At 41.4% G+C, this 57,376-nt stretch carries 61 protein-coding genes (1 of these 61 cut by a window edge); 29 read left to right on the plus strand and 32 right to left on the minus strand.

Annotation, left to right across the window (positions count from 1 at the left end; translation table 11 throughout):
• Positions 1 to 144: 144 nt before the first annotated feature.
• On the minus strand, positions 145 to 834 hold the full coding sequence (locus ABIN91_RS11285; RefSeq protein ID WP_348051206.1) for an ABC transporter ATP-binding protein: 690 nt from the start codon (positions 832 to 834) through the stop codon (positions 145 to 147).
• Between the two features lie 152 nt (positions 835 to 986).
• On the opposite strand from ABIN91_RS11285, the gene ABIN91_RS11290 reads away from it, so the two are divergent.
• From ABIN91_RS11290 to ABIN91_RS11330, 9 genes are all read left to right on the plus strand, one after another.
• On the plus strand, positions 987 to 1,670 hold the full coding sequence (locus tag ABIN91_RS11290) for an arylesterase (RefSeq protein WP_348051207.1): 684 nt from the start codon (positions 987 to 989) through the stop codon (positions 1,668 to 1,670).
• A 16-nt stretch (positions 1,671 to 1,686) separates the two neighbouring features.
• Positions 1,687 to 2,136, plus strand: a complete 450-nt coding sequence (locus ABIN91_RS11295; protein ID WP_348051208.1) for an SRPBCC domain-containing protein — start codon at positions 1,687 to 1,689, stop codon at positions 2,134 to 2,136.
• Between the two features lie 144 nt (positions 2,137 to 2,280).
• The gene (locus ABIN91_RS11300; protein WP_348051209.1) at positions 2,281 to 2,832 is read left to right on the plus strand and encodes a sigma-70 family RNA polymerase sigma factor; all 552 of its coding nucleotides are present in this window, start codon (positions 2,281 to 2,283) and stop codon (positions 2,830 to 2,832) included.
• A gap of 12 nt (positions 2,833 to 2,844) precedes the next feature.
• Positions 2,845 to 3,666: a zf-HC2 domain-containing protein gene (locus ABIN91_RS11305; protein WP_348051210.1), complete on the plus strand. Its 822-nt coding sequence runs from the start codon at positions 2,845 to 2,847 to the stop codon at positions 3,664 to 3,666.
• A 14-nt stretch (positions 3,667 to 3,680) separates the two neighbouring features.
• Positions 3,681 to 4,550, plus strand: a complete 870-nt coding sequence (locus tag ABIN91_RS11310) for a hypothetical protein (RefSeq protein WP_348051211.1) — start codon at positions 3,681 to 3,683, stop codon at positions 4,548 to 4,550.
• A 23-nt stretch (positions 4,551 to 4,573) separates the two neighbouring features.
• Positions 4,574 to 5,398: a DUF4097 family beta strand repeat-containing protein gene (locus ABIN91_RS11315; RefSeq protein ID WP_348051212.1), complete on the plus strand. Its 825-nt coding sequence runs from the start codon at positions 4,574 to 4,576 to the stop codon at positions 5,396 to 5,398.
• Positions 5,399 to 5,507: 109 nt separating this feature from the next.
• Complete coding sequence (locus tag ABIN91_RS11320) at positions 5,508 to 7,952, plus strand: outer membrane beta-barrel protein (protein ID WP_348051213.1); 2,445 nt, start codon at positions 5,508 to 5,510, stop codon at positions 7,950 to 7,952.
• Positions 7,953 to 8,241: 289 nt separating this feature from the next.
• The gene (locus tag ABIN91_RS11325) at positions 8,242 to 8,598 is read left to right on the plus strand and encodes a BlaI/MecI/CopY family transcriptional regulator (RefSeq protein WP_348051214.1); all 357 of its coding nucleotides are present in this window, start codon (positions 8,242 to 8,244) and stop codon (positions 8,596 to 8,598) included.
• Positions 8,599 to 8,604: 6 nt separating this feature from the next.
• On the plus strand, positions 8,605 to 10,542 hold the full coding sequence (locus ABIN91_RS11330; protein ID WP_348051215.1) for an N-acetylmuramoyl-L-alanine amidase: 1,938 nt from the start codon (positions 8,605 to 8,607) through the stop codon (positions 10,540 to 10,542).
• Positions 10,543 to 10,549: 7 nt separating this feature from the next.
• Here the strand turns inward: ABIN91_RS11330 and ABIN91_RS11335 are convergent, their stop codons facing one another.
• Entirely contained in the window at positions 10,550 to 11,197 is a 648-nt protein-coding gene (locus ABIN91_RS11335; protein WP_348051216.1) for an MgtC/SapB family protein, read from the minus strand.
• Positions 11,198 to 11,408: 211 nt separating this feature from the next.
• On the opposite strand from ABIN91_RS11335, the gene ABIN91_RS11340 reads away from it, so the two are divergent.
• Positions 11,409 to 13,460, plus strand: coding sequence for a M13 family metallopeptidase (locus ABIN91_RS11340; RefSeq protein WP_348051217.1), 2,052 nt, complete (start codon positions 11,409 to 11,411; stop codon positions 13,458 to 13,460).
• Positions 13,461 to 13,590: 130 nt separating this feature from the next.
• Here ABIN91_RS11340 and ABIN91_RS11345 read toward each other — a convergent pair whose 3' ends face one another.
• The 4 genes from ABIN91_RS11345 to ABIN91_RS11360 all read right to left on the minus strand — a co-directional run bounded on the left by ABIN91_RS11345 (position 13,591) and on the right by ABIN91_RS11360 (position 18,099).
• Positions 13,591 to 14,274 (minus strand): lipid-binding SYLF domain-containing protein, encoded by a 684-nt coding sequence (locus ABIN91_RS11345; RefSeq protein ID WP_348051218.1) that lies wholly within the window; start codon positions 14,272 to 14,274, stop codon positions 13,591 to 13,593.
• 280 nt (positions 14,275 to 14,554) lie between these two features.
• On the minus strand, positions 14,555 to 14,935 hold the full coding sequence (locus ABIN91_RS11350; protein WP_348051219.1) for an SRPBCC domain-containing protein: 381 nt from the start codon (positions 14,933 to 14,935) through the stop codon (positions 14,555 to 14,557).
• A gap of 47 nt (positions 14,936 to 14,982) precedes the next feature.
• Positions 14,983 to 15,789 carry a DUF4249 family protein gene (locus ABIN91_RS11355; RefSeq protein WP_348051220.1) on the minus strand — a complete coding sequence of 269 codons (807 nt, stop codon included), beginning with the start codon at positions 15,787 to 15,789 and terminating at the stop codon, positions 14,983 to 14,985.
• 3 nt (positions 15,790 to 15,792) lie between these two features.
• Positions 15,793 to 18,099, minus strand: coding sequence for a TonB-dependent receptor (locus ABIN91_RS11360; protein WP_348051221.1), 2,307 nt, complete (start codon positions 18,097 to 18,099; stop codon positions 15,793 to 15,795).
• Between the two features lie 331 nt (positions 18,100 to 18,430).
• Between ABIN91_RS11360 and ABIN91_RS11365 the strand changes: the two genes are divergently transcribed.
• Positions 18,431 to 20,050, plus strand: a complete 1,620-nt coding sequence (locus tag ABIN91_RS11365) for a PAS domain S-box protein (protein WP_348051222.1) — start codon at positions 18,431 to 18,433, stop codon at positions 20,048 to 20,050.
• Positions 20,051 to 20,052: 2 nt separating this feature from the next.
• On the opposite strand, the gene ABIN91_RS11370 is transcribed toward ABIN91_RS11365, so the two are convergent.
• Both ABIN91_RS11370 and ABIN91_RS11375 read right to left on the minus strand, forming a co-directional pair.
• Complete coding sequence (locus ABIN91_RS11370) at positions 20,053 to 20,331, minus strand: SelT/SelW/SelH family protein (protein ID WP_348051223.1); 279 nt, start codon at positions 20,329 to 20,331, stop codon at positions 20,053 to 20,055.
• 11 nt (positions 20,332 to 20,342) lie between these two features.
• Positions 20,343 to 21,557, minus strand: a complete 1,215-nt coding sequence (locus ABIN91_RS11375; protein WP_348051224.1) for an NAD(P)/FAD-dependent oxidoreductase — start codon at positions 21,555 to 21,557, stop codon at positions 20,343 to 20,345.
• Here ABIN91_RS11375 and ABIN91_RS11380 point away from each other — a divergent pair.
• The 3 genes from ABIN91_RS11380 (at position 21,556) to ABIN91_RS11390 (ending at position 22,974) form a co-directional block, all read left to right on the plus strand.
• Complete coding sequence (locus ABIN91_RS11380) at positions 21,556 to 22,191, plus strand: NADH-quinone oxidoreductase subunit A (RefSeq protein WP_348051225.1); 636 nt, start codon at positions 21,556 to 21,558, stop codon at positions 22,189 to 22,191. The genes ABIN91_RS11375 and ABIN91_RS11380 overlap by 2 nt on opposite strands.
• The gene (locus ABIN91_RS11385; RefSeq protein ID WP_348051226.1) at positions 22,184 to 22,672 is read left to right on the plus strand and encodes an NADH-quinone oxidoreductase subunit B family protein; all 489 of its coding nucleotides are present in this window, start codon (positions 22,184 to 22,186) and stop codon (positions 22,670 to 22,672) included. The genes ABIN91_RS11380 and ABIN91_RS11385 overlap by 8 nt, the downstream gene beginning before the upstream one ends.
• 68 nt (positions 22,673 to 22,740) lie before the next feature.
• Positions 22,741 to 22,974, plus strand: coding sequence for a hypothetical protein (locus ABIN91_RS11390; protein WP_348051227.1), 234 nt, complete (start codon positions 22,741 to 22,743; stop codon positions 22,972 to 22,974).
• A gap of 338 nt (positions 22,975 to 23,312) precedes the next feature.
• Here ABIN91_RS11390 and ABIN91_RS11395 read toward each other — a convergent pair whose 3' ends face one another.
• A complete protein-coding gene (locus ABIN91_RS11395) occupies positions 23,313 to 23,891 on the minus strand; it encodes a fasciclin domain-containing protein (protein WP_348051228.1) in 579 nt (192 codons plus the stop codon).
• A 255-nt stretch (positions 23,892 to 24,146) separates the two neighbouring features.
• The gene (locus ABIN91_RS11400) at positions 24,147 to 25,610 is read right to left on the minus strand and encodes an NADP-dependent isocitrate dehydrogenase (protein WP_348051229.1); all 1,464 of its coding nucleotides are present in this window, start codon (positions 25,608 to 25,610) and stop codon (positions 24,147 to 24,149) included.
• A gap of 584 nt (positions 25,611 to 26,194) precedes the next feature.
• On the opposite strand from ABIN91_RS11400, the gene ABIN91_RS11405 reads away from it, so the two are divergent.
• Genes ABIN91_RS11405 through purE form a run of 3 tightly spaced genes read left to right on the plus strand, consistent with a single transcriptional unit; the run spans position 26,195 to position 28,595 of the window.
• Positions 26,195 to 27,334 (plus strand): 5-(carboxyamino)imidazole ribonucleotide synthase, encoded by a 1,140-nt coding sequence (locus ABIN91_RS11405; protein ID WP_348051230.1) that lies wholly within the window; start codon positions 26,195 to 26,197, stop codon positions 27,332 to 27,334.
• A 20-nt stretch (positions 27,335 to 27,354) separates the two neighbouring features.
• Positions 27,355 to 28,086 carry a hypothetical protein gene (locus ABIN91_RS11410; protein ID WP_348051231.1) on the plus strand — a complete coding sequence of 244 codons (732 nt, stop codon included), beginning with the start codon at positions 27,355 to 27,357 and terminating at the stop codon, positions 28,084 to 28,086.
• On the plus strand, positions 28,083 to 28,595 hold the full coding sequence (purE, locus tag ABIN91_RS11415; protein ID WP_348051232.1) for a 5-(carboxyamino)imidazole ribonucleotide mutase: 513 nt from the start codon (positions 28,083 to 28,085) through the stop codon (positions 28,593 to 28,595). Before ABIN91_RS11410 ends, purE begins: the two co-directional genes overlap by 4 nt.
• A gap of 32 nt (positions 28,596 to 28,627) precedes the next feature.
• Here purE and ABIN91_RS11420 read toward each other — a convergent pair whose 3' ends face one another.
• From ABIN91_RS11420 to ABIN91_RS11440, 5 genes are all read right to left on the minus strand, one after another.
• Positions 28,628 to 29,158: a hypothetical protein gene (locus tag ABIN91_RS11420; protein ID WP_348051233.1), complete on the minus strand. Its 531-nt coding sequence runs from the start codon at positions 29,156 to 29,158 to the stop codon at positions 28,628 to 28,630.
• Positions 29,159 to 29,294: 136 nt separating this feature from the next.
• Complete coding sequence (locus tag ABIN91_RS11425) at positions 29,295 to 29,729, minus strand: nuclear transport factor 2 family protein (protein ID WP_348051234.1); 435 nt, start codon at positions 29,727 to 29,729, stop codon at positions 29,295 to 29,297.
• 64 nt (positions 29,730 to 29,793) lie between these two features.
• The gene (locus tag ABIN91_RS11430) at positions 29,794 to 30,354 is read right to left on the minus strand and encodes a hypothetical protein (protein ID WP_348051235.1); all 561 of its coding nucleotides are present in this window, start codon (positions 30,352 to 30,354) and stop codon (positions 29,794 to 29,796) included.
• Between the two features lie 112 nt (positions 30,355 to 30,466).
• On the minus strand, positions 30,467 to 31,225 hold the full coding sequence (locus ABIN91_RS11435; RefSeq protein WP_348051236.1) for a C40 family peptidase: 759 nt from the start codon (positions 31,223 to 31,225) through the stop codon (positions 30,467 to 30,469).
• Between the two features lie 61 nt (positions 31,226 to 31,286).
• Complete coding sequence (locus ABIN91_RS11440; RefSeq protein WP_348051237.1) at positions 31,287 to 31,640, minus strand: 4Fe-4S dicluster domain-containing protein; 354 nt, start codon at positions 31,638 to 31,640, stop codon at positions 31,287 to 31,289.
• Between the two features lie 107 nt (positions 31,641 to 31,747).
• Between ABIN91_RS11440 and ABIN91_RS11445 the strand changes: the two genes are divergently transcribed.
• The 7 genes from ABIN91_RS11445 to ABIN91_RS11475 all read left to right on the plus strand — a co-directional run bounded on the left by ABIN91_RS11445 (position 31,748) and on the right by ABIN91_RS11475 (position 37,661).
• Positions 31,748 to 32,833, plus strand: coding sequence for an acyl-CoA reductase (locus tag ABIN91_RS11445; protein WP_348051238.1), 1,086 nt, complete (start codon positions 31,748 to 31,750; stop codon positions 32,831 to 32,833).
• Between the two features lie 242 nt (positions 32,834 to 33,075).
• Positions 33,076 to 33,279, plus strand: coding sequence for a fructose-6-phosphate aldolase (locus ABIN91_RS11450; RefSeq protein WP_348051239.1), 204 nt, complete (start codon positions 33,076 to 33,078; stop codon positions 33,277 to 33,279).
• Positions 33,280 to 33,282: 3 nt separating this feature from the next.
• Positions 33,283 to 33,966: an ATP-binding cassette domain-containing protein gene (locus ABIN91_RS11455; protein ID WP_348051240.1), complete on the plus strand. Its 684-nt coding sequence runs from the start codon at positions 33,283 to 33,285 to the stop codon at positions 33,964 to 33,966.
• Positions 33,967 to 33,975: 9 nt separating this feature from the next.
• Complete coding sequence (locus tag ABIN91_RS11460) at positions 33,976 to 34,506, plus strand: STM3941 family protein (RefSeq protein WP_348051241.1); 531 nt, start codon at positions 33,976 to 33,978, stop codon at positions 34,504 to 34,506.
• Positions 34,507 to 34,644: 138 nt separating this feature from the next.
• Positions 34,645 to 35,232: a nucleotide exchange factor GrpE gene (locus tag ABIN91_RS11465; RefSeq protein WP_348051242.1), complete on the plus strand. Its 588-nt coding sequence runs from the start codon at positions 34,645 to 34,647 to the stop codon at positions 35,230 to 35,232.
• Between the two features lie 100 nt (positions 35,233 to 35,332).
• The gene (gene dnaJ, locus ABIN91_RS11470) at positions 35,333 to 36,496 is read left to right on the plus strand and encodes a molecular chaperone DnaJ (protein WP_348051243.1); all 1,164 of its coding nucleotides are present in this window, start codon (positions 35,333 to 35,335) and stop codon (positions 36,494 to 36,496) included.
• A 238-nt stretch (positions 36,497 to 36,734) separates the two neighbouring features.
• Positions 36,735 to 37,661 carry an exopolyphosphatase gene (locus ABIN91_RS11475; protein ID WP_348051244.1) on the plus strand — a complete coding sequence of 309 codons (927 nt, stop codon included), beginning with the start codon at positions 36,735 to 36,737 and terminating at the stop codon, positions 37,659 to 37,661.
• A gap of 15 nt (positions 37,662 to 37,676) precedes the next feature.
• Here the strand turns inward: ABIN91_RS11475 and ABIN91_RS11480 are convergent, their stop codons facing one another.
• The 12 genes from ABIN91_RS11480 to ABIN91_RS11535 form a co-directional block, all read right to left on the minus strand.
• Positions 37,677 to 37,928 carry a hypothetical protein gene (locus ABIN91_RS11480; RefSeq protein ID WP_348051245.1) on the minus strand — a complete coding sequence of 84 codons (252 nt, stop codon included), beginning with the start codon at positions 37,926 to 37,928 and terminating at the stop codon, positions 37,677 to 37,679.
• On the minus strand, positions 37,925 to 38,200 hold the full coding sequence (locus ABIN91_RS11485; RefSeq protein ID WP_348051246.1) for a hypothetical protein: 276 nt from the start codon (positions 38,198 to 38,200) through the stop codon (positions 37,925 to 37,927). Before ABIN91_RS11485 ends, ABIN91_RS11480 begins: the two co-directional genes overlap by 4 nt.
• A gap of 5 nt (positions 38,201 to 38,205) precedes the next feature.
• On the minus strand, positions 38,206 to 39,603 hold the full coding sequence (locus ABIN91_RS11490) for a radical SAM protein (protein ID WP_348051247.1): 1,398 nt from the start codon (positions 39,601 to 39,603) through the stop codon (positions 38,206 to 38,208).
• A complete protein-coding gene (locus tag ABIN91_RS11495) occupies positions 39,596 to 40,345 on the minus strand; it encodes a prolipoprotein diacylglyceryl transferase family protein (protein ID WP_348051248.1) in 750 nt (249 codons plus the stop codon). The genes ABIN91_RS11490 and ABIN91_RS11495 overlap by 8 nt, the downstream gene beginning before the upstream one ends.
• Positions 40,346 to 40,407: 62 nt before the next feature.
• Positions 40,408 to 41,076: a carboxypeptidase-like regulatory domain-containing protein gene (locus ABIN91_RS11500; RefSeq protein ID WP_348051249.1), complete on the minus strand. Its 669-nt coding sequence runs from the start codon at positions 41,074 to 41,076 to the stop codon at positions 40,408 to 40,410.
• A gap of 104 nt (positions 41,077 to 41,180) precedes the next feature.
• The gene (locus ABIN91_RS11505) at positions 41,181 to 41,918 is read right to left on the minus strand and encodes a carboxypeptidase-like regulatory domain-containing protein (protein ID WP_348051250.1); all 738 of its coding nucleotides are present in this window, start codon (positions 41,916 to 41,918) and stop codon (positions 41,181 to 41,183) included.
• Positions 41,919 to 41,966: 48 nt separating this feature from the next.
• Positions 41,967 to 42,539 carry a Maf family nucleotide pyrophosphatase gene (locus ABIN91_RS11510; RefSeq protein ID WP_348051251.1) on the minus strand — a complete coding sequence of 191 codons (573 nt, stop codon included), beginning with the start codon at positions 42,537 to 42,539 and terminating at the stop codon, positions 41,967 to 41,969.
• Between the two features lie 89 nt (positions 42,540 to 42,628).
• Positions 42,629 to 43,141, minus strand: coding sequence for an HAD hydrolase family protein (locus tag ABIN91_RS11515; protein ID WP_348051252.1), 513 nt, complete (start codon positions 43,139 to 43,141; stop codon positions 42,629 to 42,631).
• Positions 43,142 to 43,219: 78 nt separating this feature from the next.
• Positions 43,220 to 43,459: a Fe-S cluster assembly protein IscX gene (iscX, locus tag ABIN91_RS11520; protein WP_348051253.1), complete on the minus strand. Its 240-nt coding sequence runs from the start codon at positions 43,457 to 43,459 to the stop codon at positions 43,220 to 43,222.
• Between the two features lie 19 nt (positions 43,460 to 43,478).
• A complete protein-coding gene (locus ABIN91_RS11525) occupies positions 43,479 to 43,811 on the minus strand; it encodes a 2Fe-2S iron-sulfur cluster-binding protein (protein WP_348051254.1) in 333 nt (110 codons plus the stop codon).
• 21 nt (positions 43,812 to 43,832) lie between these two features.
• Positions 43,833 to 44,615, minus strand: coding sequence for a DUF2520 domain-containing protein (locus ABIN91_RS11530; RefSeq protein ID WP_348051255.1), 783 nt, complete (start codon positions 44,613 to 44,615; stop codon positions 43,833 to 43,835).
• Between the two features lie 55 nt (positions 44,616 to 44,670).
• Entirely contained in the window at positions 44,671 to 44,904 is a 234-nt protein-coding gene (locus ABIN91_RS11535) for a hypothetical protein (protein ID WP_348051256.1), read from the minus strand.
• 668 nt (positions 44,905 to 45,572) lie between these two features.
• Here ABIN91_RS11535 and gldN point away from each other — a divergent pair.
• From gldN to ABIN91_RS11555, 4 genes are all read left to right on the plus strand, one after another.
• Positions 45,573 to 47,027 carry a gliding motility protein GldN gene (gene gldN, locus ABIN91_RS11540; RefSeq protein WP_348051257.1) on the plus strand — a complete coding sequence of 485 codons (1,455 nt, stop codon included), beginning with the start codon at positions 45,573 to 45,575 and terminating at the stop codon, positions 47,025 to 47,027.
• 199 nt (positions 47,028 to 47,226) lie between these two features.
• Entirely contained in the window at positions 47,227 to 47,916 is a 690-nt protein-coding gene (locus tag ABIN91_RS11545; RefSeq protein WP_348051258.1) for an alpha/beta hydrolase, read from the plus strand.
• A gap of 39 nt (positions 47,917 to 47,955) precedes the next feature.
• Entirely contained in the window at positions 47,956 to 48,798 is an 843-nt protein-coding gene (locus tag ABIN91_RS11550) for a beta-1,6-N-acetylglucosaminyltransferase (protein ID WP_348051259.1), read from the plus strand.
• Positions 48,799 to 48,941: 143 nt separating this feature from the next.
• Positions 48,942 to 51,515 (plus strand): non-ribosomal peptide synthetase, encoded by a 2,574-nt coding sequence (locus ABIN91_RS11555; RefSeq protein ID WP_348051260.1) that lies wholly within the window; start codon positions 48,942 to 48,944, stop codon positions 51,513 to 51,515.
• 23 nt (positions 51,516 to 51,538) lie between these two features.
• Here ABIN91_RS11555 and ccsA read toward each other — a convergent pair whose 3' ends face one another.
• Together ccsA and ABIN91_RS11565 are read right to left on the minus strand one after the other, a co-directional pair.
• Positions 51,539 to 53,992: a cytochrome c biogenesis protein CcsA gene (ccsA, locus tag ABIN91_RS11560; RefSeq protein ID WP_348051261.1), complete on the minus strand. Its 2,454-nt coding sequence runs from the start codon at positions 53,990 to 53,992 to the stop codon at positions 51,539 to 51,541.
• Between the two features lie 5 nt (positions 53,993 to 53,997).
• On the minus strand, positions 53,998 to 54,408 hold the full coding sequence (locus ABIN91_RS11565) for a cytochrome c maturation protein CcmE (protein ID WP_348051262.1): 411 nt from the start codon (positions 54,406 to 54,408) through the stop codon (positions 53,998 to 54,000).
• Between the two features lie 193 nt (positions 54,409 to 54,601).
• On the opposite strand from ABIN91_RS11565, the gene ABIN91_RS11570 reads away from it, so the two are divergent.
• Complete coding sequence (locus tag ABIN91_RS11570; protein WP_348051263.1) at positions 54,602 to 55,087, plus strand: STM3941 family protein; 486 nt, start codon at positions 54,602 to 54,604, stop codon at positions 55,085 to 55,087.
• Positions 55,088 to 55,106: 19 nt separating this feature from the next.
• Here ABIN91_RS11570 and ABIN91_RS11575 read toward each other — a convergent pair whose 3' ends face one another.
• The 3 genes from ABIN91_RS11575 to ABIN91_RS11585 form a co-directional block, all read right to left on the minus strand.
• Positions 55,107 to 55,493 carry a hypothetical protein gene (locus tag ABIN91_RS11575; protein WP_348051264.1) on the minus strand — a complete coding sequence of 129 codons (387 nt, stop codon included), beginning with the start codon at positions 55,491 to 55,493 and terminating at the stop codon, positions 55,107 to 55,109.
• Between the two features lie 72 nt (positions 55,494 to 55,565).
• Positions 55,566 to 56,147 (minus strand): hypothetical protein, encoded by a 582-nt coding sequence (locus tag ABIN91_RS11580; protein ID WP_348051265.1) that lies wholly within the window; start codon positions 56,145 to 56,147, stop codon positions 55,566 to 55,568.
• 15 nt (positions 56,148 to 56,162) lie between these two features.
• On the minus strand, positions 56,163 to 57,376 hold the 3' portion of the coding sequence (locus ABIN91_RS11585) for a Glu/Leu/Phe/Val dehydrogenase (protein WP_348051266.1). Its footprint extends 220 nt past the window's final position; the window shows 1,214 of its 1,434 coding nt (coding positions 221-1,434); its start codon lies off the right edge, out of view; it ends in the stop codon at positions 56,163 to 56,165.

Genomic DNA, 57,376 nt, shown 5'->3' on the forward strand with positions numbered 1-57,376 from the left:
AGCAAGAGCAGAAGATTTCTCTCTCGTACCCTGCCTGCCGGCAGGCAGGGTACGAGAGAGAAATCTTCTGCTCTTGCTTGGTATAGGCCATGCAGGGGCAGACTTTATATTACGCAAAAAATTTCTCCTGCCGTCGAAATGACATTAATTATTAGTCGTACGCTCATCACTCACCAAATGCCCGCCTTTAATACGGATTATCCGTTGGGTTTTGGATGCCAGTTCCAAATCATGGGTAACCAGAATGAGGGTTGTGCCTGCTTCACGATTGAGGTCGAACAGTAGTTTCACCACTTTTTCACTGGTTTCGGCATCAAGATTTCCGGTAGGCTCATCGGCAAAAAGAATCTTCGGCTGGTTAGAGAATGCCCTTGCCAGTGATACCCTTTGCTGCTCACCACCCGATAATTGCGCAGGGTAATGATGGCCGCGTGATGCAAGCCCTACTTTATCCAACAGATCTAAAGCCCTGGCTTTGATGTTCTTTTCGCCACGCAACTCAAGCGGAACCATTACATTCTCTAAAGCGGTGAGGGTTGGCAATAGCTGGAAGTTTTGGAAGATGAAGCCTACATATTGGTTACGTACCTGCGCGCGCTGGTCTTCTGTTAAGCCATCCAAACCTATGCCGTTTAATTCTACAGCGCCACTGCTGGAGCGGTCAAGCCCGGCGCAAAGGCCAAGCAGGGTTGTTTTACCGCTTCCGGATGGGCCCACTATGGCGGCTGTTGAACCTGCTTCGATATCGAAATTGATATTATGTAATACCGTTAGTGGCTGGCCGCCGCTTTGGTAAGTTTTGCTGAGGTCTTTAATATTCAGAATAGTTTCCACTCAATGTTTTGGAATGTGGGCAGGGTTGTTGTAATTTGCCTTGCCCGGTTAATCAATAATTAAATCGTTCTAAAATAGCTTTATAGCTAAACTTAAATGTCACCGGGATGTTTAAAAAAAATCGGTCCTATTACTCATTAGAAGACAAATACATGCATAAGTTACAATATTTCACCCTCTTTATTATCATCGCGTTAAGCAGCGCCTGCGGCAACTCCAAAACGGCATCAAGCGAAAGCGATACCACAGCCACCAAAACAGTATCAGCGCAAGCCACAAATACCAAAACCATTTTATTTTTTGGGGATAGTTTAACGGCCGGCTATGGATTGGAAGACCCGCAATCAGAAGCCTTCCCGGCATTGGTGCAGGGCAAAATAGATTCGCTCAAACTACCTTACAAGATTGTTAACGGAGGTTTAAGCGGCGAAACATCAGCAGGTGGAAAGGGCCGCATTGATTGGCTGCTGCGCCAAAAAGTTGATATTTTCATTTTAGAGCTTGGCGCGAATGACGGCCTGCGCGGCTTACAAACCGATGAAACCGCTAAAAACCTACAGGCTATAGTTGATAAGGTTAAAACCAAATACCCCAACGCCAAACTAATTTTAACAGGAATGATGGTTCCGCCAAACATGGGTGCCGATTATGCTAATGCTTTCAAAGCGATTTTCCCGGGGATCGCCAAAAAGAATAACATGGTATTTTTACCTTTTCTGCTCACTAATGTTGCTGGTATAAAAGATTTGAACCAGGCTGATGGCATACACCCTACCGCTAAAGGCGCTAAGATTGTTGCGGATAATGTTTGGGGTGTGTTGAAGGGGGAATTGTAGTTAAAGGAGAAAACAAATGCCTGATAAAGAAGCAACATTCAGCCAAATTATTACACAGCGCATCGTTATAAATGCAGCTACTTCAAAAATTTGGGAAGCCCTCACCAACCCCAGAGTAATGAATAAGTGGATGTACGACTCAGAAATTGATATCATCACCGATTGGAAAGTTGGGCATGCAATATCGATAAGCGGGGATTCGTACGAATCTCGTTTTGAAAACAAAGGCATTGTATTGCAATTTGAACCTGAACGATTCCTTCAATATAATCATTTAAGTTCGCTGTCAAATCTTCCCGACAAGGTAGAAAACTATACCGTGATTGGATTTACGTTAACACCAGCACAAAACCAGACGGCTTTAGTGCTCACTCTGAGTAACTTCCCAACAGAAATTATATATAAACACTTTGCCTTTTACTGGGCCGGTACTCTTGGCTTACTTAAAACGCTGTTGGAACAGTGAACTTGTACTTAATGAAATGCTTGTACATTTAATTGAGCGATTCGATATCAAAATCGGATATCCAAAATAAATCTCAAATTTCTTGTAACCATTTTATTTTACCCAAGTTTCCAATACAACTAACGACAAAAACAACAAGGCAAATTGAATACGCTGACTGATAACGCCATTATGCTGAAAGTAAAAACAGGAGACCTGGATAGAATGGGGCTTTTGTTTGAACGGTACAACCGTCAGCTTTACGGCTTTCTGTTTCACATGACTTACAAGCGGGAAGCCGCCGAGGATATGGTGCAAATGGTGTTTTACAAGATGCTGAAGTACAGGCACACGTTTACCGGAGATGGTGAGTTTATACACTGGATGTACTCGATAGCGAGAAATACGATTATTGATGAGGCCAAGAAGAATAAAAAGCATAGTCAGCATGATGTAGTTGACGACCATGCAGACAGGATACCGGGAGGCGTTGATACCGCCGACCAGATTGATAAAAAGGAACAGAAAATAGAATTGCACAGGGCAATGAGCAAATTGAGTGACGACCAGCGGGAGATATTAACGATGAGCCGTTTTCAGGAACTGAAACACCAGGAGATAGCCCAGATCATGAACATTACCGAAGGTGCCGTAAAGGTGAGGGTTCACCGGGCCATGTGCGAGTTGAAGAGCATTTATACAAAAATGATAAGCTAAACAGAAAGAAAGATGAAATGTGAGCAATACAGAGATCTGTTTACAGATTATATAAACAAAGACCTCAGCATCGCCGAAAGGCAAAACATGGAGCAGCATTTGGCAACCTGCCCGGGCTGCGCAGAAGAGCTACAGGCTATGGAATCCATCTGGAATATGATGGGTACGGTGGAAACGCCGGAGCCATCGGCAAATTTGCAGGTGAAATTCCAAGCCATGCTGAACACTTATAAAGAAGAAGTTGCCCAGCAACAACCCAGCGCATGGCAGGGCCTTAAAGATAGCTGGAGCCGTATTTGGCAAATGCAGCCGCAATGGCCAATGGCTTATAACCTGGTGATATTGGTTATTGGTTTCGGCGGCTTTTGGTTGATGAATCAGAAAGGCGGCACAGCCAAACCACAAGACGACCAGTTACAAGCACTTAATAAAGAGGTGCATGAGTTAAAGCAAACCATGATGCTATCGTTATTGGAAAACCCGTCCGCGTCAGAGCGCATCCGGGGTGTGAGTTATACGCCCGAAATTAAACACGCGGATAAGGAAGTGATTGACGCCCTGCTCGCTACTTTAAATAACGACCCTAATGTGAATGTTAGGTTAAGCACGCTGGATGCCCTTACCCGCCTGGCTAATCATGCCGAAGTTAGGCAGGGCTTAATAGCATCTATTGTTCAGCAGGATTCACCACTGATGCAATCGGCCATTGCGGATCTGATGCTGAAGCTACAGGAGAAGAAATCTATCAAACAGTTTAAAGAGTTACTGAAACAAAAGAACCTGGATAACGGGGTTCGTGATAAGATCAGTCAGACCATTAAAACGTTAATTTAAACCCAAACATAATCATGAAAAACGCAAAATTATTAATTCCGCTAATTGCGGGATGCGGGCTGTGCCTTGTTCAATTAACCGCCGCCGCTCAAGATTTTAAAACCCATATCAATAAAGAGTTTACCCTTAAAAAGGCTGCTAACGCTACTGTGGTTGGCATATATAATATATCCGGCTCTGTAAAGGTTGAAGGCTATAATGGCGATAAGGTAATGATAGCCGTTGACCAAACCATTACCGGCAATACCCAGGCAGATATTGAACAAGGTAAAAAAGACTTTAAGCTCAACTTTGATCAAAATGCAGATACCATTATGGCCTACATCTCGGAGCCCTGGAACACCAAACCACACCCACGCGGCTGGCATTATGATAGTGACGAGGTGCATTACCGGGTACAGTTGGATTTTGTGGTAAAGGTACCCAACAATGTTAACCTGAGCGCATCAACGGTAAACAATGGCTTAATTGATATCGACAACGTATTCGGAAAATTGGATGTGCGGAACGTGAACGGCGCTATCGAAATATCAAATGCCAAAGGTGTTACCAATGCCACTACCGTGAACGGGATGGTTAACATTAATTACCTCACCGTTCCGCCGGATGCGTCAACCTACAAAACCATCAATGGTAAAATGACCATTAGCTACCCCGCCAATTTATCGGCAGATATGCAATTTAAAAGTATGAATGGTGCTTTTTATACCGACTTTGAAGAAGTAGCTGCCCTACCGGCAACAATTACCAAGGCTACCGATAAAAGATCTAACGGAACTGTATATAAGCTGAATAAAGATATGCAGGTACGTGTAGGCAAAGGCGGCAAGCTATTTAAATTTGAAACCCTTAACGGGAACATATATATCAAAAAACAATCCTAATTAATTAAATTTACAACAAAATCATGAAAGCGATAAAATTTACAGGCTTGGTATTAGCCGCAGCGCTGTTATCCGTAAAGGTAATGGCACAAACCGAAGAGTTAAAAGTACCCTTGACCGATCCGGGTAAACCCTATAAATTGAGTGTTGGTTTAGTAAGTGGTTCCATCACCATTACCGGGTACAGTGGTAAAGAGATCGTTATAGAAGCATCCGGAGATGCGGGTTCGAGAAGAAAACACGAAGACAGGGACGAAGCACGCCAAGGCGGAATGAAACGCATTAATAGCAATGGCGGTTTAGATATTACCGCTAAAGAGAAAAACAATACCGTTACCATAGGGTCAGATATTCCGATGAGGAACACCAACCTCAATATCAAAATCCCGCAAGGTGTTACCAACCTCAAAATTGAGTGTGTTAACAGTGGCAACATTACGGTAAGCAATGTGAGTGGCGATATAGAAGCTACGAACATCAATGGCAGTGTATTCCTGAATGATGTATCCGGCTCTGTAGTGGCCAGCAGCGTGAATGGCAATGTAAAGGTTAGCTTTAAAAGTATTGACAGTAAAGCGCCAATGGCTTTTTCTACCCTGAATGGCAATGTTGATGTAACCTTCCCGGCTAATTTAAAGGCCAATGTTAAGCTCAAATCAGACAGGGGTGGTATTTATACCGATTTTGAGATCGACGCCGATAAAGACACCAAAGTGAACAAAAGCGCTAAAAATGGCATGTACCGTTTAACTATTGACGAAACCGTAACCGGCAAAATTAATGGCGGCGGCCCCGATGTGATGATGAAAACCATGAATGGCAGCCTGTATTTGCACAAGGCAAAATAACATGAATGCGATATTGGGATGTGTTGATATCCATAATTAACACATCCCATTCACCGAACCGGGCATGATCCACTCGCTCAAATAACCCTACCTCCCAACCTATTTCCCGATGAAAACATTAAGCATGGCTTTATTGACCAGATGGATAACTTTTGCCCATATTTTAGCGCAAGCTCAAACACCAGCCGGCAAAATTAGCGGTGTGATTGTAGGTACCGATCAAAAACCTGTTGACGGTGCAAGCATCACTTTGCTAAACGCCCAGGATTCCACAACAGTAAAAACCTTACTGGGCAATGTAAATGGAACTTTTGCTTTCAACAATTTACCAGGTGGCAACTACCGGTTAAAAGTAACCATGCTGGGCTATCAAAACTATAAAAGCGGATTGATCAGCATCGGAGATAAACCCCTTGTTACTTTACCCGCTATTGTACTCCAACAAACCAGCAAAGCACTTAAAGAGGTAGCCGTAACCGCGCAGAAGGATTTTGTTGAACAAAAGATAGATCGCACCGTAGTTAATGTTAACGCGCTCATATCAAACACCGGGGCAAACGCTTTAGAGGTTTTAGAGAAAACACCGGGAGTATTGGTAGACGAGAATGGCACCATCAGCTTTAAAGGCAAAAGCGGGGTAATGATACTAATTGATGATAAACCCACTTACCTTTCCGGCGATAATTTAGCCAGCTACTTAAAAGCCATGCCCGCATCGTTGCTCGATCAGATAGAATTAATGAGCAACCCGCCCGCCAAATACGAAGCTGCAGGCAACGCGGGTGTGATCAACATCAAAACCAAAAAGTCAAAAACCCAAGGTTTTAATGGCAGCCTGGCCGCCAACATTGGTAAAGCGGCATACTGGCGAACTAATGAAAGCCTCACCTTAAATTACCATGTAGATAAGGTGAACCTATTTGCCAACCTGGGCTATAATCTTTTTAATAACTACCGCCAGTTAGAAGTTACAAGGCAATACTTTAGCCCTGGCGGCGCCTTAACATCAGCTTACAACGAGAGTGCCTTTTTTCATCCCAAAAACTATAACAAAATCGCTAAAATTGGAATGGATTATTACGCATCTCCCCAAACCACAATTGGTTTTGTATTGACGGGGTATCATCTAAAAGGTGCCACACCTAACGCCGTTAGCAGTGTTTTGAAAAGCTCATCAGGTGCTATCGATTCAACCATTCTGGCACAAAACAAAAGCATCAATAATTTAAAGAACGGAGGCCTAAACCTAAACTACAATCACAAGTTTGATAAACCCGGCACTGTACTGAGCTTTAATCTGGATTATTTAAAGTATGATAATGTTGTAGATCAAACCTTTGTAAATAACACCTATTTAGCAAACGGTACCTTAGCAAACCTGCAGATCATTACAGATAACCTGCCCACAAGCATCAACATATACGCCGCAAAAACCGATTACTCGCAAGCGTTGCCAAACAAAGGTAAACTGGAAGCCGGCCTTAAAACCAGTTTTGTAAATACCGATAACGCGGCCAATTACTTTAACGTGGTGAACAACATCAGCACCATAAATTACAATAACACCAACCGCTTTTTATATAACGAGAACATTAACGCCGCGTACCTAAGCTTTAACCAGGAGTACAAACGCTTTAGCATACAAGCCGGTTTACGTTTGGAGAACACCAATATCACAGGTCACCAATTGGGTAATGCACTGCGTGGCGATAGTAGTTTTATACAACATTATACAAATGTGTTCCCTACCGCGTATTTGCTTTATAAATTAGATACAGCGGGTAAACACACGCTCAACCTATCATACGGCAGACGCATTGGCCGCCCCTACTACCAGGATTTGAACCCCTTTATAACCATCATTGATAAGTATAGTCAGTTTGAGGGCAACCCGTTTTTGAGGCCACAGTTCTCATCAAACTACCAACTAACCTACAGTTACCGCAGCATCTGGTCTATAGCGTTGGAGTATAACTACGTAAGCGATTACCAAACAGAATCAGACATACAGCGCGATGGTATATTTATGGCAACCAGTGTTAACCTGGGCCAAAGCGTTTTCTATGGTATTAACAGTAACCTTACATTAACCCCATTTAAATGGTGGAATTTCCATCTGTATTTTCAGCTAAGCACCAACCACGACAAAGGCGATATCTACCAATCTTATCTTAATATAAAGCAAACCAGTTATAACATCAATAACATTAACCAGTTCACCTTTGGCCGCGGATGGAGCGGCGAGCTAACCTACTATTACCTATCGCCAACCCAAAGCGCTCAGTTTACACACATCTCACGCGAGCAGGTAAACGCGGCCATTCAAAAAAAGATCCTCAACAACAAAGCTGCTATAAAACTAAGCGCGAGGGATATTTTCAGGGGCAATTTCTCGGCTGGTGACATTACCAATATTCCCAATACTAAAGCCACCTACTATAACGATTTTGCTAACCGGGTGCTCATATTGGGCTTTTCCTACAGCTTTGGCACATCCTTAAAAAGTGACAAGAAACATGATAGTAATGTAGATGAGCAAGGGCGTGTGAGGTAATATTGCAGATTATAATCCCCCTCGGGGGGGATAAAGTAAGATATTTCCGAACAATATCTGGAAACACATTGCATTGTGCGATAAACGCGTTCCCCTATCTCAAATATACAAAAAAACAAGCCGGTAAACAAATGCAGCATTCATCAAAAATAAATTTAAACTTTTTTTAAAAAATCAAATATCTAATAATCAATAACTTAATCCGATAAAAACAGATACAAACTGCAAAATAAGTTTATTAACTGTAAATACAGTTGTAAAACTGATAAATAAGTTTTATGTTTGTTTTATGGAAGAGTTAACCAAAACCGAAGAACGCATTATGCAGGTACTATGGGACCTGCAATCGGCATTTGTAAAAGATATCATTGATAAGCTGCCCGAACCTAAACCACCCTACAACACCATATCATCAGTAGTGCGCATACTCGAGAAAAAGGGTTACGTAGGTTACAAAGCCTATGGTAAAACTTACGAGTATTTCCCCCTTATCACCAAGCCAGCTTATCGTAAGCACTCATTCGGAAAACTGTTTACCGAGTATTTTGATGGCTCGGCAGAAAGCCTCCTCTCCTTTATGGTCAAAGAAGAAACTCTGAGTCAGGACGATATCAACAATATTAAAAATCTCATCAATAAACAATAAGCACCTATGGAATTATTCATCTACCTGTTGAAAGTAACCGGCTGCACAGCGGCTTTTTACCTGGTGTATTACACCCTCTTCCGCAAGCTTACCTTTTTTAGTTTAAACAGGTGGTATTTGCTGGCCTCTTTGCTCGTCAGCATGCTTATCCCATTGCTGCATATCAGCGTGCAAACCACCATCCCCACCCCCGATGTTAAACCAGTAATAATTAATACGGCTACCAAAACCATCGAATTCGTTGCCGATCCGGTTATACTCCAACAACCCCTTGTTCAACATATCAATTGGGAATCTATCGCGGTTTATGCTTATTGGATTATTGCTGCATTGTTATTAATCAAACTTACCATAACCCTTGGCGGGATAATTTACAAAGGCATTAAACATGGTAAACGCCAAAACGGCTACCGTTTGGTAAATGGTATCCCAGCCAATAACTCCTCGTTTTTTAATTACATCTTTTTAAATGATAATCACCTGGATATTATAGAGCAGGAACAAGTAATTACGCACGAATTAGTACACGCCAAACTCATGCACTCGGCCGATAACCTGTTTACCGAAGTTTTAAAAGCATTGTTATGGTTTAACCCTTTTGTGTACCTGTATTCTAAAGCTCTTCACCAGGCTCACGAGTTTGAAGTAGATAGCCATCTGGCTGATCGGTATAATTCAAAAAACTACGCCAGTTTACTGCTCAAGCTATCCATGCCGGCAAACGTAGGCATCAGCAACCAGTTTAGTGCTTATGGCTTGAAGAGCCGTGTACAAATGCTTTTCAAATCAAAATCGGCAACAGCAAAAAAACTAGGCTATTTATTAATGCTGCCCATAATAGCGTCATTGGTTTATTTTTTAGCTGTAGATAAGGTATACGCTTACAGCGAAGATACCAGCCTCAATAAAAACTTTGTACTGGTACTGGATGCCGGGCACGACGGTAAAAGCGGAGCTGGGGTGGGTAGCGTTTTAGAAAGCGATATAGCCCTTACTATGGTTAAACAAATTAAAGCCATTGCCGAAGAGCGCGGCATTAAAACCGTATTAACCCGTACAGATAATACAGCTGTACCTTTGGCAGAGCGTAAAAGCGTGCAAGGCGATGCCTTTGTATCGGTGCATGTAAATGCGGTAAGCGGGGAAATGCCAGCCTCTGCAACGGGTATGATGGTAGTAACCGACCGGAATCCAAAACCGGAAACACAGAAATTAGCTACCGCTTTGATAGGCGAAATGCAGAAACTAAACGGCATTACCATGAGCGACAAGGTGTACCACCAGGGCGTAGGCGTATTGCGCGACAACAAGACCCCGGCTATTTTGATTGAACTTGGCTACCTGACAAACAAAAATGACTTAAAATACATCACAGACCCTCAAAACCAACACAACATTGCCCAAAAATTTGTCGATGCTATCCTAGCCTACAAAAAAGCCGCCCAGCCTAAAAACAGCGGTGCAATTGTTAAACCCGATACGGGCCTGCATGTTAAGGTAAACGTAGCCTTTGTACCACATACATGGGGAAAGGCCCAGCCAGCACAAACCGTGACAGATACAGTAAAGAATGCCAGGGGTAAAAGTATTTCAGACACACATAAATCTACATCCCTTAATATATCTTGTTCGGCAGATGATCTGAAGGCTGGTGAAGTTAATTTATACGCTGATTTTTCGCATGTTCGAATTATCTCCAGCGATTCTTCCGCTTCAAAACGTAACGGAGATGTGGTGATCTACAATGCCAACTTAGTTACCGGTAAGTTTAATATTAAAGCTAAAACCGTTCGGTATAACTTAAGTGATAGTATAGTATCGGCAAGTGGCAAAGTGCACATTACAATTACAGATAATAACATGGTTCAAAAGCCGTATTCCACTTCAATGGTTATCGATACGCTTACCATTGATCTGAAAAACCACCCGAAGAAAAAAATATAGCTATCCCCTACCAAACAAACGAATAGATCCGGGTTTCGTTTTTCAGCCACAGGTTAAACACATCCAGATCTATTTCTTTACCCGTAGCATCAAATTCAAAACTGGTTTGGGTATCCTGGCGGGTTTCCTTAAAGTTGCGGGCCTTGATGTTGAGTTCGCTTAGCTTGGTTTTAAACTCGCTGTTATCAAAATCGCCTTTGTAGCTAATGGTATAATTGCGGTGCTGAAATCGCCTGTCGATGTATTCCTGCAGATATTCCATCAGCGATAATATCACCAGCGAGATCACCAATGCTAATATTGAGATGGTATACTCGCCAATACCGATCAGCATACCCAAAGCAGCTGCTATCCAGATTGTTGCGGCGGTTGTTATCCCCGAAACGGAAAACCCGTTACGGAATATTACGCCTGCACCTAAAAAGCCAACGCCGGTAATAATATTGGCCGCAATACGGTCTTCATTATCAGGGAAACCCAGTTTGTAGGAGCAAATGGTAAATATGGTTGAGCCTAAACAAATAATTGCCAGCGTGCGGAAACCGGCTGGCTTACGCCTGATCTCGCGCTCCAACCCAACCAAACAACCCACAAAAGCGGAAAGCAGGAGCTTTAGTACTTCTTCGGTATAATGTATATCGTTTGGATTGGCCATATTTTATACAAGTATAAATTAAATTATGGAAGATGTGTTCTCTATGTAAGATGTAATAGGTAAGATGGAAGATGTGTTATTTTAATTATGAAGACTTACATCTTCCATCTTACATCCTTCAAATACATCTACCATCTTACCTATTACATCTTACATCCTCTTCTATCATCTTACATCAAAATTTATTATGTTTGGTGTATAACTGTATTTCATGAAAACCAATAGAAGCAAACTTATACTTGCCGGCGTAATATTCTTGGCCTTTGGCCGGCACTATGCAAGCCATGCGCAAACCACCCCGGCTAACGATCCCGTATTTCAAAATCTGGACAAATCTGTTAACCCCGGTACCGATTTTTTTCATTACGCCAATGGTACCTGGTTAAAAAATAACCCCATCCCCCCCGCCTACTCAAGCTGGGGAATTGGTAATGTGGTGAGCGAAGATATACGCACACGCCTCAAAAAAATTAACGAGGATGCCATGAAAGCCAATGCGCCCAAAGGCACCAGCACCCAAAAAATAGGCGATTTTTATTTTAGCGGACTAGACAGCGTAAACATTGATAAGCTTGGCATTACCGCCGTTAAAGAGCCCCTGGACAGGATAGACCAGATCAAAGACATCAACAGTCTGCTAAGCGTTGTCGCTTACATGAACACCATTGGCGCACGCACATTTATAAACGCGGGTGTTGGCCAGGATGATAAAAACAGCGCTAAAATGATGCTACAATTGGGTCAGGGTGGTTTAGGATTGCCCAACCGCGATTACTACTTTAAAACCGATGCCCGTATTACCAAGATCCGTACAGATTATGCTGCAAAATATTTGCCTACCATGTTCAAACTATCGGGTTATACCGATGCGCAATCGGTAACGGCGGCAAAAAGCGTTTTCGCGATAGAAACAGCTTTGGCCGATAGCAGCCGCAAACTGGAAGACCTTCGCGACCCATATCACAACTACAACAAAATGCCGGTAAGCCAATTTAACAAACTTACCCCCAACATTAACTGGAACGTAGTTTTTTCCAACATGGGCATACCTAATGTTGATACCATTATAGTTGGCCAGCCAGAGTACTATGTAGCCGTTAATAAATACCTCAACACGTTTACCATTACCGATTGGAAGGCATACTTACGCTGGAAGGTACTAACATCATACGCTCCGTTTTTGAGCAAAGATCTGGACCAGGAGAATTTTCGCTTTACAGGAACAGTTTTAGCGGGCCGCAAAGTGCAGTTACCACGCTGGAAACGTGTGCTGGATACCGAAAACGGCATTATGGGCGAATTATTGGGCCAGCTATTTGTGAAAGAATACTTCCCGCTAAAGGCAAAACAGCGTTATACCGATCTGGTTGAAGCGATAAGAGCATCCTATCGTGAACACATCGAAAAATTAGATTGGATGAGCCCCGAAACCAAGCAAAAAGCTTTGCTTAAATTAAGCACCATTCACCCCAAGGTTGGTTACCCCGATAAATGGAAAGACTTTAGTAACCTGAGCATCGACCGCGGCTCATACGCCGTTAACGTGATACACGCGCGCCATTGGGCTTATTTAAACAACATTAATAAGTTAGGTAAACCTGTTGATCATACCGAGTGGAACATGACACCACAAACTTATAACGCCAACTATAGCCCGTCAAACAACGAGATCACGCTGCCAGCGGCCCAATTTATTATCCCGGGTATTAAGGACGAGGATATTGACGACGCGGTGGTTTACGGCTACTCGGCAGCATCAACCATCGGTCACGAAATTACCCATGGTTTTGACGATGAAGGTCGCCAGTATGATGCCAAAGGCAACCTGAAAGAATGGTGGACAGCAAGCGACTCGGTTAAATTTACCCAACGCGCGCAAATGCTTGTTGATCAATTTAACAGCTACAAGGTTTTAGATAGCCTGCACGTAAACGGCAAAGCCACCTTAGGCGAAAACATTGCCGACCTTGGCGGGATAGTTTTAGGTGTTGATGCCTTTAAAAAAACCAAACAATATAAAGACGGCAAAACCATAAATGGCCTCACGCCTATACAACGCTTCTTTTTAGGCTACGCCATAGGCTGGCTGGGTCAGCAACGCGACGAAGAATTAGCAGGCCGCATAGTTACCGATGTGCATGCCCCCGGCTTCCTCCGTGTGAATGGGCCGTTTAGCGATGTACCCGAATTTTACGAAGCATTCGGCATTAAAAAAGGCGATGCCATGTGGATAGACCCGGATAAGCGGGTAAAAATTTGGTAGAGGCCCCCCAGCCCCCTAAAGGGGGAGCTACTATGCAAGTTCCTAATTATAAAACAAGAAAACCGGCACTTGCCGGTTTTCTTGTTTACAAATATTAATAATTCCTCCCCCTTTAGGGGGTCGGGGGGCTTTAATACAACCCCGTTAAAGTAGTTTTCAACTCTTTTACTGATGCTTGCGTTGTTTTGTCGCTGCCTTCAAATAAGGTTCGGGCGGTGTAGCTTTGGCCGTAAAAATCTTTATTGGCCTTGGCATCTATATCCAGTTTAGCACCGTTAATACTGATACCGGCAAACAAACCACGGCTGCGTGAGTACGAATATACTTCGGCTTCCAGTTTGTAATCGGTATTGGCTGATGAACTGCGGCCAACCGGTCCGGCTGCGGCCGATATATCCCCGCCAAGGGTAAAGCTGCCTGTACCTATGCGGTGCAAAGTATTGGTGCTTTTAACCACCAGCACCAAATCTACAGATTGAACACCTGCCTGTAAACCAAAGCTACCGCCTGTTAAGGTAACAAATACAGGGTTACTCCATTTACCATCGGCAAGTTTAGCCATGGCAATACCTTTACCGCGTTTACCACCAATTACCAAACCAGCGTTAATCAATTTAGGAATAATGATAATGCCATTGGTTTTTTGAAGCATATCGCGCGGGATGCTTTCTTTCATTTTTCCAAAATCGCGAAGCACGCCGGTGGCATCTTCTACTTTATCAAGCTCTTTATCCTGGATAGTGGCCGAGGTTAGCATTAAGCCTAATCCCAAAAGGAACATAGCCGGTAACCTGAATAATTTTAAATTTTTCATTACATTTATGTTTAGTAGGTAACCAATACTAACACAAAATGAAGGGGAAGGTTTGAGATTTAACAATAGTTAACGTTAAGACCGCTTTGTCATTTCGATGAACAGCGTTTGGGAAAAAGCATTGGGATGAAGAGAAATCTTCTGCGCCCTATTGTAGGTAAGCGACATTCTACAGGATATTCAGCACGCTAACCGTTTGTTGCAAAAGATTTCTCTTTCGCAACAACGCACATTCCAGCCCAGCTCTATCTAAATGACATACAACACATTAAGCACTCTATTACTCATCAAAAAAATCGATGATTGAACCGAAATACGCGTCGTTCCAGCCATCAACAATATCAGCATAATCATCATCCGGAATATTGGTATGCCTAAGTTCAATAGAAGTATCCTGCTTATCCGCGTGAAGTATGATAGTTACGATGGATGCCTCCGCCTGATCGCCAAAGTACCATTGCTGAACGATCTTTTTATTCTCGATAAACTCCAGGTTCTTTCCCGATATGCTGCCGTCCCACATAGAAAACTCACTGCCTGGTTCAGTGCTCATTTCGGCAACCTCGCCTGTCCATAATTGTATGGTGATGGGGTTGGTTAATGCCAGGTAGATCTCTTCGGGCGTGGCAGATACGCTGTAGTATTTTTTAAAGTCTTTCATACGGGAATGATACAGGCAGCAAATTTACTATTTAAATTGATGTAATATCAGGGAATTATTACGGCTTTACGCTGCGTGGTATGCGCGCTAAAATATCCCAGCACATTGGTATTGTTAAAATTTGACGGCGGGTTTGCCGGCGTTGACGAATCTTGCGGACTATTACCTCCCTGGTTGCTCAGGTTATTCCAAAAATTATACATGTAGTAATCAATACTCTGCATTTCAACTTCCACCTTATCGCCCTTTTTAAGGTCAATTTCGCGCTGGTATAGCATGGTAGATACGGCCCGGCCATCCGTAAGGTTATCATTCTCTACAAAAACACGCTTAACCTGTACGCCGTTAACGTACATTACATATTTGTATTGATTTGGCTGATTTGCCGGATCGTGGTAGTTTACCGATATGACTTTGATCTCTTTAGTACCAAAAACCTGGTTGGATAGTGTGAGCGAATCCAGATTTACCGGGAAAGCCAACACACTCGTGGCCGTATACAGCTTTGATTCAACCGTAACGTTTAATGTATAAAGATTAAGCGTTTTACCCCTAAAATTAGCGATAGCATAAGTTCCGGGTGTTGATGTTTCGGTAAGTTTGGATACCTTACCATTTGAGCCATCTACAAAAGATACAGCAGCACCCGATACCGCCGGGAAAACATTGGCATTATTATACCCCACCGATCGTGAAATAATTACCGTTTGCGTACCGGTAACATCGGTTAAATTACCTTCAATAACCAGTTTTGAACCGGCGTCGGCAACCTCAATATCAATTACCCTTTGGCAGGATGCAAAGCATGCAACTATAATTAAACCGAACAATATTTTAGATAAGTGCTTCGCCATCGCTTATCTAAATTTAAAATTCCAGGTAACAGATGGTATAATGCCGAATAAGCTGGTTTCAACCGCTTCGGTATGCGTTGGTTTATCGGCGCTATCCCTAAAGATAACACTGTATGGGTTTTTGCGGTTGTAAGCGTTGTATATGCTGAACGTCCAACTGGAGTGGTAGCTTTTATGTTGCCTGCCCTCCAAAGTAGCACCCAGATCTAAGCGGCTATTTACCGGCAAACGCGAGGCATTGCGTTGGCTATAGTAATAGGTAGTGATGCCCGCAAGCAGATATTTACCTGCCGGATAGGTAACCGCGTTACCGGTACCATAAGTAAGCACGGCAGATACCGACCAGCGTTTGCTTAAGTTAAGCATATTAACCAACGATATATCATGCGTTCTATCCTGCCTTGCCGGGAAGTAATTGCCATTGTTAATGGCATCAAACTTACGTTCCGTTTTCGAGAGGGTGTAGCCTATCCAGCCGTTATAGCGGCCGTACTTTTTCTTCAAAAAAAACTCAATCCCGTAAGCGCGCCCGGTACCATACACCAATTCCGATTCTACATTGTTATTGCCCAATAACTGGGCATTGTCTTTATAATCAATTTCGTTACTGAGCCATTTGTAATAAACTTCGGTGCTAAACTCAAACTCGTCGTTATTAAAATTGCGGTAATAGCCCAAAGCCACCTGTTTAGCAATGCCAGGTTTAATGTTATTACTGCTCATTACATACAGGTCGGTAGGCAGGCTTGAGGTTGAGTTTGAGAGCAAATGGATATTCTGACTGTTTTGGTTGTAAGATACCTTAACGGAATTACGGCTATTGATAGTATAACTTGCCGAAAAACGCGGTTCAAGGTTCCAGTAAGTTATCACGCTCTTGCCCGAAGCGTAGTAATTACTGCTGGTTATGGCATTAGCGCCATTATAGGTATTAAAATTACCCGGACCAAACAGATCAAAAAAGTTAACACGAAGGCCATAAACCAGGTTGAACTTATCGGTAAGTTGCCACGTATCCGATGCGTATGCAGCGGTTTCAAAAGCGTAGCGGCTCTCTATAATTTTAGCATTAAAATTTGACCCTGGCGAACTTGTTACATCACCCGGCACCACGGTATGGTGTACAGCCATAATACCAAAACGAAGGGTGTTGTTATTGCTGATAAAATAATCAAAATCCTGTTTCAAATTAAAATCTTCAATTTTGGAGTACACATTTAAATTATCTGTAGCGGTATAATTTACAATGGTATAGTTGTACTTGCTGTAAATTAACGATGTGTTTGAGAAGAGTTTACTGTTGTACAAATGATTCCAGCGGAAGGTGCCGTTGGTATTTCCCCAATCTGTTGAGAAGGTACCCTTTAATCCAACATCATCTTTACCAAAATATCCCGAAAGGTAAATGGTGTTTTTATCATTGATCTGATAATTCGCCTTGGCGTTGATATCATAAAAATACAAACTGGAAGAGTTTACCGAAGTATCCGACGAGAGCTTCAAAAACAGATCGGCATAGGTACGGCGCGCGCTAATCATAAACGAGCTTTTGTTTTTCACGATGGGCCCCTCTATTTTAATACGTGATGATATTAAGCCAATGCCACCTTCGGCATCAAACTTTTTATTGTTACCCTCGTCCATCTTAATATCCAAAACCGACGACATGCGGCCACCATATTCGGCACTCATGCCACCTTTGTACAGGTTAACCTCTTTAATGGCATCGCTGTTAAAGGTGGAGAAAAAACCGAACAGATGCGATGCATTATAAACCGTAGCGCCATCAAGTAGTATCAAATTTTCGTCAGAGTTACCCCCCCTAACGTAAAAACCGGTATTAGCGTCACCGGTTGATTTTACGCCGGGCAAAAGCTCAATGGTTTTGATGATATCCTTTTCGCCCAGCAAAACCGGCACATTGGCAATATCGCTCATGCTTAGTTTGTTTACCCCCATTTGCGGGCTCAATACATTTTCGTTGGTTTTGGAATTTCCGCTTACGGTAATTTCGTTGAGTGAGTTTGATGCCGTTAGCTCAATATTAAGCCGGGTGTTTTTTGAAACACTTACCTTAACAGGCACGGTTTGATAACCAATATAGCTTGCGTACAAGGTATAATTACCGGCATCAACACTTAGCGAGTAATAGCCATAATTATTTGTTACCACACCTACTTTACCGGCCTGTTCCATTTTTATGGTGGCGCCAATTAAAGCTTCGCCGGTTAAACTATCTTTAACTGTTCCGCTAATGGTAAGCTTACTGTTTTGGGCATGTAGCGCTAACGGCATAAAACCTGATAACATAATTAACCCGGCTGTATAAATACATTTGAACGGCTTAAAAACGCTAAAATTCACCAAAAAAAGATTTACTAATGAACGTAACAAATACTATCAGGCTTAAAGGTGATAAATATGCTGTTTATTTTGCTAACCTAACGCACTTTTTTAACACATTTGCACTCAGCATTACCAATTGGGTTAAAAATTAAAAACGTTGTTTAACAAAAAATATAGTAAATTCATTAATAAATAATTGTTAAGTTTACTTAACCTATAAACTTTGCTATTTACCTAAGTAAGCATATATATGCGGGCATTTAGTGTCAAAAAGCTAAACCTCCTATTTAACACTATGCAAAAGAGCGACTCTTTACGCATAGCGCTAATTTATGTTGTAATATGTTTAACCTGGATATTTTTAAGCGACCGCTTACTCTTTTTATTTAAAAACAACCTTTCCGAAGATGTTTTCCAGGCCGTAAACAGTGGTAAAGGCTTTGCTTTTGTAATTGCTACCGGGGTACTGTTATTTATTTTAATACGTAAAAGCAGCAAACAGATAGTTTATAACCAGAATGAATATCGCGAACTATACGAGTCTAACCCAAGCCCGATGTGGATATACGATCCCGTTAGCCTGAAATTTGTATCCGTTAACGAAACCGCTATTTCTGTATATGGCTACAGTAAGCAGGAGTTTTTGAGTATGACGATCAAAGACATCCGCCCGATAGAGGACCATGTTAAGCTGATCAAAGCGATAAACGTTGGCGGTAAGTTTAAAAGATCGGGTATTTGGAAGCATATCAAAAAGGATGGTTCTTTTATTCATGCCGAAATATCATCAAACCGGATTTTATTTAAGGGAAAAGATGCCGTTATGGTTTTAGCCCGCGATCACTCCAGCACCATGGTAAGTCAGGATATGCTGGAGAAGGCGAACATGGACCTGGCTGATGATCAAAAACGGCTGATGGATATTCAACAGTTATCTAAAATAGCAGGATGGGACTATTTCCTGATAAACAGAAAGTTGACTATTAGCGACGAGGCGTTTAAGATATTTGGTATAGAAAAAGGATTGGTTGAACCCTCTTACAATCTTTTTTTAAAGTTCCTTCACAGGGATGACCAGAGCCGGTTTTTAGCCGATGCGCACGCCACTATGGTATCCGGGTGCGATCTTGATACTATGTTCCGGTTGTTTTTAGGTAAAAATAATGTGATGCATATCCGCTTGTTGGGTAAGGTTGAAGAGCGTGATGGCAAACCTTATAAAATACGGGGAACCATGCAGGATATTACCGAGATCAAGCAAATTGAGCATGAGAAAAACCTGGTAAGCAACGAGAACAAAAAGCTGGGCAACATCATCACCAAGATCAATAACATGGTGGTTATTGAAGATGCCGAAAGCCGCATAACCTGGGTAAATAAAGCTTTCGAAAACTTTACGGGTTATACCCTGGACGAAATTGAAGGTTTGCGCCCGTCGCAATTTATAACCAACCCAGTTGATGAGAAACAATTAGACACCATTAATGAGGCACAAAAACGATTTGAATCATTCGCGGTTGATTTGATGAATTACACTAAAAATGGCGAAGCGTATTGGGTAAATATTGAGTTTACACCCATGTTTGATGACGATCAATTTATTGGCTACATCAGCATACATAATAACATTACCGTACGTAAAGAAAAAGAGGCCGAAATTACCGAGCAAAACAGCGTACTTAAAAACATTGCCTGGTTAAGTTCGCACGAGATACGCCGACCGGCGGCATCAATACTGGGTTTGATGGACCTGATACGCAATACAAACGACGTTAAAGAAAAAGAAGAATACCTGGCCATGCTGAATGACTGCACCCTGCACCTGGACGAAATTATCCACCAGATAAACGATACCATTTACCTCAAGCTATCCAAAGCACAGCAAGACGAAGTTTTAAATTCTCTTTACCAATAAAATCACTTTTTATCAGAGTGGCCCAAACTTTTATCGGGGGCAACCACATCACGCACCAATTGCTTTAACTCTTTTATCTCGGGGAAATGCCCGGCCTCCCTCCTGTCAAATATTGGCGTATCGTTTACACGGATAATATATGTACCGCTAACCTCGCTGGGCTGCAAAAGCACGCCGTGTACATCATCGGTAAAAGTAGTCAGTAACTCTTGCGCCATATAAGCCGCCCTTAACATCCAGCCGCATTTGGGGCAATATTCTATATTGATAGTTGGTTTCATAGTTTAAGTTGTTAGATGCCTTGCGCGATAACAAAACCGCTTGCCCAGGCCCATTGAAAATTGTAACCGCCAAGCCATCCGGTAACGTCAACACATTCGCCTCCAAAATACATGCCGGGCACTTTTTTTGCTTCCAGTGTTTTAGATGATAGTTCGTCTGTTGATACACCGCCGCGCATAACCTCGGCTTTATCATACCCCTTATCACCTGCAGGCTTCACTTTAAAATGGTGGATGAGGTTGTTAATGGCTTCCATATCCTGTTTGGTTAGCGATGCCATGTTCTTTTCAATCGGCAAATATTTGGCTAAAGCTTCGGCAAATTTGCGGGTGTACAGGCTTGATAGTAAACCACCTAGAGGGCGTTTACCATTTTGCACGCGTTCGGCATCAATAATAGCAATGATATTATCATGCGGAAGCATATCCAACTCAATGCTTTCGCCCGGCCGCCAATAGGATGATATTTGCAGAATAGCCGGTCCGCTCAATCCCCAATGGGTAAACAGTATATTCTCTTCAAAGCTGATCCGATCATTAGATACCCGGCAAAATACGGTGTTTCCGGATAAATGCTCATACCATTCCTGATCCTTTCCGGTAATAGTTAACGGTACTAATGCCGGGGCTGTTTCAGTAACCTGCAAGCCTAATTTACGGGCGGTACGCAAGCCAAAATCGGTAGCGCCCATTTTAGCGATGGGTAACCCGCCCGATGCGATCACCACTTTTGGTGTTTGCAGTTGCTCTTCTCTCCCATTGCGCTCAAAGGTTATCATGTAGCCATCATCGTTTTTATCAATGCTTTTTACATCACTGTTGCACCATATTTCCTGCTCCATATCGCGGCAAAGGCTGGTGAACACGTTTACAATATCTTTAGCGTTATCCGTTTCGGGGAAGAGCTGACCAAGCGTTTTTTCTTTGCCTGTGATTCCATACGTCTCAAAAAAAACGATAGTATCTTCCACACTCCATTGCGAGAATGATGATTTGCAGAAATGTGGATTATTGGAGATGAACTGCATATCGGTAGCGTACATATTGGTATAGTTGCAACGGCCGCCGCCGCTGATCAATATTTTGGCTCCGGGCTTTTCGGTTTTCTCCAGGATCAGGGTGCGTTTGCCTAAAAATCCGGCCTGAACGGCACACATTAGTCCGCAGGCACCTGCCCCAATAATTATGGCATCGAAATGAGTTTGTTTTATTAAATTTGCAGTCATGGGCGAAGTATCGCAAATATCAGAATTTGGAAAGATATTCATCTTTTTAATCATCGGTTTTATACTGGTTGGGGGAACTCTTTTTATAAACAGGCTTTTAGCACCCCATAATCCCACTGCCGAAAAGCTCACATCGTACGAATGCGGCGAAGAACCCGAAGGCAACTCGTGGATCCAATTCAACCCTAAATTCTATGTTATCGCATTGATATTTTTGCTGTTTGATGTAGAGATGGTATTCATTTTCCCCTGGGCAACCGTATTTGGCAGTCACGAAATAATTGCAGCAAACCCAAGCTGGGGCTGGTTTAGCCTGATTGAGATGTTTGTATTTATGGGCATATTGATTTTAGGCTTAGTATACGTTTGGGTAAAGGGCGACCTGGACTGGATAAAGGCCAACCCATTAAAACCAAGTGTAGATAGCAAAATACCCGCGTCGTTATACGCGAAACTGAATATTGAACAAGCCGCATACAAGGTTAAAGCCTTTAGTATGGAAACCATCCCTGTAAAGGAAACTGTTACCTCGCAGCCTATCACGGCTTCACAGGAAACTGCGACTGCTACTGCAACTACCATACGTAAACCCATGTTCAAACCATCATTTAAAAAGCCGGAAAGTAATGAGTAGCGATATGAACAACGAAGGCGGTGGCATTATAGTTACCAAATTGGACGATCTGATGAACTGGTCGCGCTTATCATCCTTATGGCCATTAAGTTTTGGCATTGCCTGCTGCGCTATCGAAATGATGGGCAGTATGGCTTCTACTTATGATCTGGATAGGTTTGGCGTTTTCCCACGCCCATCGGCCCGCCAGGCGGATGTGATCATCATAGCCGGCACGGTTACCTTTAAAATGGCCGAGCGTATTAAACGCCTGTACGAGCAAATGCCCGAACCTAAATATGTGATCTCGATGGGATCGTGCTCAAACTGCGGCGGCCCCTACTGGCAGCATGGCTATCACGTAGTAAAAGGAGTAGACCGGATTATACCTGTAGATGTTTACGTACAAGGCTGCCCACCAAGACCAGAATCACTAATTGGCGGTATATTGGAATTACAAAAGAAAATTGAAGGTGAGCATTTGATGCGCGATAAAGTGTAAGCATCTTTTATTATTTTATGCAACACTTTCCACAAAGAAATTCGTTAATTTAGTAAAAAAGATTAGTGATGAGTACAGAACAGCTTAGAAATTTGGTAATTGACCAGATATCTCAAATTGACGATGAACAGCTATTAAATACTGTTTATGACTTGCTAAAGCTAAAAGATAACGAACAAACCGGAAAAATTTGGGCCAGTTTATCTCAGGAGGAAAAAGATGAGGTTCTATTATCTTATGAAGAATCTGAAGATGAAAACAATTTGATTGAAGTTTCTGCCCTGTTCAAAAAGGATAAATGAATATTGTAGTTACAAAGAGGGCCGAACTGAATTACAAATCAATTAAAATATATATCACAAAAGAGTTTGGTGAGAAAGCTTCGGATGAGTTTGATCTAAAGACGATGAAATTTTTAGATCTGTTAGCAAACTTCCCTCTGATTGGCTCCATGGAGGTGCCGGCTAAAAACATCAGAGGTTTTCAATTCGCAAAACAAACAAGGGTTATATACAGGTTAAAAAGTGAAACTATCATCGTGTTGAATTTTTTTCATGTTCGCCAAAGCCCTACAAAAAAATTCAATTAATAAAAAGCCCGGATACATTTAAGTATTCGGGCTTTTTATTAATTAGTTTTATTACTTAGGCATCAATACATTATTGATACCATTTACCACACCATTTGTTCCAACCAGGTCGAACAACGTGATCTCGGCAACATCGCCGGATGGATCGGTTAATTGAACTGTTTTGTTAGGGCTGATTGAAAGTTGCAGTGTTTGGCCGTCAACCGTATTGAGTGTTGCTTTACCCTTCCCTGCTGTTAAGGCTTTTACAATTTCGGCTTTACCATATTTACCACTCACCACGTGAGCCTTTAACACGGTAGCCAATTTGGTGGTATCTTTCAATAAACCATCAAGCTTATCTTGCGGTATTTTGCTGAACGCAGCATTATTGGGTGCAAAAATGGTATAAGTGCCGGTTGGCGATAATTTGGCATCTAAATTAGCCGCCTTTGCAGCTGTTGCCGCGCTGGAATAATCGGCATTGCTTGATAAGGTACTAACCACATCCCCTGTGGCCTGTACGGCTGTTGTTGTAGTTGTTGTGGTACTGGAAGTTTTTTTGATTGTATCCTGCGTTTGAGCGAAGGATTTGTTGATAAACATGCTTACTGATAAAGTTGCAGCTACTACTAAAATGGACTTTTTCATAAATAAATTATTTAGTTCACAAATTGATTAATATGTAGTGCTTCTATCCGTATATGCTTCTGTTTTAATTGTCCTTATAGCGATTATCTGTTTAAAAACGCCATCTGAGGCCTTTTGTTGCCAACAGATGTCATTTACTCCTTAAGGCACTGACTGTCAAAAAGAAAAAAACTCATTTTCAGCAACAATAATTAATATAAAATGCAAAAACCCGGATGTTATTCACATCCGGGCTTTCAATCCTTATGGTTCGGCTTATTGACCTTGTGCCAGGGTATAACCTATCTTACCATCAAAATTCATTAAAAACTCGACAGAGCAAACTTTTACTGCTTCGGATAAGTCGGCTGCTATGTGTAGGATCTCTTTTTGTTTGATATCTGTACCCGGTTTCTTTTCAAAACGGATGCGGTATTCGTTTACCAATTCGGTATAAATAGAACCTGTTGGCCAAACCTGTGTACCCCGGTTTGATATCATTACCAGTTCAAAGTTATCGTTAAAGCGCAGGCTCTTTTTGGCAACAGCGGCTAATTCATCCGGCTGTACGTTTGATTCTACAAAAACATCCACACCAATCATTTCTTCAACAACATGGGCACCGGTAAGGGTTAACTTATTTTTGATAGGGGTACGATGATGATCAGTTGTAAAATCGTCGCTGGCAAATACGCCGCCATCCGCAGGTTTTTTGCCTATGTTGGCTATAATGGCATCCGCGAAAGCGGTAGTACCTAAGGCTGGTGATGCCGAATTAGCACCAAAATCGCCAGTGTGGGCGCCTTGTTCTAAAGTATAAAGCAACGCGTTTTCAATACTGGCCGCATTGGCAGAATGGCCCAAAAAGCGCAGCATACCAATTCCAGAAAGTAACAGAGCTGTAGGGTTAGCAATTCCACGGCCTGCAATATCAGGCGCGGTGCCGTGTACCGCTTCAAAAATGGAAATGTTATCGCCAATATTGGCCGATGGTGCAAAACCTAAACCGCCTACCAAACCAGCGCAAAGGTCGGATACGATATCGCCTTGCAGGTTGGTTAAAACAATGGCTTCGAATGATTGTGGTTTTGATACCAGTTTCATACACAAATCATCCACAATAATATCCGATGCTTCAATATCCGGATACTCTTTGGCTACCTGCTGAAAAACCTCAAGGAATAGCCCATCGGTTAGTTTCATAATATTGGCCTTATGGCCACAAGCCAGTTTTTTGTAGCCCTTACGGCGAACCATTTCGAAAGCGTAACGGATAACCTGCTCAGATCCCGGACGGGTAATAATACGGCGGCCAACGGCAACATCATAGGTTAATAAGTGTTCAATGCCTCCGTAAGTATCTTCAATATTTTCGCGAACGATAGTTAGATTGATCGGGATACCTGCTTTAGAGAAAACAGTATCAACACCATTCAGCGTTCTAAAATCGCGTTGGTTGGCATATGTGTTCCAAACTTTACGGGCGGTTACGTTAATACTTTTTACGCCCTTACCTTTTGGGGTTTCCATTGGGCCTTTAAACAGGATACCGTATTTTTCGATGGCCTCTTTAGCGGCGGCGGTCATCCCGGTGGAGTGGCCGGCATCAAAATATGATTTACCCATTTCAACAAATTCATATTCCAGCTGCACATCATTGGCATCAAATATCCTTAATACGGCGTCCATTATTTCCGGACCAATTCCATCCCCTTTGGCTACTGCTATTTTTGTCTTCATTGAAAATGTGCTTATATGTAAAAACATTGCAAATATAGTGTTTGCAGGTCAATTTGACGACTATTTGCTTACTGATTGTGTAATAATTAATGGGAACGTGCCCATACATCCCCGTAATTTAGTACTTTTAATTGCCATGCTTAAGCTGCTTTTTAAAAACCTCATCTTCAATTTTATAATATCATCATTGACAGCTGTGGTTGCTTTCGCTGTAAACCATTATTTCCACGATTTTTTAGATTTCGATTCGGACTTGTACGGTCTGATGGAATTTGCAGTAATGTCAAATTTTGTGCTGTCCGTTTTGTCTCTTCCTGCTTTATTTGTTTCCAAACAATATATCCGGGAACGGCCGGTTCTAAGATTTATTTGTTTCTATATCGGTTTAATTATTCCATTGATTTATTTTCTTATCCTATGCATAACAATTGAGTATGAGTATGCGGAAGACTGGTTGGTCATATTGATCATATTAAACTACATGATACCCTATACTGTTTTTTATATCAAAATGATTAAAAATCATCATACAATAACATAATACTTTATCCTTTAAAAGATTTGCCCTAAACTTGTACCAATAAATGAAAGCATTTTACGGAGATTTGAGATTAGGCATATTAGGCGGCGGGCAGCTTGGCCGCATGCTGATACAACAAGCCATTAATTACAATGTAAACATAAAGGTGTTGGATCCCGACCGTGAGGCTCCCTGCCGCAAACTTTGCGACGAGTTTACCGTTGGCTCGTTGGGTGATTACGAAACCGTTTACAACTTTGGTAAAAAGGTTGACCTGCTTACTATCGAGATAGAAAAGGTTAATGTTGATGCCCTGGAACAGTTGGAAAAGGAAGGCGTTGTTGTATATCCGCAACCCCGCATTATCCGTTTGATACAGGATAAAGGTTTGCAAAAGCAGTTTTTTAAGGAAAACAATATCCCTACAGCACCTTTTATGGTGATCACATCGCAAGAGCAATTGAAGGATAATCCGTTTGGGTATCCTTATATTCAAAAGCTGCGCAAAGATGGGTACGATGGTAAAGGTGTTTATAAAGTAAACAACGAAGCATCGTTAGATAACGCCTTTAGCGAACCAAGCATTATTGAAGAGCTGATAGATTTTGAAAAAGAAATAGCCGTTATAGTTGCCCGTAACGAGCGGGGCGACGTAAGCACCTTTCCCGTTGTGGAAATGGAGTTTAACCCACAGGCTAATTTGGTGGAGTTTTTAATATCGCCTTCTACCCTATCTGCCCAAATACAACAGGAAGCCGAACTGATAGCCAGGAACATCGCGGAAAGCTTAAAAATAGTTGGTTTACTTGCCGTCGAAATGTTTTTAACCAAAGATGGTAAGATATTGGTTAACGAGGTTGCGCCACGTCCGCATAACAGCGGCCATCAAAGTATTGAGGGTAACGTGGTATCGCAATTTGAGCAACACTTACGTGCGATATTTAATCAGCCCATGGGCGATACCGCTTGTATTAATAACGCCATTATGATTAACCTTTTAGGCGAGCAAGGTTACGAAGGCCCTGCCATTTATAAAGGCATGGAGGAGGTTTTAAAATGCTCTGGCGTGTATGTTCATTTATATGGCAAGGCTTTAACCAAACCTTTCCGCAAAATGGGGCACGTTACCATTGTGGATGCCGACAGGGAAAAGGCCATTGAGAAAGCCAAATTTGTACAGGAAATTTTGAAGGTAATAGCTTAGAGTAAGAATCAGGAGACAAGATGCAGGAATCAAGACTTTTCAGGAATTTATTGATCGCCATTCTTTTAGGGTTTAGCCAGCTTGCTTTGGGGCAGGTTAGGGTAAATCTGAACAATTCATATTCGGTTACCTTCCCGTTAAAGCCACTTAAAACCCGGGCAGATTCCATCACTGTAGTTTACTCAGCTAATCAAAAGGGCGCCTATTACATCGCCTCGGTTAAGGATATGGGTAAGATGGCCGATCGATCATCAAATGATAGCCTGAAACGCTTTTATAATGATTTGATTAAAAGCACTATAAAAAAGCTGAACGGCAAATTATCTTACCAAAAAGATATCACCATTAACGGTGCCAAAGGAGTTGATTTTGGTTATACCATTGATAGTAAAACCGGTTTCGCGGATACGCGGTTTCAGCAGAGTGTTTACTTGAATAAAACATTACTGAGCTTTTCTTTCTGGACGTTTAAAGATAAACTGGAAGCCAATACTGCTGATAAAGAGGTGTTTTTTAATACCATAGCTACCTCAACAGAAGAAGCCCCCCCCGCACCATATACTGCCGCTGTTAAAGCGGATACCAATATTATTGATAAAACACCTGCACAGCAAACAGCGTCCAAAGCTACCGCCAGTCGTGTAGGGTATTCTGTTGGGATGCTACTTGGAGCCCTGATATTAGGAGCTTTTATTGTGGGAATAATCGTACTGATCAGAAAAACATCATCAAATAACAAAAAGAAAAAATGAGCTATACCAAAATAGGGATCATCATGGGCAGCAAATCGGATTTACCGGTTATGCAGGATGCCGCCAACGTTTTAAAAGAGTTAGGTGTTGATTTCGAGATCACCGTGGTATCGGCCCACCGCACGCCCGATAGGATGTTTAGCTACGCCCGTGGCGCGGCAGAACGTGGTTTAAAGGTAATTATAGCCGGTGCCGGTGGCGCGGCCCACTTACCGGGTATGGTAGCTTCGTTAACGCATTTACCGGTTATTGGGGTGCCTATAAAATCCAGCAATTCTATTGATGGCTGGGATTCTGTTTTGTCTATCCTGCAAATGCCTAACGGTATTCCGGTTGCTACTGTGGCTTTAAACGCGGCTAAAAACGCGGGTCTACTTGCTGCGCAAATACTATCAACCGCCGATGATGCCCTGGTACAAAGACTAATTGATTATAAAAACGCTTTAAAGGATGCAGTTGAAAAATCGGCTGAGGAAATGAAGCGTGATGGCTTGTTCACCGGGTTTTAAAATCCTGCTTTCGCCCAACCTGTCATCAAAGGTTAATTACCCATCACCGGATTCCCTGCCTGCGGGATAACAAAACCCGGGGGATAAGTTGGGAACATTTTTTTCATGTTCTGATTTTTCATGGGCGCTGTATCCACAAAGTACCAGCGCTTGCCGTTATCGTGCGAGTAAGCCAGCAAATATGAACTTCTTGTTATCACAGTCCCGTTCATAGATAGTTGCAGAATATCCTGAACGATACTATACAGATCACCTTTTGACTGGGTGACCTCTTTTATTTCCCCAATAGTTACCGATTTAAAAGTGACGCCGTTAGCCTGCATCTGGCCCATTGTTTTGGTGATCTGCTTTTCCATTTGCTCTGCACCACCCATCATTTTAACAATTGGCGGATAAGTATAGTAGGCCATTTGCTTGTAATTCTGTTTCATCATGGCATCAGCACAGGCTTCGGCTTGCACTTTTAGCGCGGTGGTTTGGGCTGGCGTTGCCTTAAAAGTTTTGCTTTGCGCGATGCTTAATGTGGTGATGAATGCGAAAAGGAGGGTGAGGAGGGTTTTCATTTTATAAATTAAAAACTGTGTCATTGCGAGGTACGAAGCAATCGCACGGAAGCATCTTCGCCCTGTATAGCCGCTCGACTTCCGTGCGGTTGCCGCGCTAGCGCTCGCAATGACACAGTTTGAGATATGATGTGGATTATACCGGCAACTTATAAGCCTGCCTGCCCAGCAACTTCCACTCACCATGATGTTTTACAAATACCAGCATAATGCCCAGGCTAACGGTGCCGGGTTTGCCGCCATCGGCAGTGGTTGCGGCTAATTTGTGGCGCACTATAGCTGTATTGCCTGTTACTTTAATGGTTTGATCTGTTAGCGTTATGGTCACAAATACCGAAGCTTTGGTGATGAACGAATCCATAAACTCGGCTTTGGTTTGCAGTTTTCCGCTGGAGTGTCCATAAGTCAGGTCATCACAGGCAACAGCATCCAGATCGGCTTTTTGGCCGCTTATCATCGCGAGGCGCATTTTTTCTACCGCCGCGGCTACGTTGGTTTCATCCTTGGTTTGGGCATTGGCCCCCATAGCCACGCCGGTAATCATAGTTAGTATTAGCAATATCTTCTTCATAATATCAAACTTAGGTAAAAAAGTTGAATGGTTGAATAGTGAGTAGTTTATGGTGAAAGTAAATCTAACGGTTCAGGTTTACACGCATCTCAACCTTATCATATTCTTCTACCGAAGCCAGCAGCTTCCCTACTCTCGTTATCCATTCACGCTGGCTGCTTTGATTAAGCCCGTGGTTGGTTTCCTCATCATAAGCATCTTCCATGCGGGCGCATTCCAGTTGTATATCAACGTAAGTTTTAAGGGTTATCAACGGTAAAGTTGTGGGTGTGTATCGCTCGTGCGATATGCGTTTGTTGTAAACACGCCTAAAATATTCAGCAATATCAAAATGAGCCTGTTCGTGCTCCAGTAATTCGGCCGATTGGTTATTTTTCGTCCACGATTGGCAGGGATTAAAAATACAGATCACCTGCGCTATCAGCACATTATCATCAACATGCCAGCTATGTACAAAACTAAAATGGGTTAACGATGCTATGCGGCTGGCCGCCACCGGCCGGGCTTTATAATCGGCCCAGGTTAGTTTGTGGAAACTGCTCCAAACTATGCTATCGCAGTTGCTACGCTGGGCGAAGGCGGTTGATGTAATGAATAAAAGTATGACTATTACGAAATATCTCATCTTGCATAATTAGCATATCGCTCTGTACAGTTCGGGATTGCTTCGTTCCCTGTCTGCCGACAGGCAGGCTCGCAATGACGCGTGGAGAAGTTGAATTATATTCTATCGCGCTTTACAAAAACCGTTTAATTATCCTCAGCTTATGCGTATACTTTTTCTGATCGGCGGCAAATATACCCTGATCGTCAATCCTGTCAATTTTAACTCTTCCCGATGCGTGGATGATGCTTTGATTATCCAGCATGATACCCACGTGGGTTATGCGGCCTTCGGGGTTATCAAAAAATGCCAGATCGCCTAATTGAGCGCTTTGTAAAAAATCAACCACACTACCTTGGCTGGCTTGCAAATGAGCATCACGCTTCAGTGTAATGCCTTGAGTACGCAAAACAGCCTGGGCATAGCCTGAACAATCAACACCAAAATGAGTGCGACCACCCCATAAGTAAGGGGTATTTAAAAAAGAATAAGCTGTTTCGGTAAAATCGTTCAGATCGCCAACTGAGGGGATCTTGTAGTTCACATCGCCAATTTTACAGTCGGCACCATTATAAAACGGCAGCGTTGCGCCAAATGGCAAAAGTAGGGTGGAGTTATCGTTCTCTTTAAGCGCATTGGTAACAACAGCGCGGGTTGTGGTAGCTTTCGCGGATATGAGTTGCAAACCATCTTCGGTTGATAGGTTTACATATTGTATTTTGCTTATCCAGCCTTCATAACCATCAAAGGTGGTCATAATGCGCACCCAATCTTCGCTATATTCCAGTATTTCGAAGGTTTCGCCAAATAAAACCTGCGAAATCATCTCGCTCCTATGGGCCCAATCTGCACGCAGGGGTGCTATAGCCACATTACAAATACCGTATTCCATTTGTCAAAAATAAAAAAAGGAACACAAAATGCGCTCCTTTAATATATTAGGTTAAAAAATATTATCCTTCCATGTGCAGCCATTCTTTTTTGGCCAGCAGTTCTTCTTTACTTTCGCGGATATCCTCGTCATCCACACAGCAGTCAACCGGGCAAACGGCGGCACACTGTGGCTCATCGTGGAAACCCACACATTCGGTACATTTATCAGGTACTATATAATAAACCTCATCGTTTAATGCGGCTTGTGTTTCGCCGGCATCAAGTGTATTTCCGTCGCCAAAGTCTATAACGCCTTTTAAACCAGTACCATCCGAAAATCGCCATGCGGCACCCGCATCATAAATAGCATTGTTAGGGCATTCCGGCTCACAAGCTCCGCAATTGATGCATTCGTCAGTGATTTTAATTGCCATTGTTTTATAAAAAAATATATATTCTAAAAAATTACCTTTGCCCTGCGGCTTAATTACTGCAAATATAACAAAAATTCCGTTTTGGAGTTTTACTCAATGCCATTAATATGTCACAAGCAACAACAAAATTTTTGATAGATACCTTTTCGCAATTAGGCCAACGTTTGGCCACTCCTAACCAACAATTACAACAACTAATTGCAGATGAGCACCATTACAACGCCTGGTTCACCCCACACAGCGTTGAAAACGCGGTGAAAGCCATTGGTGGCATGCTGAATAAAGAAGGCCTGGAAAAATGGTTTTCTATGGAAAATGGATCAGGTAAGATGGAAGATGTAAGTGAACATAAAAACACATCTTCCATCTTACCTCTCACCTCTTCCATCAAAAAAATCGGTTTAATACTGGCCGGAAATATCCCTTTGGTTGGTTTCCACGATACACTTTGCGTGCTGGCATCGGGCAATTACGCCATGATCAAGGCATCATCAAACGATGCCCGCCTGCTCAAATATGTGTTGAGCCAGTTGGTTGAGATAGCACCCGACTTTGCCGGTAAATTTGAATTTGTAGAACGCCTTGCGGGCTTTGATGCCGTTATTGCTACGGGTAGCAACAATACATCGCGCTATTTTGATTATTATTTTGGCAAGGTGCCCAACATCATCCGTAAAAACCGGAACAGCGTTGCCCTTTTAACAGGAGACGAAAACACCGAACAACTGTATTTGCTGGGGCATGATATTTTTGATTTTTTCGGTTTAGGCTGCCGCAATGTATCTAAACTGTTGGTACCTAAACACTATAACTTCACACCATTTTTTGAAGCTATTGAGCCGCATCAGCCTATCATCAATCATCATAAATACAATAACAATTACGATTATAACAAGTCGATTTACTTAGTTAATGGCGATAAGCACCTGGATAACGGCTTTTTATTGGTGAAGGAAGATACACGTTTGGCCTCCCCCCTGGCGGTATTGTATTTTGAGTATTACGATGATATAGCCGCGGCAGAAATCCGGTTAACGGAATTATCCGATGCTATCCAATGCATTGTAACTGCCGAGCCTCTAAAAGTAACTAACCAGGTGGTTGGTTTCGGCCAAAGCCAGCAGCCTGCTTTATGGGATTATGCCGATGGTGTGGATACGATGAGATTTTTGACCACTGATTTGATTGATTAGTATGATTTCGCTGATTTAGTAGGTGGACTTTTGCGTTAAGGATTGGAGCGGATACCGGCCCGTGGCTAATGCCTGTGCAATATGAGCGTAAAGCATAGGCCGAAGGCAACGCCTAAACTTTAATTAGTATAGTTTCACAACCTCACTAAATAAAATTCCGCATACAAAATTGCCTATCTATTATTACCTTTGAAAACAACATAGCTTTAAGCTTTATGCTTCTAGCTTCCAGCTAAAAAAAAATGTACGTTATCAAAGTTAAAGGCGTTGCCAAAATACCCGATTATGTGCAGCTGCGCGATGAAAAATTTACCCTGTTGGCTTACTTCAGGGTGGATAGGCCGGACAAATCGCTGGATAAGATAGGTTTAGCCGATAAGGCCGAATACATAATGAATATTGTAAAAGATTTGCCTTTTGGGCAGATATTAAAATTGGAGATATAACTCATGATAGGTAACTCAATTATAAAACTCAGCGGTGTTGATATTTTTCAACAAAAGCACCTGGTATTGTCGGATGTTGATTTGCATATCGACAAGGGTGATTTTGTTTGGCTGATAGGCCAAACAGGCTCGGGTAAAAGTAGTTTATTGAAAGTTATTTATGGCGACTTGCTGATCAAAACCGGCGACGCGCATGCCTGCGGGTATGACCTAACCAAACTTCCTGACAAAGAAATTCCGTTTTTACGCCGTAAACTGGGCATTGTTTTTCAGGATTTTCAGTTGTTAACCGATCGTACCGTTGCCCAAAACCTGCAATTTGTAATGAAAGCTACCGGCTGGAAAGACAAAAAATTAATTGAGGAACGCACCCGCGATGTGTTAGAAAAAGTTGGCCTGCGCTCCAAAGTAAATAAAATGCCGCACGAACTATCTGGCGGTGAGCAGCAACGTGTAGTGGTTGCCCGTGCTCTGATCAATGATCCGGAAATTATTTTGGCCGACGAACCAACAGGTAATCTGGACCCCGATACCTCTGAGGACCTCATTATGCTATTAAAAGATATAGCCAATAACGGCACCGCAGTTTTGGTTGCCACACACGATTATCACATCATCCGCCAGTTCCCCTCGCGCATTATTAAGTGCGAGAATGGTAAGGTGTTGGAGGATGCGCAGATAGCGTAACGGGATGGCATGCAAGAGATCAAACTGTACAAATCTCCTTTAAAAGCATTAAAGATTTTGTTACTTGGTTCTCCATTTATTATTATTGGCTGTTACGATTTGGCAACACACAGTAATATGATGCCTATAGCTTTAAGTTGGATTTCTGTGCTATTTTTTGGACTTACAATACCTGTTTCACTGTTCCATTTATTTGACCGCCGACCACAAATTATCATTAATGAAGTCGGAATTTTTGACAGGATGGGTTACACCGACTATATCAATTGGAATATTATTCAGGATGCTTACATCAAGGATGTTCATAAGCAAAAATTCATCTGTTTAGTTATTGACAAAAAGCATCGCATTGAAATAATAAAGAAAAAAAGGGCAGCAAAGGTTTCTGAAGCATTGGGATTTCAGGTTTTGAACATCTCATTAGGTCAAATAAAAATTGATGAAAATAAGTTAATGCAATTTATCCTGATGATGTCAATGGCAGATGCAAACGTTAGGAAAGAGTCGCTTAGATTGCAAATGTCAACATCATTTAGGTAATCTCAAGTTAGATGTACTGACATCAAAAAACTGCCATACCAACAACAAAAAAGTCATTTCAGCATAAAAGCTGCTAACACGCTGACACCTTGTCGCAAATAATACAATGGCAGGATACTTGATTTGCCCGATATAATTATGAAGTTTAACGACATATTAAAGAAAAAAAAGATGGAAGACCAGGAAACTTCTGTAGATCAGAACGAAATTTTGGATGATGCCCAAACTACGGGTAATACAATTGCCGACGAAAAAGATCAACAGATAGCTGATGAAATTTCGGCCGAAGACAGGCTGAAAGAAGATCTGGCACAAGCCAATGATAAATACCTGCGCCTGTTTGCAGAGTTTGATAATTTTAGACGCCGCACCAGCAAAGAGCGTGTAGAACTATTGCAAACTGCCGGTAAAGAAGTTATAGCTTCGTTATTACCCGTTTTGGATGATTTTGACCGTGCTTTAAAAGCTATGGAAACCGCTACAGACGTGATCCCCGTTAAGGAAGGTATTGCATTGGTACAAAATAAACTGAACCACATATTAAGCAGCAAAGGCTTAAAGCCAATGGAAGCCAAAGGCCAGCCATTTGACGGCGACCTGCACGAAGGTATCACCAGCATTCCCGCCGGAGATGACCTGAAAGGCAAAGTGGTTGACGAATTAGAAAAAGGTTACTATTTGAACGACAAGGTTATACGCTTTGCAAAAGTTGTTGTTGGAGCGTAAAGAATAATGATTGAATGATTGAAGGATTGAATGATTGATTAGTAAAGCTGTCAAAACATTCAATCCTTCAATCACTCAATCCTTCAATCATTAAAAATAAATGGCAAAAAGAGATTATTACGACGTACTGGGTGTAGCTAAGGGAGCAAGCGCGGACGAGATTAAGAAGGGCTACCGTAAAATGGCTATCAAATACCACCCGGATAAAAACCCGGGCGATAAGGAATCTGAAGAGAGCTTTAAAGAAGCCGCGGAAGCCTACGAGGTATTGAGCAGCCCAGAGAAACGCCAGCGTTATGATCAGTATGGCCATGCTGCCAATGCAAGCTCGGCCAATGGCGGCGGCTATGGCGGCGGTAACATGAATATGGACGACATATTCAGTCAGTTTGGCGATATTTTTGGCGGCGGCAGTCCGTTCGAGGGCTTTTTTGGTGGCGGTGGTCAGCGCGGTGGCGGTGGCAGACGCGTTACCAAAGGCAGTAACCTGCGTATCAAAGTACGTTTAACACTCGAAGAAATTGCCAACGGTGCCGAGAAGAAGATAAAAGTTAATAAGCAAGTATTATGTAATACCTGCGATGGTACAGGCGCCAAGGATAAATCATCTTTCCAAACCTGTAAAACCTGTGGTGGCCAGGGCGCGGTTAGGCGGGTAACCAACACCATTTTGGGTCAGATGCAAACTACCAGCACCTGCCCTACCTGTAATGGCGAAGGCAGTGTAATTACCTCAAAATGTACTGTTTGCCATGGCGATGGTGTTGTACGTGGCGAAGAAACCATTACCATCAACATCCCTGCCGGTGTAAGCGAAGGCATGCAATTAAGCATGAGCGGTAAAGGCAACGCTGCCCCACGCGGCGGTGTACCCGGAGATTTGATCATTTTGGTTGAAGAGATAGAGCACGAATCGTTAAAACGCGATGGAAACAACATAATTTACGATCTGCACATCAGCTTTATCGATGCCGCTTTAGGTACCAGTATAGAGGTGCCAACCATCGACGGTAAGGCTAAGATCAAAATAGAACCAGGCACACAAGGCGGCCGCATACTACGCCTCAAAAACAAAGGTGTACCCGAAGTAAACTCATACCAACGTGGCGATCAGTTGGTACACATTAACGTGTGGACACCAAAAGCATTAAGCCGCGAAGAGCGCGAGCTGTTAGAACAGCTACAAAATTCACCCAACTTTAAACCCAACCCGGGCAAGCACGAAAAGAATTTCTTTGAACGGATGAAGGAGTACTTTGAGTAAGAAGCAGAGATAAAGAGTCGGGACCAACGATAGCGATCTCATTCACACGAGAGAACAATTAAATGTGAATTAATCAAGAATTTTAAAGCCCGGAACCTTATGGTTTTGGGCTTTTGTAGTTAATTAAATTTATTCCCAAAAAACAAAAGAAAGCTATATTCGTTTACCAAAAGCTAACACATGGCTGTGCTATTAAAACAATCACCCACTATATTATTTATTAATTTATAAGCAAGTAATGGATAATTGCATTGCCGTAATGGACCTTGGCACTAACACGTTTCATTTAATGATAGCCAGCGTTGCCAATGGCACTTTTACCGAAATAGCCCGCGACCATGAAGCTGTTAAATTGGGCGAAGGCGGCATCAACAAAGGCTTTATCCAGCAAAGCGCTTTTGATCGTGGTGTTAAAACTATGGAACGTTTTAGCGATCAGATCAAACAACATCACATTCAAAAAGTGCAAGCCATTGCTACCTCGGCCCTGCGCAGCGCATCAAACGGACAGCAATTTATTGATACCGTAAAAGAGCGTACAGGCATCAGCATTGATATTATTGATGGCATAAAAGAAGCCACCTACATTTACCAGGGCGTAAAAGCATCGGGAGCATTACCGGCCAATAACTCGCTCATTATGGATATTGGCGGTGGCAGTGTGGAGTTTATTATTTGCACCCAAAACAACATGCTTTGGAAACATAGTTTTGAAATTGGCGCCGCCCGATTGATAGAACGTTTCCATCAGGTTGACCCGATATCAAAGGAATACATTAGCGAATTACACACTTACCTTGATGAAACCCTTAAACCATTATTCAACGCGGCGCAACAACATCGCATTGATAAACTAATAGGCTCAGCCGGAGCATTTGAAACCTTTGCCGAAGTTATTGAGTTAGAAAAACAGGACAACTTTGATGTGAAGCAGGTTAAAGTTTATGATTTTAATTTGAATGATCTGGTACGAATAACCGACGTGCTCATCGCATCATCAAACCAACAACGCAAAGCCATTAAAGGCATCATTTCTTTAAGAGTTGATATGATCGTTGTAGCCTCCGTTTTAACCCGTTATGTGATGGATAAACTCCATATCAATCAGGTGGGAATGAGCACTTATTCATTAAAAGAAGGTGTGATGGCCGGATTGGCAGAATAATTTTAATTGGCACCGCTATATATGAACATTAGCACCCATTACACAGGTTGAAAAGCCGATAATAATAACCATTAGACCACTTAAAAACCACGTCCAACTTTTATTGACAATAGCCAGCATGATACAAAGTACAACATGGAAACCAATGATCATCATATCATAAATAGGCCCATCTTTGCTCAAATTAGTTAAACAGGTAGAAACCAAAAGCAGCAGCATATTAACACTTACAATTTTCAGATTAGCACTTTTATCTTCCTGGTTCATATTTTAATGGTAAATGCTGCCATACAAGTTGAGAAACCTATTAATAAAACCGCCAAAGCACTTAGTAACCAGATGCCTGCTAAGTGCCTGTATTGAGCAATAAAAGCACTTACAACACAAGCAATAAAACAGCATATAATATGGCCAACTATTAAACAAGCAACAATAATAAAGCCATCCGTTTTATAGCCAACACGGCATAGTATTGTATAAACCACCATCACAAGCAAGTTAATACCTACTATTTTCATTTGTGATTTTGGCTTTTCCATTTCACTCATATCACCATCTCGTTACGTAACTGATGCAGGTAATCAATTTTATCATCCCGATAAAACAGGTTCATGGTTTCAAACGGAATTATCTTCATGTCTTTATTTACGATATGCACACATGATTTTTTGATTGCGCGTACGTCAAAATTATGCGCATCAATAAATTGCATAATAATAATGCGGAACAAATTATCATAGCTTAACTGTGGCGCATCAATTTCGGGTAAACAACACATAATTGATTTTAAATCTTCGCGCACGCTATCAACAGAATTACCTGTGCTAAACATATTGAGCAGGTGCATTTTAATTTGCTCGTCCTGCTCATAAACAATTGTATTTTTTGAATTATCGAGCAAATCATCGGGGTTGATCATCCGCGTTAGCGGGAAAACCTCTTCGCCCAGTTTCAAAGCATAGGCCATTACCAAAGCATCGGGGTTACAGGGCACCGGTAACAGATCGTTTTTGTTGAATATATCAGTTTGCTCCAATATGGCGGTGCGCACTTCGGTAAGTGTATACCTGTCGGTTTCCGAATTATAATTCTCCAATCTCCCCGCCTCTTGCGTTGGTTGGAAGGTTACGCCGCGTACGCATTTTTGCTTTAAGGCATAGCGTATAATATCGCCTATTTCGTCTGTATTTAAGCCTTTTTTTAAGGTAACTACCAGTGTTGTACTCAAGTTATACTTGTTCAGATTCTCGAGAGCCTTTCGCCTCACCTCGCGCAAATCCTCACCTCGCAATTGTTCCAGCGCTTCCTTTTTGAACGAGTCAAACTGCAGGTACACTTCAAAATCGGGAGCGTAGGTAGCCAGGCGTTCAACAAAGGCTTCATCTTTAGCTATGCGTATGCCGTTGGTGTTCAGCATCAGGTGCTTAATGGGTTTGCTTTTCGCGATATCCATTATTTCAAAAAACTGCGGGTGTACCGTAGGCTCGCCGCCACTTATTTGTACCACATCGGGTTTACCTTCGTTAGCTACAATGGTATCCAGCATCTGCTCTATTTCGGTCAGTGTGCGGTGCCTGCCATAGCTTGGCGACGACATGGCATAACATGTGGGGCAACTGAGGTTACATCTATCCGTTACCTCAATTACCGTTAGGCACGAGTGCTGTTCATGATCCTGACAAAGGCCACAATCATAAGGGCAACCATAATGAGTCGGGGTGTTAAATTTAAGCGGCATTTCGCTGCGTTTGGCGTAATTGCGGCAGTTTTTATAGTATTCTATATCTGTTGCTATCAAAACCTTTTCGCGCCCATGCTGTGGGCAGTTCTTCAACATAAATACCTTTTCGTCTTCAAAAATAATTTTTGCATCAACCCGCTTTAGGCAGGTAGCACAAATACTGATCGTAAAATCATAATAAATATATGGGCGCTCAGGCATATGATTCGATTAGGTTTTTAGGGTGTAGAAATACTTTATAATAATACACAATCCCACCCAAACAAACCAATTGAATTACGCCCAAACCAAAATTGAAAAAGTAATCGGGCTTAATAAATTCAATAATAAACCTAAAAAGCAGGTAGCAAACCATTAATATTTTAAAACGCGCGCCGTTTGCCAACACAAATTTATTTTCGATAAAATAAAGTAAGAGCCATAAACAAAGCCAGAACGCGATCTCGTAGAGGTTTGTAGGATGCCGGCGGATACCATCGCCAAAGTTAATGGCCCAGGGCAGCTTTGATGGTATGCCGAAAGTCCCGTCTTCAAGGCCGGTTAAAAAGCAACCTACCCTACCGATGATCATGGCTAATATTAAAGGATAAACCATCATATCACCAGATGATGCAGTAACCCCTATTTGTTTTTTGGTAAACTCTACCCCTATTAAGCCGCCAATAAAACCACCAACTATAGTTTTATTACCCATAAAATAGATTAGGTTAAAATGCGACAACAAAGGTGGATTTTCTAAAATACCAACAATGTGCGAACCTAAAAAAGCACCGGCAGCGGCACCGATAAATATAACTAACCTATGGTGCGAACTGATCAGATCTGTGGTGTGCCTGCGCAGGTAAGCATAATATCGATACCCTAAAAAGTAAGCCAGCGTTTCGCAAACAAAGTGTATTGGAATAGTTGACGACCCTATGGGTATGTTTACAGGGAAGTGCAAGGTTATAGGTTAAAAAATATTTGAATAGACTATGTTTAAAGATACCACAATCTATTCAAATTTCAATAACTGGTTACAACTACCTCTCCCAGCATCGTGTTAGCACTTTCTAACCGAATATTAAAATCAAGCTTTTTATTAGGGTCAAATTTAATTTCCTGGGTTTTAAAACCGATATACGATATCACCAATATTAGTTTTTTATTGGCCGGAATTTTCATTGAAAAAGCACCATCGGTTTGGGTGCTGCAGTTTAACGATGTGCCTTTAATTTTAATATACGCTCCAATCAAAGGCATGTTATCGTCTTTAGCGGTTAAACAGCCTGTAATTGTTTTATAGGCTACCGAGGTATCTGTAGCTAAAACTGCCTTATCCTGTTTAACCGGATTTTGTTCAACCGCCGGCCTAACTTTGGCCTGCACATTTACAAAGGGGAGCGCCGCTATAAAAGCCGCCGCTAAACTCAACTTTTGCCACGAAAATAAAGATGAACATTGCTGCGGAACAATTTGCTGGTTCAATACCATTAACTGTACGTGAGTAAACCTACCGCATACTTTTTGTGATGACGATGAGAGAATATCCAATATTTTATGATTAGATAATTCAGTAAAGTCGATAACTGTTTTTTGGCAATTGTTACAAAACTTACCGCCATTATTAGGCAGCATATTATCCCAATTTTGAGTACAGGGATTGGCAACGGATATGTGGTTGATGTGTTTCAAGCCTCAAGGATGTAAACCTGGTACAAATTCCATAAACCAAATTACAATTATTTCACTTTGATTAAACTGGTACATTTTTTTATCAATAAACCAAACAGAGTCTACTACTTAAAAATACTTTTGAATGGGTGTTTGATACGATACCATGTAGTCCACAAAAAGCTTCTTTTAACAGATATCCCACCAACCAAAGTTATTAATGCCTCTACCGGTGCCAGTGTTAACTCTTGTGCTGCAAGGCGAACACTATAATTAGCCTGATTTTTATTTAATTTTATGTTATATACCTGATAACCAATAGTGCTGATAATTAAAACAGTATCAATTTCTGGTGATATTTCTATCCTGAAATTGCCTAAACTATCAGTCAAAACATGACTTTGCGAACCATTAACATTTATACCTACCAAAGCAATTGCTTGGTTTGATGCGCTATCAACAACATTACCAGTAATGGTACTTAATGCTATCTTAGCAACAATAGTACCCACAAGAGGCTTGGTCGCTTTATGGTGCCCAATTGGCTGTTTAACCTGAGCCTTAGCGGCAATAAATGGCAGCAATGATATTAATGAAGCAACGAGACCAACTTTTTGCCAAGCCGGCAATCTGTATGTTGGTGCAAGTTCACTATTTAGATTATTCAATTGCGATGGACCAAACCTGCCACAAAGATTTGATGAAGCAGATAGGAGGCCGAGTATTTCAGTATTAGATAATGCGGTAAAATCTGTTACTGTTTTCTGGCAACTATCGCAAAATTTTCCTTGTGTATTACGCAGCATATTATCCCAATTTTGAGTACAGGGATCTGGTATAGATACATGGCTTATGTGTTTCATGCCTCAGGGATGCAAACCTGGCACAAATTCCATAAACCTAAATACAAATTATTTTAGCTTGATCAATGCCTGGTATAATTTCTCGGTAGGTAAACCAACTACGTTGGTATACGAACCATCAATTTTAACAATACCGGTTAAGCCTATCCACTCCTGGATCCCGTATGATCCTGCTTTATCTAAAGGTGAATATTTATCAACGTAGAACGTGATCTCTTCATCGCTCAGCACACGGAACAGCACATCCGATACATCATAAAACAAATTATACTGCTGCTTGTACAAAATACAAACTCCGGTAATAACCTGGTGCTTACGGCCCGATAGCGTTTGCAGCATAGCTACCGCATGCTCGGGGCTTTCGGGTTTGCCTAATATCTGATTATCAATACTTACAATGGTATCGGCAGTAATAACTATCTCGTCCTCAATCAGTTCATCAAAGGCCCGGCACTTTTTTTCGGCAATGTGTAAAGCTATTTCCTGTGGCGATAAACCTTCGGGGTACGATTCATCAACATCTTTAAGTACTACCCTAAAGTTGATGTTCATCAAACTTAAAAGCTCTTGCCTGCGGGGTGATTTAGATGCCAGTATTACCGGAGGAATTTGATTGTTCATTGGATTAGTTTGTTTTTTTGATTGGTATTGCTAATCGATAAAAATATGGTGAATAATTATTGGAGTAAAGTACTAATTCAACCATTCAACTAAAGCGATGTCGCGTTCTCGCTCATCCACTTGCCTTGTATTTTCATTACTTTTTCTATCACATCGCGGGCGCAGCCTCTGCCGCCTAATGCTGGTGATATGTATTGCGATATGGCTTTCACCTCTTCGGCAGCATCTGTTGGGCAGGTTGGCAGGCCAACAACTTTCATAATATCAATATCCGGAATATCATCACCCATGTACAAAACACTTTGGCGGTCAATATAGTGCTCGGCTATGTAATTCTCAAAAATATCAAGCTTAACATGCGCGCCTAAATAAACATCGGTAATACCCAGGCTGTTTAAACGAAGCCTTACTCCTTCTGATCGTCCTCCCGTTATTACAACTACGTTGTACATGCATTTAACGGCCAGTTGCAGCGCATAACCATCCCGGGTATTAAAAGTGCGGCATTGATCGCCTGCTTCGGTAACAAATACAGAGCCGTCGGTTAATACACCGTCTACATCAAAAACAAAGGTGGTAATATCTTTTAATTTGGATAGCATAGAGTTGGGCTGAAGGAACAAAGAACAAGGAGCAAAGATTTTTTGAACTGCATCTTTACTCCTTGTTCCTTAAATCTTTTACTGGTTATCTCTCCACTCGTACACCCAGGCCGATTGTATTTGCTCCAAATGGCCTTCGGTGCTTTGCTCGCGGGTGCCGGCGAAGTTAGGGAGGGTTAATATCCAGTTTAACAGATCGGTAAAGCGGATGCGGTATATTTTGGATTCATCAAAATCATCGCCAAACTTTTCGTAAAGTCCCATGGCAATATCTTCATGATCGTTCCAGTGTATTGGTAGTTCAAATTTATCGTTCATTTGTTCAGGTAGGTTTAAATTAGTGGCCCATAAATTGCGACTGGTCTGGAATGGTTACCGTAATGTCACCATCAATCATGATGCATTGGCAGCCCAAGCGAGATGAGATGCGCGGATTAACAGCTCGGTCGATAAAGTCTTCTTCCTTGTCTGATATTTCCTGGATGTTATCCATGCCGCTATTCACATAAATATGGCAAGTACTGCAACCGCAAACACCGCCGCAGTTATGCTGAAGATCTATCCCGTTTTCAAGACACACATCCAATACCGATTCCCCCTCGGCTATTGGCAGTTCAAGTGTTTCGTGATCTTTTTCTTCGAATTGTATTTTAATATTAAAAACGTTCATTGCGATGCAAAAGTAACAAAATTACTTATCGGCTTTAGCCTCAATTCCCATTTTGATAATACTTTGACTTAACAGCTCATAAACTTGTTGCAATTGCGGGTTATCGCCTAATAAATTAAGGTGGGCGGCCATGGTTTGCCCGTCGTTGCGGATAGCCGGGCCGGTTTGAACATCTAATGGAAATCGTTCCTGTACTTTTTGCGCTGTTTCCAGGATAAGCGGCCGTAACAAATTAAAGTCGAGTTGATGCCGGGCCAATAATTGCTGGGCTATGGCATACAGATTATTCGGAAAGTTGCAGGCGAAAACAGCCGCCAGATGCAATATTTTGCGTTGGTCGGAATTTATTTGCTGCACATTATTACTGATAGTTTGCGCCAATTGTTCCAATTGCTTGGTTACAGCAGCATCGGCACCTTCAATACATAAAGGAACCTGCCAAAAATCAACCTCCTTTATTTTACTAAAAGTTTGTAGTGGATAAAATACGCCGGATAGTGAATTGTACTTTAAAATGCTTTGCAGATCGGTAGCGCCCGAAGTATGCACTGTAAGTTTTTGATAAAACGCCAGCTGTTGCGCAATCCCTTCAATAGCATCGTCTTTTACAGCTATTACAAACACATCTGTTTGGCGATCAATTTCGGATAGCTTATTTATAGCGTTTGCGCCAACATGATAAGCCAGTAGAGCCGCGTTTTGATAGTTAGGGCTATAAATATCAATAATTTTATGCCCTGCATTTTTAAATGCAGCAGCCAAATGTGTAGCCACATTACCCGAACCTATAATACTGATACGCATACCTTATAATTACGATTTAACGAAGGTAGCGATTTAAATAGGTTGATTTAACGTATTATGGATAGGTTTTTCCAATTCTTAAACTGGTATCAATAGGTGCCTCAATTGTAAAATAGGTATTTTCGGCATCTATTAATGTAAGAATTAACGAATTAGAGTTATAGTGTCCTATCGCGAATATTTTGAGTGGGGCTTTGTGTTCAGCAAGCACCAAACGGTTATCCGGAAGATTTTTGGTTGTAGCGCACGCCGACAACAAGAGCGCTAAAAAAAGTATATTTTTTTTCACAACAGTATTAGCTTAAGGGATTGAATGTTAAATATACTAATTTTTATAACGTTTATTGTAAAAAGAACAATTATTCCCCAGAATTATTGCCAGGCAATACGTTATAACTACAATTTATTAACTATCTTGTTTTAAAAAACATGAGAATATTGATACCTACTCACATTAACATGTTGCAGCCGGGGCAGTTATAAATCAGGACAATAGAGTATTACATACAATAATATCTTAATATAATAATTCTTTCAAATAAGGTTAATACCTTAATCTTATTTGCTCTGTTTCAAGAGCAAAAAACGCATTTATCGGTTCCTACACTAATAATGATTTCAAGGAAGAATTCGCCAGACACCTTGCCACGGTTATTTGCCTTAACAATATACCTCTTTTAACAAATCCTCTTACCTATCCTTATTAGCGGGTTTCCTATCTTAAAAATTGGCCCTGTTTTTATCCGAATGCTTATATAATTTATGTAAATGATAGTAATTTCAAGCAAAATCAATAAAATTCATACTTTTATTTATATATTTAAAAGCATTTTATAATTATAGTTCAAAAGTAATTATGCTTATGCGTGTTTTTAATTACATCCTAAATACACTATTACTTAAACCTGTAAAGTAGTTGGAACTATGCAGCTTTAGTTGAAGAATTGACCCAATAAAATGAAAAAAGCAATTGTACTAATTGTACTCCTGTTAATTACTGGCAGCTTTACTTTATTAGCACAAATTAATAAAAGCGATACCTCGACTTCCAAAACAGGTGTTGCAAAACCTGTTGTTTCCAATCTCCCCACAGATACAGGTTCAAACTCCAAAACAAAAACTACCGATAATCAAGATAAAAAAGCGGTTGACCAAACTTTAAAACAAACCGCACAAAAAAGCAAAGCCGATAGTGTTGCAACTACTACAGTATCAAAAGCTACTCCCGGCATAGCTAACCCAAGCAAAGCCGATACCGTAATTACGGCAAAAGATACGTTGCATACAGTTAACGATAAAAGTAAAATCGATACAACGGCAACGGCTAAAAAAAACCTCAGCGAAAAAGATCTTAAAAAGCTCAATTCTAAAAAAAACGGAACTGATACCTTATCAGCAAAATCTAAAGAAAAACCACCTAAGGGCAAGTCTGCAAAAGAATTAAAAAGAGAAGCAAAAAAGAACGATGTCAATAAGTTATCAGAAAAAGCTTTGAGCCAAATGGCTTTTAAACAGATTGGATCTGATTCGTCTATCAGAAATGCGGCCACAAAACGGGCCGATATATCGTTTACCAATGCCCGTCCACTCCCATTAGATGAATTCACACCAAACAACATCAGATTTTACCATCGCTATTGGCGCGATATTGATTTGCAAGACACTAAAAACAAGCGTTTTGCCACCTATCATTCAGATTTAATTTATGCCTTGCTTAAGGCCATAAAAGCTAAAGAAATTAAAGCTTATAATCCTGCTGCGAGTGCTCCCAATAACCCTAATGGGGATGCTTTTACTATCCCGATACCGTATGAAGAATTAATGTCGGGCTTATCGGATACATCGGTGGTAAATGTTTTGGATAAAGACGGTAACATTACCGGCACCAAAACCGTACCTAACCCATTTACGCCCGAAAAAATTTCGGGGTATCGAATTAAAGAGGATGTTTTTTACGATAAAACGCGCTCAAGGTACATAACCCGCATTATTGGTATTGCTCCCTTAATAAAGCTAACCTTAACCAATGGAGATTTAATTGGCATACAGCCCTTATGCTGGCTCAGGTTTAAAGATTGCCGTAAAATATTAGTCACCATTGATATAGACCCGACTAAAAAAATTGGCGAAAGTATGGATGATGTTTTTTTACAGCGCCGCTTTTATGGTAAGATAGTTCAGGAATCAAACCCTGACGGTAAACGCATAAAAGATTACAAACCAGAACCGCCCGACCAGGAAATTGAGGCAAAACGTATAGAGCAAAAGGTTATAACCTATAAAAAAGGTACATGGAACTATACCATGCTAATCAAAAGCTCCCAACCAGAACCCATTGCAAACAAGCCGGTGGAAAAAAACAAGGCGACTGCAAAAACAAAAAAAGAGAAAAACGCCCCTGTTAAACCTTAATAAAAAGGATTTAAATAGCAGAACTACAATTTTTTTATCATATTGAAAATAATTTAGTGTATTATAACCATTAATGAAGAGGCCTCTTTTTATTTTATTGCTCTTAATAAGTGCGTATATATTTTATACCCCTGGACGGGGCATAAATTACGGGCACAGTAAAGTTCTGGGCAGATATTTTAATATACGTGGTTTTAAAATGTATTTTGAAGTATATGGTACCGGTAAACCCATACTTATGATACATGGCAACGGTGGATCAATAAGTTCATTTGCCGGCAATGCTCCTTATTTTTCGGAAAAGTACCAGGTGATAATTGCCGATAGCCGGGCTCAAGGCAATTCGCACGATGATAAAGATTCGCTCTCTTTTGAGATGATGGCTGATGATGAAGTAGCATTGATGGATTCTCTTCGTATCAAGTCGGCCTATGTACTGGGTTGGAGCGATGGTGGTGTAGTGGCTTTATTGATGGCCATCAGGCACCCCGAAAGGGTTACTAAACTAGCGGTAAGCGGGGCTAATTTACGCCCGGATTCGAACGCCTTAGATCCCGATCTGTGGAAAAAGCAGCAATTGATATATAATGCATCTAAAAATAAAACATTGAAAAGTGATAAGGATAAAAATGACTGGAAATTATTTTTATTAGATTGGCTGCAGCCTAATATATCACTAAACGTTATCAAAACCATAAAATGCCCGGCGCTAATTATTGGTGGCGATCATGATCTGATCCCTGTAAAGCATACCGTACAGATATCACAAAATATCCCCAATTCAAAGCTCTGGATAGTGCCACACTCGGGCCATGCCACACTCATTGAACATAAAGACGATTTTGATGAATGTGTTGATGAATTTTTTGAGCCCACGCATCATAAATAATTTATATATTAGGGCTAACATTATACCTATAATATATTCATGAAATTAGCCCACCTGATATTGGCTCACACCATGCATAACCAGCTTGCACGCCTTATCAAACGTTTACATCATCCGGATGCTGATATTTATATCCATGTAGACAAAAAAACCGATATTGCTCAATTTAACGACCTGCAATTAACCGTTCCCGTATTTTTTATTACAACCCGGGTTTCTGTTGACTGGGGTAATTACAACATGATTGAAGCTACACTAAATAGCTTTGAAGAAATTACATCCAAAAATACAAGCTACACCCATATTAACCTGTTAAGCAGCCAGGATTACCCTCTAAAAAACGCATCGCAAATACAAAATTTTTTGTTTGATAACTTAGGCAAAACCTTTATGCGATCGTACGCTATTCCCGAAGAATGGGACGAACCGCTTGGCAGACTAACCAGATATAACTTTGGCGATTACAAATTCCCCGGTAAGCACCTGCTACAAAACCTGGCTAACCGTATTTTGCCTGATAGAAAAACACCAGCAGGTTTAAAAATGTATGGCCGCTCGCAATGGTTTACCATTACGCCGCAATGCGCATTATATGTTATAAACTATTTAAAAAACAACCCATCTGTACGTTTATTTTTTAAACATACATGGGCTTGTGACGAGTTAGTGTTTCAAACCATATTATTGAACTCGCCTTTAAAAGACAGCATTGTAAACGACCACTTAAGGTATATTAAATTTAAACGCGGGGATTCACGTCCAAAAACATTAACCATGACGGATGCGTCAGATCTGACCGCATCCGGTAAATTGTATGCCCGAAAATTCGACAGCACTATTGACTATGAAATATTAGATTACCTGGATAGTTTAGCCATTTAAGTATTTACTTAAACAAAAAAAATCTTATAAATGAGTAACTATAGTATTACTTTTTAATTAATTACCTAAAGAAATTGCTATATTTACCTATATTAAAACTAACCAATAAATAACATACCCATATTTATTTTAATAGAAATTTAATGCCCGTTGAACCAACTATTGATCAATTAATCACTGAACAAGCGCTAAAATTTCCGGATAATGTTGCCATACAATTTGGTAACGATTCAATTTCATACAAAAACTTACACCAAAAGATAAATCAACTGGCTAACTTTTTATTAGCCAACAATATAACCATTGGCGATAAAGTTGCCATAGGCACCGCACGTTCGTTACAAATGGTGGTTGCCGTGTTGGCCGTTACCAGAGTTGGCGGTGTTTATTTACCACTCGACCCTAACTTCCCTAACGATAGGCTGGTTTTTATGCTTGACGATGCACAGGCTAAATTAGTGATCACATCTAAAATCTACGAAGGGCATTTTCATACTCCGGCCGCTAAGTTATCCATCGAAGATATATGGCAGAAACTTGACAATTATCCTGCTACAGAACCTAACATCAGTATTAATGGTGATGATCTGGCTTATTTGCTTTATACCTCTGGTTCAACAGGTAAACCCAAAGGAGTTCAGATCAACCATCGTAGCTTATTAAATTTGCTACTCAGTATCCAGAAATGGCCAGGCATAACACCGCAAGATACATGGCTGGCTACGGCTACCATATCTTTCGATATATCGGTACTCGAATTGTTTTTGCCTATGGTTACCGGTGCGCGATTAATTGTAGCCGATAGCGAAATGGTTAAAGATGGCCGATTGCTTTTGGATATCGTGCGCACCCAAAAGGTAACTGTAATGCAGGCCACTCCATACACCTGGCGCATGATGCTTGCCAGTGGCTGGGACGATAAAATACCCCTCAAAATAATTAGCGGGGGCGAAGCTTTGCCTAAAGATCTGGCTAATAAGTTACTTGAACGGTGCGATAGCCTACATAATTACTATGGCCCTACCGAAACCACCATATACTCAACCGGGAAGCAAATACTGGCCGATGATCAATTAATTACCATAGGTAAACCTATTGATAACACCCAGGTGTATATTTTAGATGAGGAATTAAAACAAGTGGCCGATGGCCACGAAGGCGAAATATGCATTGGTGGCTATGGCGTAGGCAATGGCTACTTAAACCGGCCCGAATTGAGCGACGAGAAGTTTATTGATGATACCTTTTCGGGAGAAGCCAATAAAAAGATATACCGTACGGGTGATTTAGGTAAAATACTGCCCAATGGCGAAATTGAATACCTTGGCCGGATAGATCTGCAGGTAAAACTACGTGGCTTCCGAATAGAAACGCAAGAGGTTGAATACAACTTGATATTACAACACGGAATCCAAAACGCTGTAGTTGTTGTACACAACGATGAATGGGATAACCAAAGGCTGCTTGCTTATGTGGTTAGCGATGATCCCCTGATAGCATCACACAAAGTAAATTACTCCACCACCTGGATAGCGGGTTTAAAGGACAAACTGCCAGAGTATATGGTACCAACGGATTACATCGTAATTCCGGAAATACCGTTAACGCCTAATGGTAAAATAGATCGCAAAAAATTACCGAAACCCCAATTTCAAAATAGCCAGAAAGAGTATGAGGCTCCGGGTTCTGATACCGAAAATATGCTTGCAGAAATATGGTCGAAATATCTCCATATTGATCAAATAGGTATTAACGATAACTTTTTTGAGCTTGGCGGCCATTCGCTTATTGCCGTACAGATCATGACGGGTATTGGTAAGATAACCGGAAAACTGATACCCATAGCTACACTGTTTAAATATCCTACAATCAGCAAATTGGCCCAATTGCTTCAATCCGGTGATGAAGAAAGCACCTGGAAATCACTGGTCCCTATTAAGCCTACCGGTAATAAAATGCCGGTTTATATTATTCATGGCGAAGGTTTAAATGTGTTGATCTTCAATAACATTGCCATGAGTGTTGATGCCGAGCAACCTGTTTATGGGTTACAATCAAGAGGATTGAACGGTATTGACGAAGTTCCGGATAGTATTGAAGCGATAGCATCCTTATACATCGAGGAGATCTTAGAGCAAAATCCAACTGGCCCTTACGCCATAGCCGGCTACTCTTTTGGCGGTTATGTAGCTATCGAAATTGCCAACCAACTGCAAGCAATGGGTAAAGAAGTTAAGATATTGGCTATGTTTGATGTAAATAACAAAGAGTCGGAATCACAATTATCATTACCTAAACGCACACTCAAAAAGATTTTAAGGCAGTTTTACAAGGCAGGTTTCATATTAACATCATTAATAAAACAACCCGGGGCTACTGTTGAATATCAGCTATTCATGATCAAACAGCGTTTAGGAATGAATGATGAAGCCAATGCTGAAAACATACCCGATTATATGCAACGTATTGTTGATAAACTGCGCTACGCTGTAAGCCGGTATAAAATGAAACCATATAACGGCACCATCCACGTATTCCGCTCAAAGGTGAGGGTTTATTTTGTGGACGACCCTAAACATTTAGGCTGGGATGATTATGCTTTGAAAGGTGTTAAAGTACACAAGGTTTCTGGCGATCACCGTGATATGCTGCTCCCTCCAAACGACGTGGAGTTTGCCCGGATATTACAGAACTGCCTGGATAACTGCGAGAGTTGATCTACAGAAGGAATTAACTGTTATTAAACAGTCTTCAACTCCTTATTCCTTCTGAATATTGACAGCAGGAAACCTATAACCATAATAATGGTACCACTCCAAAAGAAATTGATATAAGGAAACTCCATCGCCTTCATTACGATGTATGCCTTTTTACCTTGTGGCTGTTGGTATACCGTAATTTCAACCTTGCTTTTCTCGGGTAATATTTTGCTGAAACGTAGTTTCAAACCGGCATCTTCAACCTTACGGGCAAAATCAAAACTACTACCGGCTTTTATCATGTAAACAGGTTCGCTTACGTAAGTTTTACCATGGGTAATGATCTCAAGCTCCGCTCCTACCGAGATATCTTTTTCGCCTAAGGGAATATTTTGAACTTTAGCGCCCGGATTCAGCTTCTTCAATATCACCACACCATCGCGATAATGAATGGTATCGCCAACCATAACCTCGTTAACTATAGGTGGGTCGTAACTCTTATCATCATTGGCTTCAATATGGCCCGCGCCTGCATTTTGCTCAATCTCATCTTTAATTGGCGCGGCGGTTACGTGGGTATACAGATCATGAAACAAGTAATGCTTGGTATCTGGCGTGGCAACCAAACCCATCTTGGCATTGGCCTGGGCATTGGGTTTCAAAATAAAATCTTCAACTACTTTGCCGCTGGCATCCTTACGTTTGTAATTAACTTTAAAATAGTGGTTAGGCGCGGCTATAGAATCGCCAACGTAGGTTACCTGGTATTTACCCATGGTAACAGGCTCGTTTTTATATAGCATAATATTCTCGCGAACATCGGCAACCTTATCAAAACCGGCAACCTCAACCATTCCGCTTTTGTTTACCGATACTATGCTGCTGGTACCTGCCGCTATAACAGCGCCTATCAGTAACAAACCAAAACCAATATGCGCTACTGCCGAACCGGCTAAACGTATTTTACCCTTAAATACATCGGCCAGTATTTTAGCGTTTGCCAGTACCGAGTATATGGCCCCCAGCATTACCAACATAAATATCCAATTATTATGGTAAATACCGGTAACGTAAACCACAAGCGCGGTTATCAAAACAGCGAATACAAAGTAGAGTATGCTGGTGATAAAAAACCGTGTAGTATCGGTTTTTTTATATTTTAAGAATTGGGTAAAGCCTGCAAGCAAAGCTATCACAAATGCAAAGCCCGATTGGAATACGTTGTAAAACTTAATAGGCTCGGTAGGCGGAGCAAGTTTGGTACCAAACATGGCGTTCCATACCGGGATAGAAGTTACCACCACTAAGTGGAAACATGATAAGCCTAAAAATACAGCGCCAACAAACATCCAAAACTCACGTGAGTACGTTTCTTCGTCTTTTTTACTGATGGGTAGTTCTTTCCATCGTACTATAACCAAACCAATAGCTATTCCCAGGAAGATCAATACATCAATAACCAAATGCCAAAACATACCCAGATCGGTAAAGGCGTGTACTGATGTTTCTCCCAGGATACCGCTACGTGTTAAAAACGAAGCGTAGAGCACCAGCACAAAGCTGATCAACACCAAAAACATGGCCGTAAAATATGCCTGACCAGTGTTTTTATAAACGATCAAAACATGAACCGCTCCTATCAAAGTTAACCACGGAATAACGGATGCGTTCTCCACCGGGTCCCATGCCCAAAAGCCATTAAAATTAAGCGACTCGTAAGCCCAGAAAGAGCCCATGATGATACCCGTACCCAATATCATTACCGAGAAAAGCGAGTACGAGATAGCGGGTTGTACCCACTCTTTGTAACGCTTTGTCCAAAGTCCGGCTATAGCGTAAGCAAATGGGATAATCATGGATGCGAAGCCCAAAAATAGAGTTGGCGGGTGTATCACCATCCAATAGTTTTGTAGTAGCGGGTTTAGTCCGTTACCATCTTTAATATATTTCAGGTATTCTGGTCTGCTGAATATGGGCGCCTCCAGGGCCTCACGTAATAAGATGAATGGCGAGCTGCCAATATGTGAGCTAAATATGCTTACACCAAGTAACATAGAAGCCAGCAGAGTTTGAGCCAAACTCACAATGGTCATCACCGGGCCCTCCCACGATTTTGCTTTCCATAACAACACGTTACCTAAAACCGCTTGCCAGAATGCCCATAACCAAAAACTGCCTTCCTGCCCTTCCCAATAGCTTGATATGATGTAGTAAACAGGCAACGTTTTTGACGAGTGCGCCCAGGCGTAGTGATACTCAAACAGGTGGTTATAAATGATGTAAAAAAGGCAGCAACCAATACCAATTACCGAAACCGTGTTTAACAAAAAGCCAATACGGCCCATGTTTTTCCACGATTGATCAAACTGGTTTTTATTTTGAGTAGCGAAAAAATAGCATATTGTTGCAAAAAGTGCCGAGCCAAACGCCAGGATAATAAAGGCCTGACCTAAATGGCCGGGGATAAGGTGTTCACCTATAAAAGCTTTGTCCATTAATATTAAATAGTGGCTTGTTTAGCCTTGTATTCGGTAACCTCAACCTTATCTTGTGTGTATTTGGATGGGCACTTCATTAAAATTTTTGATGCGTGAAACTCGTTGCCATTCATTTGGCCGGTTAATACGATTTGTTCCGAACGTTCAAAATCCTGTGGTTTGGTACCGGTGAAAACCACTTTTGATTCCTGGCCTTTATTATCCGTCATGTAAAACGAAAAGTAGTTGGCATCCTTAACGGGATCATAAGTAAGTGCTTTGGTTTTATCCAGATGGCCAACAACATGTAACTCACTTTTAGTTTCTGCGGCCTCTTTAAAAGAGCCGTAAGTACTTGAATTTGAATATGTACTAATAATTACCGCTATAGCGATAGCGATAATAACAATTCCAAATATCGAACCTTTCTTCATGGTTTATTTTCCTCCTTGAACTTCGGACTGCAAAAATACAAAACGCACAGCTAATAATCTTTATTACAAGCCATATATCTTATTTAGAATTATTCTTAATGATATTAAGGCATTAATTCAATCCATCCGTTATTAGTACACTATATGAATTGCACAAAGCAAACATTTTTTATTAGTACACTGTTGCCATAACATGTCGGCAATAATTCTATATCCTAACTTTCACAAAAAAATGATCCGTGCAATTATTGGGTTTTTAGCAGTGGTTGCCGGAACGAGTATATACATAGTTACGCATATCTCTTTCTTCCTGTTCTTTAGCATTGCAGCTACGGCTTTACTTGTTTACCTGATCATCAGAGCATTCAAAAATCAACCTGTATTAATTTTATCAACCGAAGGGTTAGAGTCATTTATGAGCATCACTGCGAAAGAAAAGATAGGGCTTATACCTTGGCGGGAAATCATAAATGTACGGTCAATTAAAAGCTTTGGCTTTATAAAAGCCATCAATATTTATTGCACCCCAGAGTTTATTGCGACTAAGGATATACATCATCAATCAAAAAATTCTAAATTTCGTGATCGTTTTGTTATTCAGCTTAGTAATGACGAACTCAAAATGACACACGAAGAATTGTATTCACTTTTGATAAAGGAGTGGAATAAATACAAATAATGAGATTTACAAATCTGAATTATTTCCGTGTACTCATCAAAGCCCAGGTTATAAGCACCGGCTGAAAGAATAACCTTGCAAATCGCTTTTTATCCGTATCCAATCCGAAAGCCGATCTCTTCTCTAAATATTGCGATACATTGCCGGGGAATACAGCCGTAAAAAAGGCCGCGGCGGTATTGCCAAAGGTTTCTTTATATTTTTCAGGAGCCAGAATCAAGGCGCTGCCCAAAGCAATTTCGGCTATGCCGGAGTATATAACGGTATCATCCTTTTTTAGTGGGATCCAATCTGGCACCTGCGCCTTAAAATCTTTACGGGCAAAGGTTAGGTGACTAATGCCTACGAAAACCAAAGCTGTGCCCAATAATATGCGCCCTACTGTTTTAAATTGATCGTTTTTCATAGTTGAAGTGGTAATGCAAATACCATTCCACAGACCATTATCCCATAAAAACAAAGGCTCAAGATGTAAAACCTATTCCAATTTGTCAATCACCAACTGCTGATCTATAACGATATAATAGCCGAGATTACCTTTTTGCATAGTCAACTTAATACAATGCGCTTTAGAAACAATATCCTTTAAATCATAGCTTAGTTTAATATCTTTCCGCATTCCTACACAGTTTACAGTAACATATGGGGAGCGTTTGGAATAACCCGGTATTCCTGCATGAATTATATCCATCTTCATAACTTCTACAGGTGCATTTGTAATATTATTAGCTAATATAAAAGTCCCTGTAAACAAGCCTCCAAAACATAAAGTAGCCCAAAACCATTCTTTATAGTTTTTCTCAAGGATAAGAGCGAGAACAAAACCAGGAATGATATTACCTGCTATCAGCAACTTCCAGTCTATGAATGTAACGTTGTATTCCCTGAGTGTATATCCCGCACCAATAAATCCTAATATATATGCTGTCCGCCGGATAATTGAGATCAATCTCTTTTTAGCCTGTGCTTTTGCCACCGATGCATTCCGAACCCTTTTATTCATCAAATAAATATAAACAAAAAGCGCCGTTACAATCTGCAACGGCGCTTTAAATATCATAAATCCGAAATCAGATCACGGCCAAACACCTAAGTTTTGGTACGATACCGCTATTTTATTAATGGCGCCAACAAAGGCGGCGGTACGCTGCGTATCTATTTTAGAGTTACTCTTATACGTTTCACGAATCTCGTGGTATGAACGGATCATCGTATCCTCTAAACCAGAGTTTACCAACTCCAATTCCGAAGCACCTTTGATAATGCTTGAGCGTTGTATCGGCGATAAGCTGATGCCCGTAATGCTCTCAACCGTGTTCACCAAGTTCAGGTTGGAGTTTTCTTCAAACCTGCGGTTCATACGGCCAAAGGCTACGTGCGAAAGGTTTTTTAACCACTCAAAGTACGATACCGTAACACCGCCCGCATTAGCATACATATCCGGAATGATGATACCACCTTTTGAATAGAAAGCAGCCTCGGCACCCGGAGTAGTTGGACCGTTTGCGCCCTCGGCAATAATTTTTGCTTTAATGTTTTTGATGTTGGCTTCGGTGATCTGATTCTCCAAAGCGGCAGGTACCAAAATATCACAGGGCTGCTCCAAACCTTCCATCGAGTTTTTGAACTCTTTTTTAGCTCCTGAAAAACCTAAAATAGATCCGGTTGCTTTGCGGTGTTGGAAAACCTCTTCAACATCCAAACCATCTTCGTTGTAAATAGCACCTTCAAACTCGCAAAGGCCAACTATAATACCACCAAATTCGGTTAAAAATTTAGCCGAGTGGTAACCCACATTACCCAAACCTTGTACGATGATCTTTTTACCAGTAATACCCGTAGTTAAGCCCAGTTTGGCCATATCCTCGGCAACGCTAACACACTCGCGCACGGCAATAGCCACACCACGGCCGGTAGCCTCACGGCGGCCCGCTATACCGTGTAATGCCAAAGGTTTACCGGTAACAGCGCCCAATGCATCTAACTGACCAGGATTCATGGTAGCATAAGTATCGGCAATCCAGCCCATTTCGCGTTCTCCGCTTCCGTAATCCGGAGCAGGTACGTCAACGCTGGGGCCAATAAAATTCTTTTTGATTAACTCAACCGTATAACGGCGGGTTATATTTTCAAGCTCTTGCAGGGTGTAGTTTTTCGGGTTGATCTTGATGCCACCTTTTGCACCACCAAAGGGTACGTTTACAATGGCACATTTGTAGGTCATTAACGCGGCAAGGGCCATTACTTCGTCTTCGTTAACCATTTCGCTGTAGCGGATACCGCCCTTGG

The organism is Mucilaginibacter sp., from assembly GCF_039921305.1.
Taxonomy (GTDB): Bacteria; Bacteroidota; Bacteroidia; order Sphingobacteriales; family Sphingobacteriaceae; genus Mucilaginibacter.

Coding starts and splice junctions, on each gene's coding strand:
- ABIN91_RS11290 (WP_348051207.1), top strand. CDS start 987: ATGCATAAGTTACAATATTTCACCCTCTTTATTATCATCGCGTTAAGC.
- ABIN91_RS11295 (WP_348051208.1), top strand. CDS start 1,687: ATGCCTGATAAAGAAGCAACATTCAGCCAAATTATTACACAGCGCATC.
- ABIN91_RS11305 (WP_348051210.1), top strand. CDS start 2,845: ATGAAATGTGAGCAATACAGAGATCTGTTTACAGATTATATAAACAAA.
- ABIN91_RS11310 (WP_348051211.1), top strand. CDS start 3,681: ATGAAAAACGCAAAATTATTAATTCCGCTAATTGCGGGATGCGGGCTG.
- ABIN91_RS11315 (WP_348051212.1), top strand. CDS start 4,574: ATGAAAGCGATAAAATTTACAGGCTTGGTATTAGCCGCAGCGCTGTTA.
- ABIN91_RS11320 (WP_348051213.1), top strand. CDS start 5,508: ATGAAAACATTAAGCATGGCTTTATTGACCAGATGGATAACTTTTGCC.
- ABIN91_RS11325 (WP_348051214.1), top strand. CDS start 8,242: ATGGAAGAGTTAACCAAAACCGAAGAACGCATTATGCAGGTACTATGG.
- ABIN91_RS11330 (WP_348051215.1), top strand. CDS start 8,605: ATGGAATTATTCATCTACCTGTTGAAAGTAACCGGCTGCACAGCGGCT.
- ABIN91_RS11335 (WP_348051216.1), bottom strand. CDS start 11,197: ATGGCCAATCCAAACGATATACATTATACCGAAGAAGTACTAAAGCTC.
- ABIN91_RS11340 (WP_348051217.1), top strand. CDS start 11,409: ATGAAAACCAATAGAAGCAAACTTATACTTGCCGGCGTAATATTCTTG.
- ABIN91_RS11345 (WP_348051218.1), bottom strand. CDS start 14,274: ATGAAAAATTTAAAATTATTCAGGTTACCGGCTATGTTCCTTTTGGGA.
- ABIN91_RS11350 (WP_348051219.1), bottom strand. CDS start 14,935: ATGAAAGACTTTAAAAAATACTACAGCGTATCTGCCACGCCCGAAGAG.
- ABIN91_RS11355 (WP_348051220.1), bottom strand. CDS start 15,789: ATGGCGAAGCACTTATCTAAAATATTGTTCGGTTTAATTATAGTTGCA.
- ABIN91_RS11360 (WP_348051221.1), bottom strand. CDS start 18,099: ATGTTATCAGGTTTTATGCCGTTAGCGCTACATGCCCAAAACAGTAAG.
- ABIN91_RS11365 (WP_348051222.1), top strand. CDS start 18,431: ATGCAAAAGAGCGACTCTTTACGCATAGCGCTAATTTATGTTGTAATA.
- ABIN91_RS11370 (WP_348051223.1), bottom strand. CDS start 20,331: ATGAAACCAACTATCAATATAGAATATTGCCCCAAATGCGGCTGGATG.
- ABIN91_RS11380 (WP_348051225.1), top strand. CDS start 21,556: ATGGGCGAAGTATCGCAAATATCAGAATTTGGAAAGATATTCATCTTT.
- ABIN91_RS11375 (WP_348051224.1), bottom strand. CDS start 21,557: ATGACTGCAAATTTAATAAAACAAACTCATTTCGATGCCATAATTATT.
- ABIN91_RS11385 (WP_348051226.1), top strand. CDS start 22,184: ATGAGTAGCGATATGAACAACGAAGGCGGTGGCATTATAGTTACCAAA.
- ABIN91_RS11390 (WP_348051227.1), top strand. CDS start 22,741: ATGAGTACAGAACAGCTTAGAAATTTGGTAATTGACCAGATATCTCAA.
- ABIN91_RS11395 (WP_348051228.1), bottom strand. CDS start 23,891: ATGAAAAAGTCCATTTTAGTAGTAGCTGCAACTTTATCAGTAAGCATG.
- ABIN91_RS11400 (WP_348051229.1), bottom strand. CDS start 25,610: ATGAAGACAAAAATAGCAGTAGCCAAAGGGGATGGAATTGGTCCGGAA.
- ABIN91_RS11405 (WP_348051230.1), top strand. CDS start 26,195: ATGAAAGCATTTTACGGAGATTTGAGATTAGGCATATTAGGCGGCGGG.
- ABIN91_RS11410 (WP_348051231.1), top strand. CDS start 27,355: ATGCAGGAATCAAGACTTTTCAGGAATTTATTGATCGCCATTCTTTTA.
- purE (WP_348051232.1), top strand. CDS start 28,083: ATGAGCTATACCAAAATAGGGATCATCATGGGCAGCAAATCGGATTTA.
- ABIN91_RS11420 (WP_348051233.1), bottom strand. CDS start 29,158: ATGAAAACCCTCCTCACCCTCCTTTTCGCATTCATCACCACATTAAGC.
- ABIN91_RS11425 (WP_348051234.1), bottom strand. CDS start 29,729: ATGAAGAAGATATTGCTAATACTAACTATGATTACCGGCGTGGCTATG.
- ABIN91_RS11430 (WP_348051235.1), bottom strand. CDS start 30,354: ATGAGATATTTCGTAATAGTCATACTTTTATTCATTACATCAACCGCC.
- ABIN91_RS11435 (WP_348051236.1), bottom strand. CDS start 31,225: ATGGAATACGGTATTTGTAATGTGGCTATAGCACCCCTGCGTGCAGAT.
- ABIN91_RS11440 (WP_348051237.1), bottom strand. CDS start 31,640: ATGGCAATTAAAATCACTGACGAATGCATCAATTGCGGAGCTTGTGAG.
- ABIN91_RS11445 (WP_348051238.1), top strand. CDS start 31,748: ATGTCACAAGCAACAACAAAATTTTTGATAGATACCTTTTCGCAATTA.
- ABIN91_RS11450 (WP_348051239.1), top strand. CDS start 33,076: ATGTACGTTATCAAAGTTAAAGGCGTTGCCAAAATACCCGATTATGTG.
- ABIN91_RS11455 (WP_348051240.1), top strand. CDS start 33,283: ATGATAGGTAACTCAATTATAAAACTCAGCGGTGTTGATATTTTTCAA.
- ABIN91_RS11460 (WP_348051241.1), top strand. CDS start 33,976: ATGCAAGAGATCAAACTGTACAAATCTCCTTTAAAAGCATTAAAGATT.
- ABIN91_RS11465 (WP_348051242.1), top strand. CDS start 34,645: ATGAAGTTTAACGACATATTAAAGAAAAAAAAGATGGAAGACCAGGAA.
- dnaJ (WP_348051243.1), top strand. CDS start 35,333: ATGGCAAAAAGAGATTATTACGACGTACTGGGTGTAGCTAAGGGAGCA.
- ABIN91_RS11475 (WP_348051244.1), top strand. CDS start 36,735: ATGGATAATTGCATTGCCGTAATGGACCTTGGCACTAACACGTTTCAT.
- ABIN91_RS11480 (WP_348051245.1), bottom strand. CDS start 37,928: ATGAACCAGGAAGATAAAAGTGCTAATCTGAAAATTGTAAGTGTTAAT.
- ABIN91_RS11485 (WP_348051246.1), bottom strand. CDS start 38,200: ATGGAAAAGCCAAAATCACAAATGAAAATAGTAGGTATTAACTTGCTT.
- ABIN91_RS11490 (WP_348051247.1), bottom strand. CDS start 39,603: ATGCCTGAGCGCCCATATATTTATTATGATTTTACGATCAGTATTTGT.
- ABIN91_RS11505 (WP_348051250.1), bottom strand. CDS start 41,918: ATGAAACACATAAGCCATGTATCTATACCAGATCCCTGTACTCAAAAT.
- ABIN91_RS11510 (WP_348051251.1), bottom strand. CDS start 42,539: ATGAACAATCAAATTCCTCCGGTAATACTGGCATCTAAATCACCCCGC.
- ABIN91_RS11515 (WP_348051252.1), bottom strand. CDS start 43,141: ATGCTATCCAAATTAAAAGATATTACCACCTTTGTTTTTGATGTAGAC.
- iscX (WP_348051253.1), bottom strand. CDS start 43,459: ATGAACGATAAATTTGAACTACCAATACACTGGAACGATCATGAAGAT.
- ABIN91_RS11525 (WP_348051254.1), bottom strand. CDS start 43,811: ATGAACGTTTTTAATATTAAAATACAATTCGAAGAAAAAGATCACGAA.
- ABIN91_RS11530 (WP_348051255.1), bottom strand. CDS start 44,615: ATGCGTATCAGTATTATAGGTTCGGGTAATGTGGCTACACATTTGGCT.
- gldN (WP_348051257.1), top strand. CDS start 45,573: ATGAAAAAAGCAATTGTACTAATTGTACTCCTGTTAATTACTGGCAGC.
- ABIN91_RS11545 (WP_348051258.1), top strand. CDS start 47,227: ATGTATTTTGAAGTATATGGTACCGGTAAACCCATACTTATGATACAT.
- ABIN91_RS11550 (WP_348051259.1), top strand. CDS start 47,956: ATGAAATTAGCCCACCTGATATTGGCTCACACCATGCATAACCAGCTT.
- ABIN91_RS11555 (WP_348051260.1), top strand. CDS start 48,942: ATGCCCGTTGAACCAACTATTGATCAATTAATCACTGAACAAGCGCTA.
- ccsA (WP_348051261.1), bottom strand. CDS start 53,992: ATGGACAAAGCTTTTATAGGTGAACACCTTATCCCCGGCCATTTAGGT.
- ABIN91_RS11565 (WP_348051262.1), bottom strand. CDS start 54,408: ATGAAGAAAGGTTCGATATTTGGAATTGTTATTATCGCTATCGCTATA.
- ABIN91_RS11570 (WP_348051263.1), top strand. CDS start 54,602: ATGTCGGCAATAATTCTATATCCTAACTTTCACAAAAAAATGATCCGT.
- ABIN91_RS11575 (WP_348051264.1), bottom strand. CDS start 55,493: ATGAAAAACGATCAATTTAAAACAGTAGGGCGCATATTATTGGGCACA.
- ABIN91_RS11580 (WP_348051265.1), bottom strand. CDS start 56,147: ATGATATTTAAAGCGCCGTTGCAGATTGTAACGGCGCTTTTTGTTTAT.